Annotated in this window: 59 protein-coding genes and 1 riboswitch; of the genes, 23 read left to right on the plus strand and 36 right to left on the minus strand. The window is 71.2% G+C overall.

Going from position 1 to position 52,671, the window contains the following annotated elements; all coding sequences use genetic code 11:
- Nucleotides 1-191 precede the first annotated feature (191 nt).
- The gene (locus ACIBK8_RS30490; protein ID WP_399045339.1) at nt 192-716 is read left to right on the plus strand and encodes a GNAT family N-acetyltransferase; all 525 of its coding nucleotides are present in this window, start codon (nt 192-194) and stop codon (nt 714-716) included.
- Nucleotides 717-735: 19 nt separating this feature from the next.
- Here ACIBK8_RS30490 and ACIBK8_RS30495 read toward each other — a convergent pair whose 3' ends face one another.
- The 7 genes from ACIBK8_RS30495 to ACIBK8_RS30525 form a co-directional block, all read right to left on the minus strand.
- Nucleotides 736-2,409: a type VI secretion protein gene (locus ACIBK8_RS30495; protein WP_399045341.1), complete on the minus strand. Its 1,674-nt coding sequence runs from the start codon at nt 2,407-2,409 to the stop codon at nt 736-738.
- Nucleotides 2,406-3,875, minus strand: coding sequence for an ATP-binding protein (locus tag ACIBK8_RS30500; protein ID WP_399045513.1), 1,470 nt, complete (start codon nt 3,873-3,875; stop codon nt 2,406-2,408). Before ACIBK8_RS30500 ends, ACIBK8_RS30495 begins: the two co-directional genes overlap by 4 nt.
- Nucleotides 3,876-3,904: 29 nt before the next feature.
- Nucleotides 3,905-5,467 (minus strand): SCO6880 family protein, encoded by a 1,563-nt coding sequence (locus ACIBK8_RS30505; protein WP_399045342.1) that lies wholly within the window; start codon nt 5,465-5,467, stop codon nt 3,905-3,907.
- Nucleotides 5,464-6,777 (minus strand): hypothetical protein, encoded by a 1,314-nt coding sequence (locus tag ACIBK8_RS30510; RefSeq protein WP_399045343.1) that lies wholly within the window; start codon nt 6,775-6,777, stop codon nt 5,464-5,466. Before ACIBK8_RS30510 ends, ACIBK8_RS30505 begins: the two co-directional genes overlap by 4 nt.
- Complete coding sequence (locus tag ACIBK8_RS30515; protein WP_399045344.1) at nt 6,767-7,624, minus strand: hypothetical protein; 858 nt, start codon at nt 7,622-7,624, stop codon at nt 6,767-6,769. Before ACIBK8_RS30515 ends, ACIBK8_RS30510 begins: the two co-directional genes overlap by 11 nt.
- A 486-nt stretch (nt 7,625-8,110) precedes the next feature.
- The gene (locus tag ACIBK8_RS30520) at nt 8,111-8,419 is read right to left on the minus strand and encodes a hypothetical protein (protein WP_393689708.1); all 309 of its coding nucleotides are present in this window, start codon (nt 8,417-8,419) and stop codon (nt 8,111-8,113) included.
- 281 nt (nt 8,420-8,700) lie between these two features.
- Nucleotides 8,701-8,823 carry a hypothetical protein gene (locus ACIBK8_RS30525; RefSeq protein ID WP_393689707.1) on the minus strand — a complete coding sequence of 41 codons (123 nt, stop codon included), beginning with the start codon at nt 8,821-8,823 and terminating at the stop codon, nt 8,701-8,703.
- A 278-nt stretch (nt 8,824-9,101) separates the two neighbouring features.
- Here ACIBK8_RS30525 and ACIBK8_RS30530 point away from each other — a divergent pair, with 278 nt between their 5' ends.
- The gene (locus ACIBK8_RS30530; protein WP_393689705.1) at nt 9,102-10,067 is read left to right on the plus strand and encodes an NlpC/P60 family protein; all 966 of its coding nucleotides are present in this window, start codon (nt 9,102-9,104) and stop codon (nt 10,065-10,067) included.
- Nucleotides 10,068-10,294: 227 nt separating this feature from the next.
- Entirely contained in the window at nt 10,295-11,038 is a 744-nt protein-coding gene (locus ACIBK8_RS30535; RefSeq protein WP_399045346.1) for a phosphatase PAP2 family protein, read from the plus strand.
- A gap of 95 nt (nt 11,039-11,133) precedes the next feature.
- Here ACIBK8_RS30535 and ACIBK8_RS30540 read toward each other — a convergent pair whose 3' ends face one another.
- The 3 genes from ACIBK8_RS30540 to ACIBK8_RS30550 all read right to left on the minus strand — a co-directional run bounded on the left by ACIBK8_RS30540 (nt 11,134) and on the right by ACIBK8_RS30550 (nt 13,762).
- Nucleotides 11,134-11,508 (minus strand): hypothetical protein, encoded by a 375-nt coding sequence (locus ACIBK8_RS30540; protein ID WP_399045348.1) that lies wholly within the window; start codon nt 11,506-11,508, stop codon nt 11,134-11,136.
- Nucleotides 11,509-11,636: 128 nt separating this feature from the next.
- The gene (locus ACIBK8_RS30545) at nt 11,637-13,250 is read right to left on the minus strand and encodes an FAD-binding oxidoreductase (RefSeq protein WP_399045350.1); all 1,614 of its coding nucleotides are present in this window, start codon (nt 13,248-13,250) and stop codon (nt 11,637-11,639) included.
- Between the two features lie 257 nt (nt 13,251-13,507).
- Nucleotides 13,508-13,762, minus strand: a complete 255-nt coding sequence (locus ACIBK8_RS30550) for a hypothetical protein (protein ID WP_399045351.1) — start codon at nt 13,760-13,762, stop codon at nt 13,508-13,510.
- Between the two features lie 165 nt (nt 13,763-13,927).
- Here ACIBK8_RS30550 and ACIBK8_RS30555 point away from each other — a divergent pair, with 165 nt between their 5' ends.
- Both ACIBK8_RS30555 and ACIBK8_RS30560 read left to right on the plus strand, forming a co-directional pair.
- Nucleotides 13,928-14,779, plus strand: a complete 852-nt coding sequence (locus ACIBK8_RS30555; protein WP_399045353.1) for a hypothetical protein — start codon at nt 13,928-13,930, stop codon at nt 14,777-14,779.
- 178 nt (nt 14,780-14,957) lie between these two features.
- Nucleotides 14,958-15,185: a hypothetical protein gene (locus tag ACIBK8_RS30560; RefSeq protein WP_399045354.1), complete on the plus strand. Its 228-nt coding sequence runs from the start codon at nt 14,958-14,960 to the stop codon at nt 15,183-15,185.
- A 102-nt stretch (nt 15,186-15,287) separates the two neighbouring features.
- On the opposite strand, the gene ACIBK8_RS30565 is transcribed toward ACIBK8_RS30560, so the two are convergent.
- The gene (locus tag ACIBK8_RS30565; RefSeq protein ID WP_393689694.1) at nt 15,288-15,689 is read right to left on the minus strand and encodes a metal-sensitive transcriptional regulator; all 402 of its coding nucleotides are present in this window, start codon (nt 15,687-15,689) and stop codon (nt 15,288-15,290) included.
- 194 nt (nt 15,690-15,883) lie between these two features.
- On the opposite strand from ACIBK8_RS30565, the gene ACIBK8_RS30570 reads away from it, so the two are divergent.
- Nucleotides 15,884-16,504 (plus strand): DUF47 domain-containing protein, encoded by a 621-nt coding sequence (locus ACIBK8_RS30570; RefSeq protein ID WP_006603963.1) that lies wholly within the window; start codon nt 15,884-15,886, stop codon nt 16,502-16,504.
- Between the two features lie 9 nt (nt 16,505-16,513).
- Nucleotides 16,514-17,512 (plus strand): anion permease, encoded by a 999-nt coding sequence (locus ACIBK8_RS30575; protein WP_399045357.1) that lies wholly within the window; start codon nt 16,514-16,516, stop codon nt 17,510-17,512.
- A 140-nt stretch (nt 17,513-17,652) separates the two neighbouring features.
- On the opposite strand, the gene pstB is transcribed toward ACIBK8_RS30575, so the two are convergent.
- The 4 genes from pstB to pstS form a co-directional block, all read right to left on the minus strand.
- Nucleotides 17,653-18,429 (minus strand): phosphate ABC transporter ATP-binding protein PstB, encoded by a 777-nt coding sequence (gene pstB / locus ACIBK8_RS30580; RefSeq protein ID WP_399045359.1) that lies wholly within the window; start codon nt 18,427-18,429, stop codon nt 17,653-17,655.
- 31 nt (nt 18,430-18,460) lie between these two features.
- Nucleotides 18,461-19,546, minus strand: a complete 1,086-nt coding sequence (gene pstA / locus ACIBK8_RS30585; protein WP_399045361.1) for a phosphate ABC transporter permease PstA — start codon at nt 19,544-19,546, stop codon at nt 18,461-18,463.
- Complete coding sequence (gene pstC, locus ACIBK8_RS30590) at nt 19,546-20,541, minus strand: phosphate ABC transporter permease subunit PstC (protein WP_399045362.1); 996 nt, start codon at nt 20,539-20,541, stop codon at nt 19,546-19,548. The genes pstA and pstC overlap by 1 nt, the downstream gene beginning before the upstream one ends.
- Before the next feature lie 85 nt (nt 20,542-20,626).
- Nucleotides 20,627-21,751, minus strand: coding sequence for a phosphate ABC transporter substrate-binding protein PstS (gene pstS / locus ACIBK8_RS30595; protein ID WP_399045364.1), 1,125 nt, complete (start codon nt 21,749-21,751; stop codon nt 20,627-20,629).
- Nucleotides 21,752-22,083: 332 nt separating this feature from the next.
- Here pstS and ACIBK8_RS30600 point away from each other — a divergent pair, with 332 nt between their 5' ends.
- Both ACIBK8_RS30600 and ACIBK8_RS30605 read left to right on the plus strand, forming a co-directional pair.
- Nucleotides 22,084-23,271 (plus strand): NlpC/P60 family protein, encoded by a 1,188-nt coding sequence (locus ACIBK8_RS30600; protein ID WP_399045365.1) that lies wholly within the window; start codon nt 22,084-22,086, stop codon nt 23,269-23,271.
- Nucleotides 23,272-23,610: 339 nt separating this feature from the next.
- Nucleotides 23,611-25,038, plus strand: a complete 1,428-nt coding sequence (locus ACIBK8_RS30605; protein ID WP_399045366.1) for a PP2C family protein-serine/threonine phosphatase — start codon at nt 23,611-23,613, stop codon at nt 25,036-25,038.
- A gap of 18 nt (nt 25,039-25,056) precedes the next feature.
- Here the strand turns inward: ACIBK8_RS30605 and ACIBK8_RS30610 are convergent, their stop codons facing one another.
- The 3 genes from ACIBK8_RS30610 to ACIBK8_RS30620 all read right to left on the minus strand — a co-directional run bounded on the left by ACIBK8_RS30610 (nt 25,057) and on the right by ACIBK8_RS30620 (nt 26,636).
- Nucleotides 25,057-25,398 (minus strand): DUF2516 family protein, encoded by a 342-nt coding sequence (locus ACIBK8_RS30610; protein WP_399045367.1) that lies wholly within the window; start codon nt 25,396-25,398, stop codon nt 25,057-25,059.
- Nucleotides 25,399-25,501: 103 nt separating this feature from the next.
- Nucleotides 25,502-26,149: a hypothetical protein gene (locus ACIBK8_RS30615; protein WP_399045369.1), complete on the minus strand. Its 648-nt coding sequence runs from the start codon at nt 26,147-26,149 to the stop codon at nt 25,502-25,504.
- Entirely contained in the window at nt 26,133-26,636 is a 504-nt protein-coding gene (locus ACIBK8_RS30620; RefSeq protein WP_399045370.1) for a helix-turn-helix domain-containing protein, read from the minus strand. The genes ACIBK8_RS30615 and ACIBK8_RS30620 overlap by 17 nt, the downstream gene beginning before the upstream one ends.
- Before the next feature lie 142 nt (nt 26,637-26,778).
- On the opposite strand from ACIBK8_RS30620, the gene ACIBK8_RS30625 reads away from it, so the two are divergent.
- Nucleotides 26,779-27,282, plus strand: coding sequence for an NUDIX domain-containing protein (locus ACIBK8_RS30625; protein WP_399045372.1), 504 nt, complete (start codon nt 26,779-26,781; stop codon nt 27,280-27,282).
- A 104-nt stretch (nt 27,283-27,386) separates the two neighbouring features.
- On the opposite strand, the gene ACIBK8_RS30630 is transcribed toward ACIBK8_RS30625, so the two are convergent.
- Nucleotides 27,387-28,112, minus strand: a complete 726-nt coding sequence (locus tag ACIBK8_RS30630) for a TetR/AcrR family transcriptional regulator (RefSeq protein ID WP_399045374.1) — start codon at nt 28,110-28,112, stop codon at nt 27,387-27,389.
- A gap of 122 nt (nt 28,113-28,234) precedes the next feature.
- Here ACIBK8_RS30630 and ACIBK8_RS30635 point away from each other — a divergent pair, with 122 nt between their 5' ends.
- The 4 genes from ACIBK8_RS30635 (at nt 28,235) to ACIBK8_RS30650 (ending at nt 32,537) form a co-directional block, all read left to right on the plus strand.
- Nucleotides 28,235-29,365, plus strand: a complete 1,131-nt coding sequence (locus ACIBK8_RS30635; protein ID WP_399045375.1) for an FAD-dependent oxidoreductase — start codon at nt 28,235-28,237, stop codon at nt 29,363-29,365.
- A gap of 52 nt (nt 29,366-29,417) precedes the next feature.
- Entirely contained in the window at nt 29,418-30,302 is an 885-nt protein-coding gene (locus ACIBK8_RS30640) for a GNAT family N-acetyltransferase (protein WP_399045376.1), read from the plus strand.
- 338 nt (nt 30,303-30,640) lie between these two features.
- Nucleotides 30,641-31,549: a zinc-binding dehydrogenase gene (locus ACIBK8_RS30645; RefSeq protein ID WP_399045378.1), complete on the plus strand. Its 909-nt coding sequence runs from the start codon at nt 30,641-30,643 to the stop codon at nt 31,547-31,549.
- Between the two features lie 70 nt (nt 31,550-31,619).
- Nucleotides 31,620-32,537 carry a cupin domain-containing protein gene (locus ACIBK8_RS30650; protein ID WP_399045379.1) on the plus strand — a complete coding sequence of 306 codons (918 nt, stop codon included), beginning with the start codon at nt 31,620-31,622 and terminating at the stop codon, nt 32,535-32,537.
- A 175-nt stretch (nt 32,538-32,712) separates the two neighbouring features.
- On the opposite strand, the gene ACIBK8_RS30655 is transcribed toward ACIBK8_RS30650, so the two are convergent.
- Nucleotides 32,713-33,093: a winged helix-turn-helix domain-containing protein gene (locus ACIBK8_RS30655; protein ID WP_399045381.1), complete on the minus strand. Its 381-nt coding sequence runs from the start codon at nt 33,091-33,093 to the stop codon at nt 32,713-32,715.
- Entirely contained in the window at nt 33,090-33,605 is a 516-nt protein-coding gene (locus ACIBK8_RS30660) for a hypothetical protein (RefSeq protein ID WP_399045383.1), read from the minus strand. Before ACIBK8_RS30660 ends, ACIBK8_RS30655 begins: the two co-directional genes overlap by 4 nt.
- 328 nt (nt 33,606-33,933) lie before the next feature.
- On the opposite strand from ACIBK8_RS30660, the gene ACIBK8_RS30665 reads away from it, so the two are divergent.
- The 5 genes from ACIBK8_RS30665 (at nt 33,934) to ACIBK8_RS30685 (ending at nt 38,666) form a co-directional block, all read left to right on the plus strand.
- Nucleotides 33,934-34,941, plus strand: a complete 1,008-nt coding sequence (locus tag ACIBK8_RS30665) for an SDR family NAD(P)-dependent oxidoreductase (protein ID WP_399045385.1) — start codon at nt 33,934-33,936, stop codon at nt 34,939-34,941.
- Between the two features lie 9 nt (nt 34,942-34,950).
- Nucleotides 34,951-35,808: a helix-turn-helix transcriptional regulator gene (locus ACIBK8_RS30670; RefSeq protein WP_399045386.1), complete on the plus strand. Its 858-nt coding sequence runs from the start codon at nt 34,951-34,953 to the stop codon at nt 35,806-35,808.
- Between the two features lie 85 nt (nt 35,809-35,893).
- On the plus strand, nt 35,894-36,652 hold the full coding sequence (locus tag ACIBK8_RS30675) for an SDR family NAD(P)-dependent oxidoreductase (protein WP_399045388.1): 759 nt from the start codon (nt 35,894-35,896) through the stop codon (nt 36,650-36,652).
- A gap of 142 nt (nt 36,653-36,794) precedes the next feature.
- On the plus strand, nt 36,795-37,781 hold the full coding sequence (locus tag ACIBK8_RS30680; RefSeq protein WP_399045390.1) for an aldo/keto reductase: 987 nt from the start codon (nt 36,795-36,797) through the stop codon (nt 37,779-37,781).
- 66 nt (nt 37,782-37,847) lie between these two features.
- A complete protein-coding gene (locus ACIBK8_RS30685) occupies nt 37,848-38,666 on the plus strand; it encodes a class I SAM-dependent methyltransferase (RefSeq protein ID WP_399045392.1) in 819 nt (272 codons plus the stop codon).
- A gap of 23 nt (nt 38,667-38,689) precedes the next feature.
- Here ACIBK8_RS30685 and ACIBK8_RS30690 read toward each other — a convergent pair whose 3' ends face one another.
- Nucleotides 38,690-39,103 carry a VOC family protein gene (locus ACIBK8_RS30690; protein WP_399045393.1) on the minus strand — a complete coding sequence of 138 codons (414 nt, stop codon included), beginning with the start codon at nt 39,101-39,103 and terminating at the stop codon, nt 38,690-38,692.
- A 117-nt stretch (nt 39,104-39,220) separates the two neighbouring features.
- On the opposite strand from ACIBK8_RS30690, the gene ACIBK8_RS30695 reads away from it, so the two are divergent.
- A complete protein-coding gene (locus ACIBK8_RS30695; RefSeq protein WP_399045395.1) occupies nt 39,221-39,802 on the plus strand; it encodes a TetR/AcrR family transcriptional regulator in 582 nt (193 codons plus the stop codon).
- A gap of 58 nt (nt 39,803-39,860) precedes the next feature.
- On the opposite strand, the gene ACIBK8_RS30700 is transcribed toward ACIBK8_RS30695, so the two are convergent.
- The 4 genes from ACIBK8_RS30700 to ACIBK8_RS30715 form a co-directional block, all read right to left on the minus strand.
- A complete protein-coding gene (locus ACIBK8_RS30700; RefSeq protein ID WP_399045397.1) occupies nt 39,861-40,463 on the minus strand; it encodes an NADPH-dependent FMN reductase in 603 nt (200 codons plus the stop codon).
- Between the two features lie 125 nt (nt 40,464-40,588).
- The gene (locus tag ACIBK8_RS30705) at nt 40,589-41,020 is read right to left on the minus strand and encodes an ankyrin repeat domain-containing protein (protein ID WP_399045398.1); all 432 of its coding nucleotides are present in this window, start codon (nt 41,018-41,020) and stop codon (nt 40,589-40,591) included.
- Nucleotides 41,021-41,313: 293 nt separating this feature from the next.
- A complete protein-coding gene (locus ACIBK8_RS30710; protein ID WP_399045400.1) occupies nt 41,314-42,300 on the minus strand; it encodes an asparaginase in 987 nt (328 codons plus the stop codon).
- Between the two features lie 48 nt (nt 42,301-42,348).
- Complete coding sequence (locus ACIBK8_RS30715) at nt 42,349-42,996, minus strand: ABC transporter substrate-binding protein (protein ID WP_399045402.1); 648 nt, start codon at nt 42,994-42,996, stop codon at nt 42,349-42,351.
- A 175-nt stretch (nt 42,997-43,171) separates the two neighbouring features.
- Between ACIBK8_RS30715 and dtd the strand changes: the two genes are divergently transcribed.
- On the plus strand, nt 43,172-43,597 hold the full coding sequence (gene dtd / locus ACIBK8_RS30720) for a D-aminoacyl-tRNA deacylase (protein WP_393688041.1): 426 nt from the start codon (nt 43,172-43,174) through the stop codon (nt 43,595-43,597).
- A 69-nt stretch (nt 43,598-43,666) separates the two neighbouring features.
- On the opposite strand, the gene ACIBK8_RS30725 is transcribed toward dtd, so the two are convergent.
- The 7 genes from ACIBK8_RS30725 to ACIBK8_RS30755 all read right to left on the minus strand — a co-directional run bounded on the left by ACIBK8_RS30725 (nt 43,667) and on the right by ACIBK8_RS30755 (nt 49,653).
- Nucleotides 43,667-44,632, minus strand: coding sequence for a YgfZ/GcvT domain-containing protein (locus tag ACIBK8_RS30725; protein WP_399045404.1), 966 nt, complete (start codon nt 44,630-44,632; stop codon nt 43,667-43,669).
- Nucleotides 44,633-44,662: 30 nt separating this feature from the next.
- Nucleotides 44,663-45,106, minus strand: a complete 444-nt coding sequence (locus ACIBK8_RS30730; protein ID WP_399045406.1) for a Fur family transcriptional regulator — start codon at nt 45,104-45,106, stop codon at nt 44,663-44,665.
- Nucleotides 45,107-45,144: 38 nt separating this feature from the next.
- Nucleotides 45,145-46,155: an ABC transporter substrate-binding protein gene (locus tag ACIBK8_RS30735; protein ID WP_399045408.1), complete on the minus strand. Its 1,011-nt coding sequence runs from the start codon at nt 46,153-46,155 to the stop codon at nt 45,145-45,147.
- Between the two features lie 8 nt (nt 46,156-46,163).
- Nucleotides 46,164-46,973: an ABC transporter ATP-binding protein gene (locus tag ACIBK8_RS30740; RefSeq protein ID WP_393688048.1), complete on the minus strand. Its 810-nt coding sequence runs from the start codon at nt 46,971-46,973 to the stop codon at nt 46,164-46,166.
- Nucleotides 46,973-48,076: a FecCD family ABC transporter permease gene (locus tag ACIBK8_RS30745; protein ID WP_399045409.1), complete on the minus strand. Its 1,104-nt coding sequence runs from the start codon at nt 48,074-48,076 to the stop codon at nt 46,973-46,975. Before ACIBK8_RS30745 ends, ACIBK8_RS30740 begins: the two co-directional genes overlap by 1 nt.
- A 115-nt stretch (nt 48,077-48,191) precedes the next feature.
- Nucleotides 48,192-48,265: riboswitch (cobalamin riboswitch) on the minus strand.
- A gap of 30 nt (nt 48,266-48,295) precedes the next feature.
- Nucleotides 48,296-48,901, minus strand: a complete 606-nt coding sequence (locus ACIBK8_RS30750) for an FABP family protein (protein ID WP_399045411.1) — start codon at nt 48,899-48,901, stop codon at nt 48,296-48,298.
- Nucleotides 48,902-49,173: 272 nt separating this feature from the next.
- Nucleotides 49,174-49,653, minus strand: coding sequence for a MarR family winged helix-turn-helix transcriptional regulator (locus tag ACIBK8_RS30755; protein ID WP_399045413.1), 480 nt, complete (start codon nt 49,651-49,653; stop codon nt 49,174-49,176).
- Nucleotides 49,654-49,739: 86 nt separating this feature from the next.
- Between ACIBK8_RS30755 and ACIBK8_RS30760 the strand changes: the two genes are divergently transcribed.
- Both ACIBK8_RS30760 and ACIBK8_RS30765 read left to right on the plus strand, forming a co-directional pair.
- Nucleotides 49,740-50,549 carry an alpha/beta fold hydrolase gene (locus ACIBK8_RS30760; RefSeq protein ID WP_399045414.1) on the plus strand — a complete coding sequence of 270 codons (810 nt, stop codon included), beginning with the start codon at nt 49,740-49,742 and terminating at the stop codon, nt 50,547-50,549.
- Nucleotides 50,550-50,586: 37 nt separating this feature from the next.
- Nucleotides 50,587-50,952, plus strand: a complete 366-nt coding sequence (locus tag ACIBK8_RS30765; protein ID WP_393688057.1) for a DsrE family protein — start codon at nt 50,587-50,589, stop codon at nt 50,950-50,952.
- Between the two features lie 15 nt (nt 50,953-50,967).
- On the opposite strand, the gene ACIBK8_RS30770 is transcribed toward ACIBK8_RS30765, so the two are convergent.
- The 3 genes from ACIBK8_RS30770 to ACIBK8_RS30780 form a co-directional block, all read right to left on the minus strand.
- On the minus strand, nt 50,968-51,252 hold the full coding sequence (locus ACIBK8_RS30770) for a DUF3099 domain-containing protein (protein ID WP_393688059.1): 285 nt from the start codon (nt 51,250-51,252) through the stop codon (nt 50,968-50,970).
- 167 nt (nt 51,253-51,419) lie between these two features.
- A complete protein-coding gene (locus ACIBK8_RS30775; RefSeq protein WP_030085405.1) occupies nt 51,420-51,707 on the minus strand; it encodes a DUF1416 domain-containing protein in 288 nt (95 codons plus the stop codon).
- 48 nt (nt 51,708-51,755) lie between these two features.
- Nucleotides 51,756-52,595, minus strand: a complete 840-nt coding sequence (locus tag ACIBK8_RS30780) for a sulfurtransferase (protein ID WP_399045416.1) — start codon at nt 52,593-52,595, stop codon at nt 51,756-51,758.
- Nucleotides 52,596-52,671: the final 76 nt, after the last annotated feature.

The following is a 52,671-nucleotide window of genomic DNA, read 5'->3' on the forward strand; positions in this document are numbered from 1 at the left end:
CCTTTCAGCGCCGATGGTACTGCAGAGGGGACTCTGTGGGAGAGTAGGACGCCGCCGAACAATTTTTCAGCTCCGGTTCCTGGACCTTTTGGTTCAGGAACCGGAGCTTTTTTGCGTTCCGGACCCAGCACACCCACAAGACAGGCCCGATTTCACTGGCCAGCGGGTGCGTGCGCTGCGATGCTGAGCCGATGGCGTACATGATCAGGCCGGTACAGGCGGACGAGTGGAAGCGGTTCAAGGAGCTGCGGCTGGCGGCCCTGGCCGATCCGGTGGCGCGGGTGGCGTTCCACGAGACGTTCGAGGAAGCCGCGGCCCAGCCGCCCGAGTTCTGGCAGCGGCGGGCCGAGCGGAGCGATGACGGCGGGGTGGCGCTGACGCTCATCGGGGAAGGCCCCGACGGCAGTTGGGGCGGCATGGTCGTGGTGCTGCGGGAGATGGACGGCGAGGTGCCGCAGGCCCGGATCGTCGGTGTGTACGTGCGTCCCGAGCACCGGGGGACGGGGCTGTCGCGGGAGCTGTTCGAGGCGGCGCTCAGCTGGTCGTGGGGCCTGTCGGAGCCGGCCGTCGACCGGGTGCGGCTGTGGGTGCACACGGCGAACGGGCCGGCCACCGCGCTCTACCGGGCGCTGGGCTTCGTCGAAACCGGGCGGTCCATGACCGATCCTAAGGACGCGGCGGCCATCGAGCGGGAGATGGCGCTGACGCGGTGTTAGGGCCTGCCGTCGGCCGGTGTCACGCCGGGAGGGTGGCGCGGGGCCAGCGGGCGCGGGCCTGTTCCTGGGAGCGCATCGTCGCGAGGGTCAGCAGACCGCGGTCCGGGCCCGTCGTGAGGAGGTCGGGCAGTGCGGGCAGCGGGGCCAGGGCGGCGATGTCGTCGAGTACCAGGGTGAGTGGTGGGTCGAGCCGACCGTCAGATGACCGTTCGGCCATGCGGCGGCCGTGCTCGACCACGTGCGAGAGGAGTGCGGTGAGCAGGGGCATCGCACCCGGGTCGGTGCGCGGGTCCTCCAGGGACTCGCCCACCACGTAGAGGGTTCCCCCCTCGGCGATGAATGATTCGAGAACGAGCGAATCCGGTCGGTGCGGATTGCAGGCGTCCCGGATGTGGATCGAGCCGAGGGCGCTCAGCGCGCGGCCGACCAGCTCCTTCGCCTGCTCGCGGCGGTCGGCGTATGCGGTCAGCACCGATTCGAGTTCGCCGGCCTGGCCCGCGGATGCCTGGGGGTTGGTCCGGAGGATCCGTACGGGCTCCTGGGTGGCGCCGGTGGCGTGTGCCCAGCGGTGCAGCTGCCGGAACGGGCGGCCGTCCACCTCCGCCGCGTGCAGCCAGCAGCGCAGCAGGGTCTGGGCGGCGTCGACGGCGGCGGTGTCCAGGGTGTTCGGCGGGCGTACGGGGGTGAGCAGCGCGGCGGCGCGGGCGGTGGCGACGGCGATGTCCTGGCAGCCGTCGGTGGGTGACCAGCGGAGGCGGTCCGGGGTGTCGAGGCGGTGCGTCGGGTCGTAGGCCAGGACCGGGCCGAGTTTGGCGCGGGCGTCCTTGGTCTCGGACCAGAGGGCGGGTTCGGTGGTGGCGACGATGAGCGGGCCCTCGGCGGCGGTGATCGTGGCCAGGGCCTCGGTGGTCGCCGCGGCGCGGTCGGCGCCGAATCTGACGCGGGGGACGGCAGGTCCGGCGAGCGGGGAGCCCGGGGGTGCGGGGGTGCGCTGTTCGGGGAGCGGTCCTGCCGCGGGGTCGTCCGGGTAGAGGGCGGCGAGCGCGGTCGCGGAGAGGGGAATGACGGGTACGGGGTCGGCGGGGGTGGTGGGGTCCTTGTGGAGGGCGGGGCCGCTGTCGGTGGCGGGCGGGGCCGGTGCGGGGGCCGTCGGCTGCGGTGGGGTGGCGGTCTCCTGGCCGTGGGGCGGCGTGGCGGGAGCGGCGTCCTGGGCTGCCGCCTTGCGGGCCGCTTCGCGGTCGGCCGTGTCCAGGGCCGCGCGCCGGGCCGCGGCGCGGCGGGTGCGCCGGACCGCGCGGTACCGCGTCACCGTCCCCATCGCGAAGATCGTCAGGACCAGCAGCACCATCAGCTCGCCGACCAGGATGCCCCAGAAGAGGCCGTAGCCGGAGAGCTGGGGCTTGGGGGTCTGCGGCCAGGCGGCGGCCAAGTCGTGGGGCGCGGCGACGAGATGACGCAGCGCCATGGGGGTGCCTGAGTAGCTGACGCCGTCCGGCCAGACGCCGTGGGTGAAGAGGCCGGCCAGGCCGGTGGCCGTCCAGACCAGCAGGGTCAGGCCGAGGAGGAAGGCGAGCAGGCCGATGAGGAGGGAGTCGGGGACGCCGCGTTCCCGGCCGCCGCTGCGGGGCGCGTACCGGCCGCCGTCCGGGTACCCGTTCGCTTCTCTGGGGTCCTGCTCGTAACCGCGCCTCACGCCACCGTCTCGCTCGACTCGTCCCGCATCTGACGTGCCATCGCCAGGGCTTCGGCGCGCTCCTCCGCTTCGGCGTCCGCTGCTTCTTCGATGGCGCGTGCCTCGTCCGTGGGGGTGGCCAGGGACGAGGACATCGCGGATGCCTCGGTCATCGCCCGGTCGGTGTAGACCAGCGGGCGTTCGGCTTCCGTGATGAGGTGTTTGACGACCTGGACGTTGCCGTTGACGTCCCAGACGGCGATGCCCGGTGTCAGGGTCGGGATGATCTCGACGGCCCAGCGGGGCAGGCCGAGTACCTGTCCTGTGGCGCGTGCCTCGTCGGCTTTCTGGGCGTAGATGGTGCGGGTGGAGGCCATCTTGAGGATCGCGGCGGCTTCGCGTGCGGCGGCGCCGTCGACGACGTCACTGAGGTGGTGGACGACGGCGACGAAGGACAGGCCCAGGCGGCGGCCGAACTTCAGCAGCCGTTGGAAGAGCTGGGCGACGAAGGGGGAGTTGATGATGTGCCATGCCTCTTCCACCAGGAAGATGCGCTTCTTGCGGTCGGGGCGGATCCAGGTGTGTTCGAGCCAGACGCCGACGATGGCCATCAGGATCGGCATGGCGATGGAGTTGCGGTCGATGTGCGAGAGGTCGAAGACGATCAGCGGGGCGTCGAGGTCGATGCCGGCGGTGGTCGGGCCGTCGAACATGCCGCGCAGGTCACCGTCGACGAGGCGGTCGAGGACGAGCGCCACGTCGAGGCCCCAGGCCCGGACATCGTCTATGTCGACGTTCATCGCCTCGGCGGCTTCCGCCTCCGGGTGCCGCAGCTGCTCGACGATGTCGGTGAGTACCGGCTGCCGCGGGGATCCTGACTGTTCGTCGGCTGCCGCGCCGAACTCGCCGAGCACCGTGGCGTGCGCGACCTTGAGGGCGAAGCCGGAGCGTTCGTCCAGGCCGTGGCCCATCGCGACCTCGATGATCGTGCGGAGCAGGGCGAGCTGTCCGGTGGTGGTGATCGAGGGGTCGAGGGGGTTGAGGCGGATGCCGCCGTTGAGGGCGGCGGTGGGGTCGAGGCGGATGGGGGTGATGCCCAGTTCCTCGGCGATGAGGTTCCACTCGCCGACGCCGTCCTCGCCCTGGGCGTCCAGGACGACGACCTGGCGGTCGCGGAAGCGGAGCTGGCGCAGGACGTAGGTCTTCTCCAGCGCGGACTTGCCGTTGCCGGATTCGCCGAGTACCAGCCAGTGGGGCGCGGGCAGTTGCTGGCCGTACAGCTGGAACGGGTCGTAGATGTAGCCCTTGCCGCTGTAGACCTCGCGGCCGATGATGACGCCGGAGTCGCCGAGGCCGGGGGCCGCGGTGGGCAGGTAGACGGCCTGGGCCTGTCCTGTGGAGGTGCGTACGGGCAGCCGCGTCGTCTCCACCTTCCCGAACAGGAAGCTGGTGAATGCGTCGGTGAGCGCTGCGAGCGGATCGAGCATGGCCATGACGTACGCGCCTCCCAGCGGCTTTAGCGGCGGATCCCGGTCGCGAACGGCAGGGTGTTGACGAACGCGCGGTGGTGCTCGCGGTCGCACCACTCCAGCTTGAGGTACGACTTGCCGGCGGAGGCGCGGATGGTGCGCTTGTCGCGGGCGAGCGCCTCGGGTGAGCGGGAGGAGACGGTGAGGTAGCCGACGATGTTCACTCCGGCGGCTCCGGACGCGAGGTCTTCGCCGCGCTGGTCGACGCGTCCGTGGTGGGCGACGTCGCGGGGGTCGACGACGCGGTTCATCTTCGCCGCGCGGCTGGCTTCCGCGTCGTCGTTGGTCTTCTCCGTCAGCATCCGCTCGATGGCGATCTCGGTGGGCTCCAGGTCCATGCAGACGGCGACCGTGCGGATCACGTCCGGGGTGTGCACCAGGAGGGGCGCCAGGAAGTTGACGCCCACCGGGGTCAGCGGCCACTCCTTGATCCAGGCGGTGGAGTGGCACCAGGGGGCGCGGGTGGCCGATTCGCGGGTCTTGGCCTGGAGGTAGGTCGGCTCCATCGCGTCCAGCTCGGCCGGCCAGGCGTTGCGCTTGCTCATCGCCTGGATGTGGTCGATGGGGTGGTCCGGGTCGTACATGGAGTGCACGAGGGAGGCGAGGCGGGCCTGGCCCAGGGGCTGGCGGACGCGGATGTCGGCCTCGGCGAGGCGGGCGCAGATGTCGGTCAGTTCGCGGGCCATGACGACGGCGAGGCCGGCGTCGCGGTCGAGCTTGTCGCGCGCCGGGCCGCCGCGCTGCGCGCGGGCGGCGCGGGCCATGGTGTGGGCCTCGGCGGCGAGCTCGCGGTCGTAGTGCATGCAGGCCACGAGGTAGGCGCGGTGCTGCTCGGACGAGGTGGAGACCATCGACTGGAGCTGCTCGTAGGACTCCTGGAGCCACGCGGGGGCTGACTGGTCGCCGCGCTGGGCGACGTCCTTGGCGTGTGCGTCCGGGTCGGCGGGCAGGGTGCGGGCGAGCATCTGGAGGCGGGTGACGAAGCCGTCGCCGTTGGCCACGTGCTTGAGCAGCGTCCCGAAGCGGTCGACGAGGGCTTCCTGGTCTTCGCTGTCGCGCAGGCCGACGCCGGGGCCCTCGATCTCGATGGCGGCGGTCACCGTACGGCGGTCGGCGTGCAGCAGGACGGCGATCTCGTCGGGGCCGAAGGGGGCGGCGAGCCAGTTGATGCGGCCGATGCCGGGGGGCGGGCCGATCTCGACCTCGCGGCCGTCGAGACGGACGCCGGCCTCGGCCGCGCCGGAGCGGTAGGCGGTGCCGCGCCGTACGGTCCTGCGGTAGCTGCGGTTGATCTCGAACCACTTGTAGAACGTCCGGCCCTTGTACGGGACGTAGACGACGGCCAGGCCGAGCACGGGGAAGCCGACGAGGCTCGCGATCTTCAGGGCCAGGGAGCCGATCGCCAGTCCGCACACCATGCCGATGAACGCGGCGGCGATGATCAGCGCGATCTCGCCGGTCTCGCGGTTCTTGCCGACGACGGCGTTGGGCCGGGCGCGGCCGATCAGATACGTCCGACGGGGCGCGACCGGGTGGGACTGCGTGCTCAACGCCCATCACCTCCTGCTGACTTGCCGGTGTGGGCGCCGGCGCTCGGGCCGGGGTTCGTACGGGGTGCGGGGGTGGCGGGCGCCGGGCCGCGGCCGGAGCGCGAGCTGTGCGCCGCGACGCCGCCCGCCACGCCGCCCGCGGACGACTGGCCGCCGCCCTGGGCCTGGCCGCCGCCGTCGCCCGACTTGCGGGTGCTGTGGGTCTTGATGCCCTGGGACACCAGCGCGGCGGGTGAGGAGATCATCGCGGCGGCCTGGCTGCCGTCGGTGGCGCGGCCCTTGGTCGTACGGGCGGAGACCATGTCGTCGCCGAAGCCGGGGACGAAGCGGTAGATCACCGCGCTGGCGAAGATCGCGAGGATGATGATCGCGAGGCCGGACACGACGGCGGAGAAGGCGTTGGGGCCCTCGTCGGAGGAGAGCGCGCCGGCGATGCCCAGCACGATCACGATCACCGGCTTCACCATGATCACCGCGATCATGATGCCGGCCCAGCGGCGGACGTGGCCCCACATGTTCTTGTCGACGAGCCCGGCGTACACGACGGTGCCCAGCAGCGCGCCGACGTACAGCAGCGCGGCCCTGACCACCAGTTCGAGCCAGAGCACGCCCGCGGCCAGCACGGACACCAGCGAGACGACGATCAGCATGATCGGGCCGCCGCCGATGTCGGTGCCCTTGGTCAGCGCCTCGGAGAACGCGCCGAAGAACGTGTCGGTCTTCGCGCCTGTGCCCTTCGCGATGATCTCGGTGATGCCGTCGGTCGCCGAGACGACGGTGTAGAGGATCAGGGGCGTGAAGGCGGACGCGAGCACGGTCAGCCAGAGGAATCCGACGGCCTCGCCGATCGCTTCCGTGAGCCGCACCCCGCGCACCGCGCGCTTGGCGACGGCGAGCAGCCACAGCACCAGCGTGAGCACCGTCGACGCGGCGAACACGACGGCGTACTGGCGCAGGAACGCGGTGTTGGTGAAGTCCACCTGCGACGTCGACTTCACGGCGTCGGCCAGCTTGTCGACGATCCAGGCGGCGGCCTTGGCGCAGCCCTGGGCGAGGGAGGAGAGGGGGTCGAGGGGGTTGTTGTCGGTGAGGCTGGGGGTTTTGGGGGTGCCGGCGCCGGCTTTGTCGCCGGACTGGCAGAACTCCTTGGCCTGGCCGGGTACGAGCTGGCAGGGGTCGTCGCTCGCGCCGGGTGACGGGGTGGGGCCCGGCGCTGCCATCGCGCGGGTGGCCAGCATGAAGACCGTGGTCTGCAGGCCCACCAGCAGGGCGGTGACGGTGCGGGCGCGGCTTGGCCGGCTACCGGGCATAGGTGAACCCTCCGTACTGCTTGACCGCATCCGTGATCTGGTCTGCGCCGGACGTCTTGTTGTCGCCGTTGACCGGGGCGGGGCCGTCCTCCCGGGAGAAGCCCTCGACCTTCCAGTCCCCGGCGGCCCACTTCAGGTGCAGGTGCGTGGTGAACCAGTCGGTCGTCACGGGGGTCGTCGACTTCGCGCCCGCGGTACCGAAGAGGCCCGTGCACCACACTTCGAGGTTGGCGGTGTCGCCGTCGAGCTTGACGAGCTTGGTGCCGACGGGGACGGTGCGGGAGATGTAGGTCATGCCCTTGGCGGCGTTGCCGTTCGCGTCGAGGCCGAGCTTCTTGAGGAAGCCGGTCGAGTACGTCGCGTCGAGTTTGCTCTGCATGCCGGCGGCCTGGGCGGGCGCGAAGACCTGCTTGACGATCGTGTGCCGCGCGGTGGGCTTGAACATGTCGGCCGACCCCAGCGCCACCGCGTAGTTCGCCGCCGCCGACTGCGCGCCCTGTGCCGTCTTGGCGAAGCCGGCGGCGATGGTGCCGTTCTTGCCGTCGACCGGTTTGGTGCCGGTGGGGGCGGTGGACCGGGCGGCGGGGGCGCCGGCCGGGCCCGGGGCGTCGGCGGCGGTGTCCTGGCTGCCGGATGCGCCGCCGCTGCGGTTGGCGAAGGCGATGGCGGCGATCAGCAGGACCACCACGCCGACGATCGTGACGAGATTACGGCTCGACAGGCCGCCCCGTGGCCGTCGCCCCGAGCCGTAGGTGTCGCCCTCGCCGTCCGGAAGTCTGGTGCGGGTCTGGCCCGCGGGACTGCTGTAGTCGCCGCCGCCGTAGCCGCCGTCATCGCCGATACTCATCGCGCCCGTGCCCCCTCAACCGCCATTGCCGTGTCCGCCGTAGTTGTGCCGCCCCCATATGACCGTAGCCGCGTGGGTGGCGGCGTGGGTGCGGTGGTACGAGTACATCTCACCGTGACGGGTCCTCAGATGCCGGGCCGCAGAGGCGAATGGGGGACTCCGTGGCATTTGTACCCATCGCGTGCTCCATGTCCGTGGGGGTCGGCCGTCGCCTACTTCTCTCCGGAGCGACCTGTCCCCACGCGGCGGGCAGCCCAACCGGACCGCTGGTCGCGGCGGTGTTCGGACGCGGGGGCGGTTCGTTCGGGCCGGGTTGAGCAGGCGTCAGCATGGGGCCTCGGCTGAGGAGGTGGGGCCGGTCGGGGGGTGGACGGAGGCATCGGGGCGGCGGAGGGGCGGCGGGTGGGGGCGCACGGTGGCGGCGCCGGGACGGGTGCGCCCGGGACCGCGCGGCAGCCGGTGTGCGGCGCGGTCGCGTGGGTGCGGTCAGACCGCCATGCCGTAGACGATGGTGAAGAGCGTCCCCAGGGAGCCGATGATGAAGACTCCGGTGAGGCCGGCGACGATCAGGCCCTTGCCCTGTTCGGCGCTGAAGGTGTCGCGGAGCGCGGTGGCGCCGATGCGCTGTTTCGCGGCGCCCCAGATCGCGATGCCGAGGCACAGCAGGATGGCGATCGCCATGATCACCTCGACCATCACGCGGGCTTCGTTGCCCAGGCTCCCGAACGGGCCCCAGTCCGGGGCGATTCCGCCGATGATGGTGGTGATGTCGCCCTTTTCGGCCGCAATGAACATTTGTGAACTCACCGCCCCTTATGGGTAGTTGTGGCCCCGTGCCGTACGGTGCGAGGCAGTGTCTATCTTCGCCGACCATCTTCGCCGACGAAGGCACCATCGGATGTCGACTTGACGGCTTTCTTTTGCGGATCCCGTGGGGGTGGCGTGAGGATCGGCCCGCACGTTGTCCACCGGACCTATTAGTCTCACTGTGTGTATCACGTACGGTAACCGTGGGCAATGATCATCGGGGGGATCCGGGAGGCTGTCCGAAACCCCGCGCCGCGCGGGGGTCGCCGCTACTTGGGCGCGTGGGACATCGCGAAGACCATGAGGAGCGCGACGAGGTGGATCGCGAAGAGAAAGTACGCGACCCGCCACCACAGGTGCTTGTTGAGCTGCTTCTGGTTGTTGGGGTCCATGGTGTCCCGTCCTCGGTGTCAGCCCAGTGTCGCGCACCGCGGGGTGGTCGCGCGACGGGGCCTGGCGGGGCGGCGTACGGAGCGGCCGGTTCCGGTGCGGGGCTTCGGGTGGCGGGCCGGTGTGGGTACTGTGCGAGCGCCCCCTGCGCTGTTCCGTGCGCCGCTGTGCGGCGGGAACTCACGGGTGTACGGGGGAAAGGGCGGTGAACCGGGGCCGGATGGGGGAGGGTTGAGGGGTGCGTAAATTCTGGATTGCCGGTGGGATAGGGGCAGGGCTGATGCTCTGTCTTGTCGCGCTGCTCGTGGTCGGGACGTACACGGCCGCGGCGGGGATGGTGAGCGCGGCGGGCGGCCGGGCGGCCGGACTCGCCAAGGGCGCGGTGCCGGCCGCGTATCAGTCGCTGGTGCAGAAGTGGGGCACGCTGTGCCCGGCCATCAGCCCTTCGCTGCTCGCGGCGCAGCTCTATCAGGAGAGCGGCTGGAACCCCAAGGCGCAGAGCCCGGCCGCCGCGCAGGGCATCGCGCAGTTCATCCCGGGGACGTGGCAGACGCACGGCATCGACGGGAACGGCGACGGCAAGAAGGACGTCTGGGATCCGGAAGATGCCATTCCGTCGGCGGCCTCGTACGACTGCGAGCTGGCGAAGTACGTGAAGGACGCGCCGGGTGACGCCACCCACAACATGCTCGCCGCGTACAACGCGGGGGCGTACCGCGTGATCCAGTACAACGGCGTGCCGCCGTACGGCGAGACGCAGAACTACGTGAAGACGATCACGACGCTGGCGAAGAGCTTCGAGGCGCCGGTGGGACGGGTCGCGCCGTCGAAGCAGGCCGCGTCCGCGATCTACTACGCGCAGGAGAAACTCGGCACGCCGTATCTCTGGGGCGGTACGGGCACCTCAGGGCAGAACGGGCGGTTCGACTGCTCCGGTCTGACGCAGGCCGCGTACCGCACGGTCGGGGTCGAGCTGCCGCGGGTGGCGAACGACCAGTGGAACGCCGGGCCGCACCCGAAGCGCGACGAACTGCTCCCCGGCGACCTGGTGTTCTTCGCGAACGATCTGACGGACCCGCGGTCCATCCACCACGTGGGGATCTACGTGGGGGGTGGATACATGATCAACGCGCCGCACACCGGTGCCGTCATCCGGTTCGACAAGATCGATGCGCCGGACTACATGGGGGCGACCCGCGTCACGTCGGATGGCGCAAAAGCACTGCCGAACGCGAACGCTGCGTGAACATAAGGCCCTGAACTGCGGTGACGAGTCAAGCTTGGATAACAGGCTGGTGATCATCCGGTAGAGAGTGGAACGCCCGCGACGGCAGGCGCGTTTTCCTGTCGTGGGATACAGCAGGCGTGACCCGCGCGTTCGGCGCGGTGACATGGCGGCAAGGCTCGACGACCACGGGGGTTGGCGGCAGACACACGGCGCTCACGCGCGCGGAAGATAAGGGGCCATGGCAGATGGCTGTACTCGCATTCGAGGGGCCGAACCCCGATGTCGACGTACTCGACGGCATCAACGGCCTCGCGAAGGACGCCCCGCACTGGGTCAACCGCGCGATGGAGTACCTCGGCGAATACGGCATCATCGCCGGCCTCGCCGTGCTGTGTCTGGTCGCCTGGTGGGCCGCGCGCCGCAGGCCCGGCGCGCCGGCCGCCGTCGCCGGTCTGGTGTGGGCGCCGCTGGCCGCCGGTCTCGCGCTGCTGGTCAACATTCCGATCCGGGCGTTCGTCGAGCGTCCGCGGCCGTTCATGGACCACGCCGGGATGGCGGTGCTGATCCCGGGCAAGAGCGACTTCTCGTTCGTCAGTGATCACGCGACGCTGACGATGGCGGTCGGCGTCGGCCTGTTCATCGCCCACCGCAAGTACGGGCTGATCGGGATCGGCCTGGCGCTGCTGGAAGGGTTCTGCCGCGTCTACATGGGGGTGCACTACCCGACGGACGTGATCGGCGGGTTCGCGCTGGGCACCGCCGTCGCGCTGCTGCTCGCGCCGCCCGCGCAGGCGCTGTTGGTCCCGCTGATGGCCCGGCTCGGGCGGTCGCGGGCCGGCCGGCTGGTGCGGGCGCCCGGGGTGCCGGAGACGGCGGACGGGCGCGAGGCCGGGGTGGCGGAGCCCGATGAGGTGCCCGGCGGTCTGGCGATGGCCACCGGGGCGGCGCTGCCGCGGCGCGAGGGGCGGGACAGCGACCTGGCCGCGTGAGCGGTGGTCAGTTGGCCGCAGCGGAAAGGCCCGGTCCCTTCGGGGGGCCGGGCCTTCGCCTTTTCGGAGAGTTTCTCCGACAGTTATTCAGAGGGTTACAGGGTGCCCCAGACAATCGCCCCGTCGCTGCCCTTGACGGGCTTCTTTCCCTTTGCCAGACGCAGCTGGAGGGAGAAGCGCTTACCGTCGTTCAGACGGCTCAGCGGGTGGTAGGTCTGGCACTTTCCCTTTCCCTTTTTCATGATGTATCCGTTGCTGTTCCAGTCGTCCTCGATAACCGCCACGACGCTGTATCCGTCGGCCGCGGTGTCGCACACCTTGAGCGTGTTGGCCGAGTTGTTGTACGTGGCGTATCCGCGGTTGATGACGTGCGGGTGGGCCGTGTAGCTCACTGCGTACGCGGGCACGGTGGCCAGCGCGGATACGGCGCCGGCGGTGAGCAGGGTCGTGATGATTCGGGCAGGACGCATGTATTTCCCCGTGTGTCTTGCATTCGCCGTGCGAATGGTGATGTGCAGCCCGGAATTCTAGCAGGAGGCGTGTGGCGGTGGCTTGTTGAGGGCCTTCCTGTTCCTCCCGGTGCATTCCGGGTGATGCGTCACAGTGCCTGCGGAAACGTGCTGAAGAGCCGCTGCGGGTCGTAGGTCTGCTTGACCTTGTCCAGGCGGGCGGCGGCCGGTCCGAAGTACGCGGATTTCCAGTCGGTGAGGGCCGCGTCGGTGTAGTTCTGGTAGGCGGCGCCCGATGCGTGACGGCGCATCGCGCCGTGGAAGGCGTCGAGCCAGGCGGTGCGGCTCCCGGACGAGCCGCCGGCCGGCCAGGACGCCAGGTACTGGGCGAGGAACCGCGAACCGCGGTGCACGAACGCGGTGTCGGTGCGGCCGACGCGGTTGATCGCGCCGCCCAGCGCGGTCAGCGCGATGTTGCCGTTGACGCCCTTGTGGCCCGCGCTCTCGATCTGGCTCAGCACGGTCTGGATGCCGGACGCCGACAGTGAGCGGTCGAAGAAGTGCGAGCGGGCCGCGTACGTCTCGCGGCCCAGCTGGCCGGCGCCGGTGTGGCCGGGCAGCGCGCCCGGCATGTGGCACTGCGCGGCGGACTTGGACGAGCAGCCGGCGTACGCCTCCATCGCGTCCAGGTGGTCGATGGGGGTGAGGTGCACGCTGGTGGCGGGACCGGGGCCGCCCGGCTGGTCGGCGAGCTTGTCGACGGCGTTCTGCAGGTCGCGGTAGCTGCCGAGGGAGAACGCGGCGACGGCGACGACGGGGGTGCCGCCCGGCCGCGCGTCGAGATGGCAGGCGGACCATATCTCGTCGGCCTGTACCGGGCCCCACTTCTGCCAGGAGCCCAGCACCTTGGCCGCCTTGGCCCACGGCCAGGTCATGTACGCCATGACGGAGCGCGGCGCCGGGTGGGTGCGGAAGCGGAGTTCGGTGACCACGCCGAAGTTGCCGTTGCCCGCGCCGCGCAGCGCCCAGAAGAGGTCCGGGTGGCGGGACTTGTCGCAGTCGACGGTCTTGCCGTCGGCGGTGACGAGGGTGGCGCCGACGAGGCTGTCGCAGGTCAGGCCGTAGGCGCGGGAGGTCACGCCGTGGCCGCCGCCGAGGGTGAGTCCCGAGATGGCGACCGTGGGGCAGGAGCCGCCGGGAACGGTGACGCCGTGCGCGCCCAGGCCCTGGTAGACGTCGATGAGCTTGGCGCCGGCGCCTATCCGGGTGGTGCCGGCGGACGGCGCGGAGACCTTGGAGAGCGCGGAGACGTCGATGATGAGCTTGCCGTTGCCGCTGGAGTAGCCCGCGTAGGAGTGGCCGCCGCTGCGGATGGCGACCGGGGTGTTGTAGCGGCGGGCGAAGGCGAGGCAGGCGGCGATGTCCGACGGATGCTCGACGTAGGCGACGGCGGACGGCTTCAGTCCGTCGTAGCGGGTGTTGTAGAGGCGGCGGGCGGTGGCGTACGCGGCGTCGGACGCGCGGATGAGCGTGCCGTCCAGGTCCTTGGACAGTGCGCTCCAACTCGCCTTGGTGGCAGGTGACTTGGCGGTCTGGGCGGCGCCGGACGCGGTGCTGGTGTTCAGTGCGCCCGCACCCCCTGCGGCCGTGCCCGAACCGGCGGGGGAAGCGCCCGCCGTGCCCTTGGTGCTGTCGCAACCGGTCATGGCGACCGAAGCTACCGCGAGGCCGCCGCCGGTTTGCAGGAGTGTGCGCCGCTTCACTGGGATGTCCCCCTTGTTGTCGTGCCGTCCGGCCACCGGCCCGGCCGGCGGTCACGGGGCATCTCGCCGGGTGGCCGCTGCGGTACGCCTTCCCCTGCCGAGGCTCTGGGGAGGCGCTCTCGGGTGTCCCCGGAGGCGGGTCTCCGGGGGCGTGCGAGTCCGTCGGCGCCCGGTCTGCTGGCTTGTCGTCTCTTTACCCAGATGCGGCACGGGCGTTGGGGGTTCCCGGCCTGGAGGGACTCGTTCCGGAAAGCCGCTCAGGCGGGGGGCGATCCCTCGGCGGTCAGATGGCGTTCGGCGTCCGTGCGGGCCTGCGAGCGGGCCCGGCGGGCCGCACCGCGCCAGCCGCAGGTGCAGCTCGCCAGGATGAAGGAGCCGCGTTCGGCGGTGGAGGTGTGGTGCTGCGCCGGGGCCCGGGTGTCGTCCGGCGCGCGGGAGGGGCAGGGGACGGGCCGGGGCGCGGTGCCAGGTGCGGTGCCTGACGGTGGGTGCTGTGGGGCGCGGTCGGTCACCCCGCCACGCTACGCGCCCTGGGGTGACGCCCGCGTGACGGGCCCTTCGAACGGTCGTTGAACGGGGCGGTCGGTACCACGCGCGACCGTCCGGAGCGGGGCGGTCCGGCTCTGGCGTCCCGGGCCGATCGCCCATGACACAGCGGCCGAAGGGGCTCGTACGCGATGGTGGTGCAGGGCAGGCGAGGCAGAGGGGCGGCCTTCGCGGCCGTGGCGTGCGGGGCGGTTCTGGCGGGTGCGCTGACGGCGGGCTGTTCACCGGACGGGGTGGCCGCCGACGATCTGCCGCCGACCGGATCGGCCGTCGATGAGGTGCGGCGCACCGCCGACGCGCTGCTGCGGGCCGGCGGCGCGCGGATCAGGTCGACGATGGAGACGGTGAGCGGCGGCACCCGCGTCGCGATCCGCGGCACCGGCGGCTACGACTTCCGTGCGGGCAGGGGGGAGTTGGAGCTGGTGCTGCCCGATCCCGCGGGGGAGCGCGGCGGGCCGCGACCGCCGGTCACGGAGATCATCGCGCCCGGCGTGCTGTACATGAAGAACCGCGGGGCGGGGGTGCCGGCCGACAAGTGGGTGCGGGTCGACTCCACGTCGCTGGCGGACGGCAACCTGGTCACCGGCGGCGCCACCGATCCGCTGACCGCCGCCGAACTGCTGCGCGGCGCAGGGCAGGTGACGTATCGGGGCGCTCAGCGGCTGGACGGGGTCGCGGTGCGGCACTACAGCGGGACGACGGACATCGGGGCGGCGGCGGGGGTCGCGTCGGCGCGTACGAAGCCCGCGTTGACGGCGGCGGAGAAAGGGTTCACCACGCGCCGGGTGCCGTTCGACGCGTATCTGGACGAGGCCGGACGGCTGCGCAAGGTGCGGCAGAGCTATCACTTCGCCAATGGGTCGGCGAAGGGGGCATCGGTGACGTCCACCACTCAACTCGGTGATTTCGGGAGGAAAGCCGTGGTGGAGCTGCCCGAGCGGGGTGACATCTACGCGGGGAAGATCGCGGCGACCGGGCGGTAGCCGTCGGGGCGTCCGCAATTCCCTTTTCGACCGTCGCTTTTCGGCCGTCCGCGGGCCAACTCCGGTGCGGGCGCCGGGGCCTGGTGGGCCGGTGACGGATGCCCTTGCCCGGTGGCGGAAATGGTCCTTCCGTGCCATGCGCCGCGTGTGCATCCCTCCCTACGCTGGACGGCGGCAGATGAGCAGGCGCTCGAAGGAGGAGGTGGAGTCCATGGCCGTGACCCGTAATGCGGGGGTCCAGGACCACGTAGCCCTCGTCGAGATCGACCTGGCCGGGGAGTTGATGATCGCCGCGGCTGCCGCGAGCGAGGACCGGCTGAGCCGGGACCGTATCGACGAACTGCTGGACGTGGGCTGCTGCGGGCGGCGGGCCCGGCAGGGTGGATGGCCGGCGGGGCAGAGTTGACGGCGGGGGGCGTACGCGGGGCGTACGGGTGGCGGCCGGTGCGGCGCGCGGGCCGTCGGGGCACGGGATTCCTGGGCTGAGGGCCCGGTCGTGCGGACGGTGTCAGGTCCGCAGCATCCGCTCGATGGCCTTCGTCGCCTCCTGGACCTTGGCGTCGATCGCCTCGGGGCCCTTCACCGCGGCGTCGGCGACGCAGTGCCGCAGATGCTCTTGCAGGAGTTGGAGCCCGAAGGACTGGAGGCCCTTCGTGCTCGCCGAGACCTGGGTGAGTATGTCGATGCAGTAGACATCCTCTTCGAGCATGCGCTGGAGGCCGCGGATCTGGCCCTCGATACGGCGCAACCGCTTGAGGTGGGCCTCTTTTTGCTGGGCGTAGCCGTGAATACCGCGATCATGATCGGTCACGGCATTCGGGTCGCCCTGGGGGGCGGTTTTCGGCTCGGGGCTGTGGTCGGCCGCGGCGGCTGCGGTGGTGCCGTTGGTGTCGGCGTCCGTGGTCGTCATGGCCGTCTCCCGTGGTATCTCAGCGATTCATATACCCCTGGTGGGTATATGGTACCGAATTTTGCGGGCACCCGAGGTACCCCGTGCAGAGCATGCTGCCCGATGGGCGACACTGAAGGAATGCTGGTTAGCAGTGGCTGGATGATGCGCCTAGCATCAACTCGACCGAATCCGATGCACCCCGAGGATTTCACGTGCGCTTTCGTCTGACCCCCAGGGAGACGAGCTTCTACGACATGTTCGCTGCCTCTGCGGACAACATCGTCACGGGCTCGAAGCTCCTGATGGAACTGCTCGGGGCGGACGCCTCCGCGCGGGCAGAGATCGCCGAGAGGATGCGGGCGGCGGAGCACGCAGGTGACGACGCGACCCACGCGATCTTCCACCAACTGAACTCCTCCTTCATCACGCCGTTCGACCGCGAGGACATCTACAACCTCGCCTCGTCGCTCGACGACATCATGGACTTCATGGAAGAGGCCGTCGACCTGGTCGTCCTCTACAAGGTCGAGGAGCTGCCCAAGGGCGTCGACCAGCAGATCGAGGTGCTGGCGCGGGCGGCCGAGCTGACCGCCGAGGCGATGCCGAATCTGCGGACGATGTCGAACCTCACCGAGTACTGGATCGAGGTCAACCGCCTGGAGAACCAGGCCGACCAGATCCACCGCAAGCTGCTCGCCCACCTCTTCAACGGCAAGTACGACGCCATCGAGGTGCTCAAGCTCAAGCAGATCGTGGACATCCTGGAAGAGGCGGCCGACGCCTTCGAGCATGTGGCCAACACCGTCGAGACCATCGCGGTAAAGGAGTCCTGAGCCCCGGCCATGGACACCTTCGCGCTCATCGTGACCATCGCGGTCGCGCTCGGTTTCACGTATACCAACGGCTTCCACGACTCCGCGAACGCCATCGCGACCTCGGTTTCGACCCGCGCGCTGACGCCGCGGGCGGCGCTGGCGATGGCTGCCGTGATGAACCTCGCAGGTGCCTTCCTGGGCAGCGGGGTCGCCAAGACGGTCAGTGAAGGGCTGATCTCCACTCCCGAGGGCGACAAGGGGATGGGCATCCTGTTCGCCGCGCTGGTCGGCGCGGTGGTCTGGAACCTCGTCACCTGGTACTTCGGACTGCCATCCTCGTCCTCGCACGCACTGTTCGGCGGCATGGTCGGCGCGGCGCTCGCGGGGGGCACCGAGGTGATCTGGTCCGGGGTGATCGAGAAGGTCGTCCTGCCGATGTTCATCTCCCCGGTCATCGGCCTGGTGCTCGGCTATCTGGTGATGGTCGTCATCCTGTGGCTGTTCCGCAGGTCCAACCCGCACAAGGCGAAGCGCGGTTTCCGCATAGCGCAGACGGTCTCGGCGGCGGGCATGGCGCTCGGGCACGGTCTCCAGGACGCCCAGAAGACGATGGGCATCGTGGTGATGGCGCTGGTCATCGCCGATGTCCAGGACGCGAACGACGCGATCCCGATCTGGGTCAAGCTGGTCTGCGCGATCACCCTGTCGCTCGGTACGTACGCGGGTGGCTGGCGCATCATGCGGACCCTGGGCCGCCGGATCATCGAGCTGGACCCGCCGCAGGGCTTCGCCGCGGAGACCACGGCCGCCTCGGTCATGTACACCGCGTCGTTCATGTTCCACGCGCCGATCTCCACCACGCATGTCATCACCTCCGCGATCATGGGCGTGGGCTCGACCAAGGGTTCGCGCGCGGTGCGCTGGGGTGTCGCCAAGAACATCGTGATGGGCTGGTTCATCACCATGCCGGCGGCGGCGCTGGTCGCGGCGCTCGCGTACTGGGTCGTCCAGCTGGCGTTCGGCTAGCGGCCTGCCCCGCGCGAGCCGCGTTCGCTCAAGGAGAGGGCCCGTCCCACCGGGAAGGTGGGGCGGGCCCTTCGTCCTGCGGTGGCACCGCCATGCAGCACCGCAGGACGTGCGGGGCCGGGCCAGGGCCGGCGGGTGGCTCAGCCGAAGCGTCCGGAGATGTAGTCCTCGGTGGCCTGGACCGACGGGTTGGAGAAGATCCGCTCGGTCTCGTCGATCTCGACCAGCTTGCCGGGCTGTCCGACGGCGGCGAGGTTGAAGAACGCCGTGCGGTCCGACACCCGGGCCGCCTGCTGCATGTTGTGCGTCACGATGACGATCGTGAAGCGCTCCTTCAGCTCGCCGATCAGGTCCTCGACGGCGAGCGTGGAGATCGGGTCGAGCGCCGAGCAGGGCTCGTCCATCAGCAGCACCTGCGGTTCGACCGCGATGGCGCGGGCGATGCACAGCCGCTGCTGCTGGCCGCCGGAGAGGCCGGAGCCCGGCTTGTTCAGGCGGTCCTTGACCTCGTTCCAGAGGTTGGCGCCCTTGAGGGACTTCTCGACGATGTCCTTGAGGTCGCTCTTCTTGGCGGTGCCGTTGAGCCGCAGCCCCGCCGCGACGTTGTCGAAGATCGACATCGTGGGGAACGGGTTCGGACGCTGGAAGACCATGCCGACGGTGCGGCGGACCGCCACCGGGTCGACACCGGAGCCGTAGAGGTTCTCGTCGTCCAGCAGCACCTTGCCCTCGACACGGCCGCCGGGGGTGACCTCGTGCATGCGGTTCAGGGTGCGCAGGAAGGTCGACTTGCCGCAGCCGGACGGGCCGATGAAGGCGGTCACCGAGCGGGGCTCGACGCTCATGGAGATGTCGTCGATGGCCTTGTGGCTGCCGTAGTAGGCGGAAAGGCCGCTGACGTCGATTCGCTTGGCCATGGAGATCACTGCTTCTTTCGTTGCGCTGCGGTCAGCGGCCGGTTGAGGGGGCCTTCCAGCGGGCGATGCCGCGGGCCACCAGGTTGAGGACCATCACGAAGGCGATGAGGACCAGCGCCGCCGCCCATGCGCGGTCGTACGAGGCGTCGGAGCCCTGCTGCCACTGCTGGAAGACGTAGAGCGGCAGGGACTGCTGGGCGTCTTCGAAGGGGTTGTTGTTGATCGTCTTCGCGCCCCAGACCAGCAGCATCACGGGTGCGGTCTCGCCGGCGATGCGGGCGACGGCCAGCATCACGCCGGTGGTGATCCCGCCGATCGACGTCGGCAGGACGACCTTGAGGATGGTGCGCCACTTCGGGACGCCGAGGGCCAGCGACGCCTCGCGCAGCTCGTTGGGCACCAGCTTGAGCATCTCTTCGGTGGAGCGGACCACGACCGGCATCATCAGGATTGCCAGCGCCATCGAACCGGCGAACCCGGACGGGCCGAAGCCGAGGATCAGGATCCAGACGGAGAGCACGAACAGACCGGCCACGATGGACGGGATGCCGGTCATCACGTCGACGAAGAAGGTGACGGCCTTGGCGAGCTTGCCGCGGCCGTACTCGACGAGGTAGATCGCGGTGAACAGGCCGAGCGGCGCCGCGATCAGGGTGGCCAGGCCGACCTGCTCCAGGGTGCCGATGATCGCGTGGTAGATGCCGCCGCCGGGCAGCGCGTCAGGGACGGTGCCCATCGAGTGCGACAGGAAGTAGGGGGTGAGGACCTTGGTGCCGCGCGCGACGGTCTCCCACAGCAGGGAGGCCAGCGGGACCACGGCCAGCAGGAACGCGATCCAGACCAGGCTGGTGGCCAGCCGGTCCTTGGCCTGCCTGCGGCCTTCGACGGCGGTGGCCAGCGCGTAGGTGCCGGCGATGAAGAGCAGGGCGGCGATCAGGCCCCACTGGATCCGGCTCTCCAGGCCGGCCACCAGGCCGATGCCGACCGCGACCGCGACCGAGGCCAGCGCGATGACCGGCGGGCTCCAGCGGGGGAGCCTGGCCTGCTTGAGGGAGACCGGCAGCGGGGCGCCGGGCTGTCCGGCGAGCGGTCGCCGGTCCGTCATGACGTCGGTCATCACGAGTACTCCTTGCGCCGGGCGATGATCAGGCGGGCCGCGCCGTTGACCAGCAGCGTGATCACGAAGAGGACGAGGCCGGAGGCGATCAGCGCGTCCTGGCCGAAGGTGTCGGCCTCGCTGAACTTGGCGGCGATGTTCTGCGCGAAGGTGCCGCCGCCCGGGTCGAGCAGGCTGGTGTTGATCAGGAAGCTGGGCGAGAGGACCGTGGCGACGGCCATCGTCTCGCCGAGCGCGCGGCCCAGGCCGAGCATCGAGGCGCTGATGACGCCGGAGCGGCCGAAGGGGAGCACCGACATCCGGATGACTTCCCAGCGGGTGGCGCCGAGCGCCAGCGCGGCCTCCTCGTGCATCTTCGGCGCCTGGAGGAAGACCTCGCGGCTGACGCTGGTCACGATCGGCAGAATCATGATCGCGAGCAGGATGCCGACGGTGAACAGCGAGCGGGCGGCGCCGTCGCTGTAGCTGAAGATGCCGGTCCAGCCGAGGTAGTCGTCCAGCCAGCTGTAGAGGCCGGTCAGGTGCGGGACGAGGAACAGCGCGCCCCACAGGCCGTAGATGATGCTGGGCACCGCGGCGAGCAGGTCGATGACGTAGCCGAGCGGGGAGGCCAGCTTGCGCGGGGCGTAGTGCGAGATGAACAGCGCGATGCCGACGGCGACCGGAACCGCGATGACCATCGCGAGCACGGCGCTGACGACGGTGCCGAACGCCAGGACCGCGATGCCGAACTTCGGCTCGGCGCCGGTGGCGTTCCAGTCGAGCGTGGTGAAGAAGTTGGCGTGGTCGCCGGATATCGCGAGGACGGAGCGGTAGGTCAGGAACGCCGCTATCGCCGCCATGACCACCAGGAGGGTGATGCCGGATCCGCGGGAGAGCCCGAGGAAGATCCGGTCACCGGGGCGTACGGCCCTGCCGGAGATCGCGGAGGGTTCGGCGGCCGGCGGGGGTGGCAGCGGCGGGGCGTCGGGTGACGAAGGCGCTTGAGGGTTCATGGTTTCTCCGGTCTGCGGAGCCGGTGGGCTCCTGGCGCGGCGGTGCACCGGAAGGGCGGCGGCCCGGGGGCCGCCGCCCGGTTCGTCAGGCGAGCGTCGCGACGGTCTTGCGGACCTTGTCGGCGATCTCGGTGGGCAGCGGCGCGTAGCCCAGGTCCTTGAGCGCGGCCTGGCCGTCCTTGCCCGCGATGTAGGTGAGGAAGGACTTGGTGGCCGGCAGGGTGGCGGCCTTGTTGCCCTTGTCACAGGCGATCTCGTACGTCACCAGGGTGATCGGGTAGGCGCCCTCGGCCTTGGTGGCGTAGTTGAGCTGGAGGGCGAGGTCGTCGCCCTTGCCGATCTGCTTGGCCTCGGCGATGGCCTTGGAGGCGTTGTCGACGGTGGCGTCGACCGGGGCCTTGGCGCCAGTGTTGATCTTGACCGTGGGGATCTTGCCGGCCGTCGCGTACGACAGCTCGAAGTAGGAGATCGCGCCACTGGTCTGCTTGACCTGCGAGGAGACGCCGGCCGAGCCGGAGGCCGCCTGGCCGCCCTTGCCCTCCCAGGTCTTCGCGGGCTCGTGCTTCCAGGCGTCCGGGGCCGCGCCCTTGAGGTACTTGGTGAAGTTGTCGGTGGTGCCCGAGTCGTCGGAGCGGTGGAACGCCTGGATCTTGAGGTCGGGCAGCGAGGCGCCCGGGTTCAGCTTCTTGATCGCCGCGTCGTTCCAGTTGGTGATCTGCGAGTCGAAGATCTTGGCGAGGGTCGGGGCGTCGAGGACGAGGTTGTCCACGCCGGGGACGTTGTAGCCGACCGCGATCGGGCCGCCGACCATCGGGAGGTTGATCGCCTGGCCGCCCTTGCAGATCTTCTGCGACTTGGCGACCTCTTCGGGCTTGAGCGCCGAGTCGGATCCGGCGAAGGCCGTCTGGCCCTGGAGGAAGGTGGTGATGCCGGCGCCGGATCCGGTCGGCTGGTAGTTGATCTCGGTGTCCTTGCAGGCGCCCGCGTAGTTCTGCACCCAGACGTCCATGGCGTTCTTCTGCGCCGACGAGCCGGAGGCGCGCAGCTTGCCCTTGCCCTCGCACTTGATGCCGGCGGGGGCGGCGGAGGTGCCGGTGCCACCGGACGCGCTGGTGTCGTCGGAGCCGCACGCGGTCAGGGCCAGGGCACCGGAGACGGCGAGAGCGCCAACGGCGAGGGCGCGAACCCGGTTCTTGCGCTGAAGCTTCACTGTCGAGAGTTCCTTCCTGGGGCGCGCCGCTTCGTCGGCGTGCGGGGTGGGTCAGGAGTGTGCTGAGCCGAGTTGGCCGGGTGACGCCTTCCGTGACGGCCGTGACGCGCACTCGGTAAGGCTGAAATTAAGCAGATCAAGTGAAGCGGCCGATGGAGGAGAGTGAACGCAGGGTGAACCTCGGCCGTCAGCTGAGGGTGTCAGGTAGAGGCGCGCATCGGCGGGCCCGCAAGGGGAATCGCTCCGTCACTCTGTTGAATTACCGATCGGTATGGCAGCATCCGCGCCGGAAGCAACGGCGCGAATCGACGCGGACCGACCGGAGGTAACGGGTGGGGATCCAGGGGGCGGACAAGGTCGTACGGGGCGGACGGGACATGCGGGGCACGGCGGGCAGGGTCGCGGTCGGTACGGCCGTGGTGCTGTGCGCCACCGGACTGCTCGGCGGCATGGCGCCCGCGGCGTATGCGAGCGCGGGTGCGGCGGCCGACGGGCCGGGCGGCGGCCGTACGGCGAGCCGGTCGGGGTCGGCTGTGGACGGGGCGAAGGACGCCGCGAAGGACGGGGCGAAGGACGCCGCGGCCGACCGGCGGCTCGAAGAGGTCCACCGGAAGATCGAGGATCTCTACCGCAAGGCCGAACAGGCCACCGACGCCTACAACGGCGCCAAGGAGCAGGTCGAGATCCAGCAGAAGGAGATCGTCAAGCTCGCGCGGACCATCGACGGCACCCAGCGGAAGCTGGCCGCGCTCAAGCGGCAGGCCGGGATACTGGCCAGCGCGCAGTACCGCGGCGGCGGCATACCGGCCGAGGCCCGCCTGATGCTGGACGGCGACCCCGAGGGATTTCTCGACAACGCGACCCTGGCCCGTAAGGGAGCGCACGCGGCCAAGAGCGTCATCGGCCAACTCACCCGCCTCAAGGCCGACTTGCAGGGCTATGCCGACGCGGCGACGGACCGCTGGGAGCTTCTCGACGCGAACCGCGCGAAGAAGGAAAAGGCGCAGCGGGACATCAAGAAGAAGATCGGCGAGGCGAAGAAACTGGAATCCCGGCTCGCCGCAAAGGAAAAGGACCGGCTGAAAAAGCTGGAGGACGCGCAGGCCGTCGCCGAACAGCAGAAATGGCTGGACTCCGGCGTACTCGCGGAGATCAACAACAAGGCGTCGGGGGCCGGAAAGAAAGCCCTCGCCTTCGCGACGTCGCAGATCGGCAAGGATTACGTGTGGGGCGCCGTGGGCCCCGACACCTTCGACTGCTCGGGCCTGACACTGCGCGCCTGGCAGGCCGGCGGCACCACCATCCCGCGCACCTCGCAGGAGCAGTGGCGCCAACTGCCCAGGGTGGACGTGAAGGACATGCGGCCCGGCGACCTGATCATTTACTTCTCCGACGCCAGTCACGTCGGGATGTACATCGGCGACGGCGCCATCGTGCACGCCCCGCGTCCCGGCCGGCAGGTCACGATCGCGGGCGCGGGTTCGATGCCGATCCTGGGAGTCGTGCGGCCCGATAAATGACCGGATCGAGGCTTAAGAGCCGATCCGTAACTCCGGTGGGCCCGAGATGCCGTATGGCCCTTACCTGAGGGTTGCCGGACCGTCGCGCAATGCGGTCGGGCGGGGTGATGTTCGTCATTCGCTTTCCGCCCGCCCCAGGTCAAATGGCTTATGCGGTGCGGCATATGACGATGGCCGATTGCCGTCGGTCATTCCGTCCCCCTGGGGAGTGGCGCTATGGTCGCACTCTCAGTGCCCGGCGGCGCCCCGCTCGATGACCAGAGCGGCGCACGACCGGGCACGCTGGTGCGCCGGTCGGCGCGCCTGTGCACCCTCGGGGGGAGGGAAGGAAGCAGAGCCATGCCCGTACCCGCACCGCACCAGCGGACGGCCGTGCTGCCGCACCAGGCGGCGCCGGCGGACGACGCCTGCGCCGATGCCGTACGCGCGTGGAGCGCACCGGCGGCGGGGGACGCCATGGACCGGGGCGCGCTGGGCGGGCCGTGGGCCGCGGCGGACACGGCCTGCCGTGATCTTGCGCCCGACGTGGCGCAGCCGGCCACGCCCCCGGCCGCGGACAACGGATCGGGCCACGCCCTGACCCTGCTCCTCATCGGGGACGACCCCAACAGCACCGTTCCCGACATGTGGGACTGGGCGGGCCGCAAGCTGCGGCTGCGCACCGCCCGCAACCTCACCGAGGCGGCCCGGCTGCTCACCGACGACGTGCACTGCATCCTGCTCGACCTGGCACCGCCCGACGGCCCCGACCGGGCCGCCGCGGACGAGGCGGCGGACGGCGCGGGCCCCGACGACGAACTGGGCGCCCTGCGCGCCGTCCTGCGGATGGCCCCCGCGCACGCCGTCCTGGTGATGACGCCGGAGACGGACGCCGAGCGGGCCGCCGAGGCGGTACGGGTCGGCGCCCAGGACTACCTCTTCCGCGACGAGCTGGACGGCGCGGTGCTCAGCCGCGCGGTGCGCTACGCCGTCGAACGCAAACGCGCCGACCTCGCGCAGCGCCAGCTGACCGAATCGCGGCTGCGCGCCCAGGAGAACGCCCGCTTGGAGCGCGGGCTGCTGCCCACGCCGCTGCTGGAGGGCTCCGACCTGCGCTTCGCGGCCCGCTACCGTCCGGGCCGCAGCCGCGCGCTGCTCGGCGGCGACTTCTACGACACCGTGCGCACCGCCGACGGCACCGTGCACGCCATGATCGGCGACGTCTGCGGCCACGGCCCCGACGAGGCCGCGCTCGGCGTCGAACTCCGCATCGCCTGGCGCGCGTTGACCTTCGCGGGCCTGTGCGGCGACGAACTGCTCTCCACCCTCCAGAAGGTCCTGGAGCACGAACGCGCCGACGACGAGATCTTCGCGACGCTGTGCACCGTCGACATCTCGCCGGACGGCCGCCGCGCCGGGGTGTGCCTGGCAGGACACCCGGCGCCGCTGCTGGCCCGCGCGGGACTGCCGCCCCGGCTGCTCCCCTACGAGACGGGCGGCCCCGCGCTGGGGCTGCTGCCGCACGCCCGCTGGCCGCGCCGGCAGGTCGAACTCGGCGGTTCCTGGAGCCTGATGATGTACACCGACGGCCTGATCGAGGGCCACATCGGCGAGGGCAAGCAGCGGCTCGGCCAGGAAGGCATGGCCGCACTGGTCGGCCGTCGGATGGCCGCCGGGCTCACCGGCGAGGAACTGCTGGACGCCGCGATGACGGAGGTCCGTGACCTCAACGGCGGCGAGCTGACCGACGATGTCGCGGTACTGCTGCTGGACCGCAGGAAGGGCTGACCCCCACCCCGCGCCCGCTCACCGGCCGCCGTTGTAGGGGCCGTAAGGGCCGTCCGAGCTGGAGCCGCCGCGGCGCGGGCCCCCGCCGCCGGTGACCTGCTTGAGTGCCGGACGGACGTCGACGGTGTAGACGATCACCGCGATCACGCCGATGATCGGCAGGAACGACATCAGCGGCAGCAGGAACAGCAGCGCGGTGGCGATGACCAGGAAGATCAGCCACATGCCCTTGGTCTGCTTGCTCGCCGCGCGGTACGCGTCCTCGCGGCGCACGGCCGCGTCGATCAGCATCACGGCGGCGTAGACCCCCAGAGCCAGCTGCACCCAGCTCAGAATGCTCTGGAACCCGTAAATCAGCACGCTCTCCACCACCGTCTCGACTCGCAGTTACGCGGCCCACCGTACCCGGACAACGGGCCGGGCACCTGGAGTGTGCCCGGCCCGTACGCGGTCCGCCGTATCGTCACTGCGCCGGCGGCGGAGTGCTCTTCTTCGTGGCCGGCTTGCGCGGCGCGGCCTTCTTCGCCTCGGCGGGCTTCGCCGTCGGCTTCGGCACCGAGCCGTTGGCCGCGGGCTTCGTGGCGGCCTTGCCGTTCGCCTTGCTGCCCGCGGTTCCGTTCGCCGTGCCGTTCGCCTTCGGGACGGACTTCGGCTCGGTCTTCGGGGCCGGCTCGGGCTCGATCACGACGGCCAGCTCCTCGACCTGGTCGGCGGCCTCGCCGCGCCAGTTCTGCACCGCGCCCCGGCCGCGCTCGGCCAGCCCGTCGTACGTCTCACGGGCCCGCACCGCGTACTCGGCCGCCCGGCCGACGCCCTGGAGCGCCAGGCCCTGCGCCTGCTCGCGGATCTTCTTCAGGTCGGTGTCGAGCGTGCCCAGCAGGTCGGTGAGCTTGTCCTGCGCGTCCTTGGCCTGCTTGGCGAACCGCTCCTGGACCTCCTTGGGGTCCGTGGCGCGCACCGCCTCGAAGTGCTTGGGCGCCTCGGCCTTGATCTTCTCGACCAGGACCGGGACCTCGCCGAGCTTCTCGGCCGCCAGGTCGGCGGTGCCGGCGATGGCGTACAGCGGGGTCGGGTCGGTCAGGGTCTTGCGGAGGTCATCGGTGATGGCCATGACGTGGTTCCTCCTGCTGTCGGGACGTCGTGTGCTCAGGTGGCGTGGTGTGCGGGACGCCGTCGGCCTCTGCGGCGCGGGGCTCCGCGCCGCGCTCGCCGTCGTGCCCACTCTCGGTGCCGTCCGTGCCGCCGCTCCCGTGTCCGTTCTCCTTGCGGAACGACTCGTAGATCTGCAGCAGGACCTGCTTCTGCTTCTCGTTGAGCGCGGGGTCGGTGAGGATCGCGGTCTGCACCTCGACACCGTCGAGCCCCTGCCGCTCGTCGAGAATCCCGGCCTGCACGTACAGCGTCTCGGCGGAGATCCGCAGCGCCTTGGCCAGCTGCTGCAAGATCTCCGCGCTCGGCTTGCGCAGCCCGCGCTCGATCTGGCTGAGGTACGGGTTGGACACCCCCGCGGCATCCGCGAGCTGCCGCAGACTCAGCTGCGCGGTGCGCCGCTGTTCCCGCAGGAACTCTCCGAGGTTGCCGACGTTGAGTGAGGCCATGCCGCCATCGTGCAACAGCGTGCTAACTATTGCAAGCAAGTGCTTGCGGAAGTGTAGCGGTCGGGTGAGGCCCGGCCGCGGCGCGGCCTCCACGGGGCCCCGAGAAGCGGTGTTGTCAGTGGGCCCTGCCAGGGTGTGCGTCGTGGACGAACTGGTGGAGCGTGTCGACGACCAAGATCGTGTACTGGGGGTGGCGGTCAGCCGCCGGCAGGCCATCCGGGAGGGTTGGCTGCACCGGGTCGCCGTGACGGTGTGTCGTGATGAGCATGGGCGGATCCTCGTTCACCGGCGGTCGGAGCAGCTGTCGCGCTTCCCCGGGCTCTACGAGGTCGTGGTCGGTGGCGCCGTGGATGTCGGTGAGTCCTATGAACAGGCCGCCGCGCGAGAGCTGGCCGAAGAGCTGGGCATTCGTGTGCTGCCGCGCCTGCTGTTCACGTTCCTCAACCGCAGCGGTTTGAGCCCTCACTGGCTCGGCGTGCACGAAGCCGTGGTGCCGGACGCCGTGGCCGCCGATGCTGATGAGGTCGCCTGGCATGGCTGGCTGACCGAGCCGGAACTGCGGTCGGCCCTGCTGGAGTGGCGCTTCACCCCCGACAGCCACGAAGCCTTCAGCCGGTATCTCGCGTTCCGGACCGCGCAGTCCTGACCTTGCCCGCTTCTCGGGCCGGGGCGCTTGCATGCGGCCAACTTGCCTGCAAGCTCAGCTGCGGCGCGGTGACACACGCCACCGAAGGGGCGGCCTCGCCCGGCTCAGGTGGCGGGCGGGGTGTCCAGCTGTCCGCCGGGCAGATGGAGGGCGGTGATGCCGGTGAGGACGAGGTCGATGCCGGTGAGGAACTGTTCGTGGTCGTCGTGGTCGCGCATCTGGTCGGCGACGGCGCGGGTGAACGGGTAGGCGTCGGGGTCGAGTTCTTGCCATGCCGTCGACGCGGTGTCGAGGAACTCGCTGCGGTTCGTGTGGAGCTTGCCGACGCGGGCGTTCGCGGCGTTCTGGCCGGCCGCGCCGAGGATGTAGTGCACCAGCGCCGAGGCCGCCGTGAACCAGCTGCCCTCGGGTACGCCGAGCGCGCGGACCTGCCGGCCGATGCTCTCGAAGAGTCGCGGCGTCACCGACCCCCAGGGGTTGCGGGAGAGCTGCACGGCGAGCTGCGGGGCGAGCCACGGGTGCTGCTCGATCGCGGTGAACAGGCCGAGCGCGACGGCACGGATCCCGTCCTGCGGTGAGTCAGGGGGTTCGGTGGGCCCGCTGGTCAGGGCGGTGGTGACGACGGCTTCGGTGGCGGCGCCGAGCAGCTCGTCCTTGTTCGCCACGTGCCAGTAGATCGCGCCGGGCCCGGTGGCGAGGCGTTCGGTCAGTGCCCGGAAGGTCAGTCCGCTCTCGCCCGCCGCGTCGAGCAGTTCGACGGCGGCCTCGACGATGCGCTCGCGGGAGAGCGCTTCCGTGCGCCGCTGTGACCGGCGTGTCCGCGTTGCCATGCGACCCATCTTGACACGCCTGGAGCGCTGTTCCAGTCTGGTACGCCGTTCCATGATTGGAATGGCGTACCAGAGAGGCCGGCCGGATCTCACCGGGCGGCCTCGATCCCGAAGGAGCCACGATGCGCACTCCCGTCACGATCATCGGCGCCGGACTCGGCGGCCTCACGCTCGCCCGCGTCCTGCACGTCGCCGGAATACCGGCCACCGTCTACGAAGCGGAGCGCTCGCCGATGGCGCGCAACCAGGGCGGCATGCTCGACATCCACGACTACAACGGGCAGCTCGCCATCGCGGCGGCCGGTCTGGTGGACGAGTTCCGCGGCATCGTCCTGGAGGGCCGCCAAGCCATGCGGATCCTCGACCGGGACGGGACCGTCCTGTTCGAGAAGGCCGACGACGGCACGGGCGGACGCCCCGAGGTGCAGCGCGGCGAGCTGCGGCAGATGCTGCTCGACTCGCTCCCGGACGGCACCGTGCGGTGGGGGCACAAGGTCAGCGGCGTCCGCGCACTCGGCGACGGCCGTCACGAGGTGGCCTTCGCCGACGGCACCACCGTCGACGCGGACCTGCTGGTCGGCGCCGACGGTGCGTGGTCACGGGTCCGGCCGCTGCTCTCCGCCGCCACACCCGAGTACACCGGTACGTCGTTCGTCGAGATCTACCTCTTCGACGCCGACACCCGGCACCCCGCCGCTGCGAAAGCGGTCGGCGGCGGGTCGCTGATGGCGCCCGCGTCGGGCAAGGAGATCCATGCGCACCGGGAAAGCGGCGACACCCTGCACACCTATGTGTCGCTCACCGAGTCGCCGGACTGGTTCGCCGCCATCGATTTCACCGATGCCGCCGCGGCCACCGCGCGGATCGCGCGGGAATTCGACGGCTGGGCCCCGGAGTTGACCGCGCTGATCACCGACGGCGACACCGCGCCGGTCCTGCGCCCCCATCACGCCCTGCCGATCGAGCACCGGTGGGAGCGGGTGCCGGGGGTGACCCTGCTCGGCGACGCCGCCCACCTTTCGGCCCCGAACGGTGAAGGCGCCAACCTGGCCATGCTCGACGGCGCCGAACTCGGCAAGGCCATCGCCGCGCACCCCGACGACGTCGAGGCCGCGCTCGGCGCGTATGAGCAGGACATGTTCCCCCGTAGCGCCGCGGTCGCCGCCGATGGCCTCCTCCACTACGAGGAGTCCTTCGCCGCCAACTTGCCCCAGGCCCTGGTCGACATGTTCACCGGGCACGAGCAGGACTGATGCGTCACTCGTCGGGCGAGTCCACGAGCCACCGCGAGGGGAACCATGAAGCATGCGACCGGATGGCTGGCAACTCACCGAAGACCTCGACGACTTCCTCGCCGGAGCCGGAGACTTCCTGCGCTCACGGCCCGCCCTGCACAACACGCCGCTGACGACGATCGAGAGACTGCGGACGTGCGGGGCGGACGCGTACGGCGCCGGGGCCACCGTCTTCGGTCGGCTGGAGCGGGCGGGTGAGGTCCGCGCCGCCTTCTACCGCCTTCCGTCCCGCGGCCTGACCCTCACCCCCCTCACCGCCGGGCAGGCCGACACCCTCGCCGCCCGCCTGGCCGCCCTCGGGCACTCCCTTCCCTACGTCAGCGCGGACCACGGCACCGCCACCGCGTTCGCCGGGGCGTGGCAGCGGCGCACCGGCGCAGTGCCGACGCTCAGCAAGCGGATCCGGCTGTACCGGCTCGGCGCGCTCACCCCGCCGCAGCCGCTTCCGGAGGGCCGGGGGCGGGTCGCGGGCGAGCGGGACCATGAGCAACTCGTGCGCTGGTGCAGCGAGTTCTGCGCTGCCGTCGGAGAGGTCCCCGCCGGTTCCTGGGCCGGATCGCGCTTCGCCGACCGGCACTTCACGTTCTGGGAGACGCCGGACGGCACTCCCGTCTCCATGGCGGCCGTGACCTCGATGGTCGCCGGCATGGTCCGGGTGGATCCCGTCCACACCCCGGCTCACCTCCGGGGGCGTGGCTACGCGGGCGCCGTGACGGCCGAGGTGAGCCGGGCCGCACTGGCCGCGGGCGCGACGGACGTGGTGCTGTACGCGGACCCCGCCAACGCCACCAGCAACGCCCTCTACCAGCGCATCGGATACGTCCCGGTCACCGAATGCTCCGTGTACGACTTCTCAACGGGCGGGCGGTCAGCGGGCGGTCGGCCGCCTGCCTGACCTCCGGCGTCAGAGGCGTTGACCGTACTGCGGGACGACTCGCCGGAGCGGTCTGCGTCAGCCGCTCGGTCCGGCCGGTACACGTTGCGCATCCGAACGACGAAGGAGCGCAACGGACTTGGACAACCGGCCGGGCGGCGTCCGCGGCTACGCCTCGATGCTCTTGGCCCGCTCATCGCACTGACACAGATCGTCAACTGATTGATTCTCACGGGTCTGGTCGCTGTCCCGGTCCTGCGTAGGGTTTTCAAGGAGACGGCAGTGCGGCAGGTGCGCACTCGATCCGCCGCGGCGCCGAGTGTTCAGGCGCACCCACGAGAGAAGGAAACACCCCCCTTATGCGCGCCCTTGTGGTCGATCACAGTGAGGCCGGACCCGTCCGGTTCGCCGATGTCGATGAGCCCGTACCGTCCGCCGGTGAGGCGCTGGTGGAGATACGGCACATCGGTCTCAACTTCGGAGAGCTGAATTACGTGGATCAGTGGCCGGCCGGCGCTGTGCACGGTCACGACGCGGCCGGCGTCGTGGTGCGCGCCGCGTCCGACGGCTCGGGGCCGCCCGAAGGTACGCGCGTCGCCGTGGGAATGGCTCCCCACGCGTGGGCGGAGCGGGTGGCGGTCAGCCCCGCATCGCTCGGCACCGTCCCCGAGGGCGTGGGCCTGGCCGACGCCGCCGCGCTGGGGATCGCCGGAGTCACCCCCTTCCGGGTGCTGCGCACGCGTTCCCTGCTGGCGCGCAACGTTCTGATCACCGGCGCCAGCGGGGGCGTGGGGCACTTCGCCGTCCAGCTGGCGGCGCTGGCGGGCGCCCGGGTGACGGCACTCGTCGGTTCGCCGGAGAGGGCCGCCGGACTCCGTGAACTCGGCGCCGACAAGGTCCTGACCGACTTGGCCGAGACCGGGGACCGGTTCGACCTCGTCCTGGACACGGTCGGCGGACCACTGGTGGCCCAGGCCTGGAGTTCCCTCGCCGAGGGCGGCACCATCCACCTGGTCGGTTACTCATCGGGGCAGGAATCCACGTTCCCGTCAGGGACTTTGTTCGGCTTCGGCGAGCCCCGCAGCATCGCCACCTACGGCGACATGACGCCGACCAGCGGGGAGTTGACGGACCTGCTGGGCCTCATGGCCGCCGGGAGGCTCTCGGCACCGGTCGGACTGCGAGGCGACTGGCGGGACGTGGACGACGCCGTCCAGGCGCTGTTCGCGCGGAAGGTGCACGGAAAGGCCGTTCTTGACGTGGCCTGACGCTGTGGACGAGGACACCTGCGCCTCGTCCGCCGGTGGGCGGTTCGCCGTGGGGGACGAGAATGGACCCATGGATGTGCTGGCGGAGGTCTTGCGTGTTTCGGGTGCGCGCGGGGCGCTCGGGGTCATGCTGAAGGCCGGAGGAACCTGGGGCCTGCGGCTGGACTCCGCTCCAGGAGCGGCACTGCACGTGGTGTCCCGCGGCACCATGTGGCTCCACGTCCCAGGCGAGAAACCTCTTCAGGTGCAGGCCGGAGACGCCGTCCTGGTGTCGCCGGGCACCGCACACGGGATAGCCGGCGGCGCCGGCGTGACGATGGGTTCCTGCGACCGTGAAGCGGCGGCCCGGTCTTTCGGCGATGGCCGAGCCCTGCGTCTGGGCTCGGCGCCGGTGCAGACGGAAGTGATCGTGCTGCGCTACGAGCAGGACCCGGAGGTGCGCACACCGGTGCTTACCTCCCTCGCTCGGCCGATGCACGTCACAGCCCGGGAGAACGCGCAGCTCAGAAGGACCGTCGAACTTCTCGCTGCGGAGCTCGCACAGCCGCAGATCGGCACCACCGCCGCCGTCAACAGCATCATCGACCTTCTGCTCGTCCAGTTCGTACGCGCCTGGCTGGCCCGCCACCCGCAGGAGCAGTCCGGCTCATGGCTGGGAGCGATGCGTGATCCGGTCGTGCGCGACGCTCTGGCGTGTGTCCACGCCCAACCGGAACACCCCTGGACCACACAGACCCTGGCCGCTGCGACGAGCGTCTCCCGGGCGACGCTGTCAAGACGTTTCCGGTCCGCCCTCGGACAGACGCCGGGCGCGTACGTGACGCAGTGGCGCATCGACCTGGCGTCCGTCCGGCTCCGCGATACCGATGAGCCGGTCGAGTCGATCTCCGGCGCGGTCGGATACGGCTCTCCGCACGCTTTCAGCCGTGCCTTCAGACGTTCCCGAGGCACGGCCCCTGGCGAGTACCGTTCTCGACTTCGCAAGTGATCCGCCCTCAGGGCTGGTGCGCTCGCGTGTTGCGATGTCGCGTATTCCTCGTTTTCCTCGCTCTGCCGCGCTGTGGCGGGACGCCGATCTCCCGCAGGCGGCACGACGTCGAAGTCGAGCACCTCCTACGTCCCCCCTCCCGGGTGCTGAAGGGGGCCACTTCGTGATCCATTCCTTAGTGCGGAACGGAGCCGGACGGCGGCCCGTCGCGTCCGGTGCGTACGCGGGCGCCGGCGTCCTGGGCCGCGGTGGCGATGTTCTGGAGTGCGGCGAGGTGGCGGGTCAGCGCGTCGTGGCCTTCGGGGGTGAGGGAGAGCCAGGTCCGGGGGCGCTTGCCGACGTAGCCCTTGCGGATGTCGACGTACCCGGCGGCCTCCAGCGCGGACGCGGTCTTGCTGAGGACCGAGTCGGACACCTGGCAGCAGTCGCGCACCGCCGCGAACTCCGCTTCGTCACAGGCGGAGAGGAAGGCCGCGACGGCCAGGCGGGTGGGGTGGTGGATCGTGTCGTCGAGCGCGGGCCCGACCGGCTCCGGCGTACCGGGTCCGGTGGTCATGCCAGGTCCCGCAGCTGCTGCTTGATCGTGGCGTTGCGCCACAGGCGCGCCGCCCAGACGCCGATGGCCGCGACGAAGGACACGACGACACGGGTGGTGGGCTCGTCGGCCCCGAGCTGCCAACACGCCAGCAAGGCCAGGCCGAAGGCCGCGACGAGGGCGATGACCGGGACGCGGTTCCGCATCACGCGCGCGCCCCAGGGTTCCGTCACCATGACCCCGCTGCCGCGTCGGCCCGCGCGGACGAGTACGCAGACCGCCACCAGCCCGGCGAGCGACAGCAGGAGCGAGAGCAGCGCCGCGGCGCCCTTGCCGTCGCCCCAGATGTCACCGGCCCTGGGGAGGATCAGGACCGCCGCGGCCGTGGGCCCGAACCAGGCGGGGGTGAGGCGGGCCCGGAGCGCGGCGCGGGTGCGGGCGGTGTCGACGTCCTGGAGGGCGCTCGCCGCGCTGTCGGCCGACGGGGCGGTGGCGTACGGGCCGCCGTCGGGGGTGTTCTCCTGTGCCGGCATGGAGCGCTCCTGGTGTTGCCGTGGGTGCGACCGGTCATTCCTGACCGCTTGTGTGGTCGGCTGCGCGGGCCGGGCTTCGTGACCGGCTCACGCTCGTCATCCTGGCATATATTTTCCACACTGGAAAGTAGTTTCCTGGGGGGGTGTGTTGTGTGCCCGGGGGAGGGACGCGCGGGCGGGTGTCGGATCGTTGTCGGCGGTGGGGTGCGGGTGTCGGCGTGGTGTCGGCGGGGGCTGGGACGTTGTGGGTGCGGCGGGAGTCGTCCCGTGGGGCGGTCCCCGCCGTGGAACGTGGGAGTGCAGGTACGCCGAGCGCGAGGAGACCGCCATGACCGTCGCCGACCAGGGCAGCCCGTGGGACGTCCACCGGCTGCCGCCGGCCGAGGGCAAGAAGTTCCTGGTCACCGGGGGTAATGCGGGGATCGGGTACTTCGTCGCCGAGCAGCTCGCGGGTACCGGGGCCACCGTCGTGCTCGGCAGCAGGAACGCCGTGAAGGCCGCCGCCGCCATGGACGCGATCCGCGCCCGCGTCCCCGGCGCGCGGCTGCGCCACCTCCCGCTGGACCTCGCCGATCTGCCGTCCCTGGAGGGCTCCGTGGACGCACTCGGCCCCGGCGGTCTCGACGCCGTCGTCCACAACGCGGGGGTGCTGCTCGACGATCCGCGGCGCAGCGAGACCCCGGACGGGCACGAGGCGATGTTCGCCACCAACCACCTCGGCCACTTCGCGCTGACCCGGTGGCTGATGCCGCTGCTGTCCGCCGCGCCCGGCAGCCGCGTCGTCACCACCGGCAGCTTCGCCGCCAGGTCCGTCCGGCTGGACCTCGACGACCTCCAGAGCACCCGCGACTACCGGCCGAAGGACACCTACGCGCGCTCGAAGCTGGCGCAGATGCTCTTCGGCTTCGCGCTCGACCGCCGGCTGCGGGCGGCCGGCGCCACGACGCTGAGCGTGGTGACCCATCCCGGCGGCGCGCTGGACTCCCTGACCCCCGACCGCCCGCGGGTACGGGAGCGGACCACCGGCGAGCGGCTGCGCGGCGCGCCCGCAGGTCTGCTGCTCCAGGGCAAGGAAGCCGCCGCGTGGCCCGCCGTGCGGGCGGTGCTCGACCCGTCCGTGCGCGGCGGGCAGATGTGGGGCCCCCGGGTGTTCGGACTGCGCGGTGCGCCCAGGCCCGAAGCCGTACGGGGGCACTTCGCCGATGCCGCGGTCGGGGAGCGGCTGTGGGACGTCAGTGCCGAACTGGCCGGTGTGGACGGGGATTTCGGTATCGGGCGGGGGAGCGGCGGGCGTCCGGAACGCGGCGGTGCGGGCCCGGGTGGCGGGATTTCCTAGCATGGCGGCATGGACATCTCACGGCTCCCGGCAGCCGCACGGCAGCGCCGCAGCTCCGAAATACGTGCCTTCCTGCGCTCCCGGCGGGCCCGACTGACACCCGCCGACGTCGGCATGCCGGCCGGTGCCGGGCGGCGTACGCCGGGGCTGCGCCGCGAGGAGGTGGCGGTGCTCGCCGGGGTCGGGGTCTCCTGGTACACGTGGCTCGAACAGGGCCGGGACATCAACGTCTCGGCCGACGTGCTGGACGCCGTCGCCCGGGTGCTGCGGCTCGACGACGCCGAGCGGGCGCACCTGTACCTGCTGTCCGGGCTCAACCCGCCGCCGTCGCCGCCGAAGGACCAGGACGTGCCGGACGGCCTCCGGCGGGTGATCGACGGCTGGCTGCCGCGCCCCGCGTACGTCGTCGACCGGCACTGGAACCTGGTCGCCGTCAACCGCGCCGCCCGGCTGGTCTTCGGGTACGGCGACACCGACCACAACTGCCTGGTGACCTTCTTCACCAGCGCCCGCTACCGCGCCGCGCTCTGCCACTGGGAGGACGCGGCACGGCAGGTCGCCGGGCAGTTCCGCGCGGACGCCGCCCGCTACCCCGACGACCCGGAGTTCGGCAGGCTGGCCGCCGACATGTGCGCGGCCAGCCCGGCGTTCGCCGAGATCTGGGCCGAACATCCGGTCGGCAGCGCGACGCAGGGCATCAAGGCCCTCAACCACCCCGAGGCCGGTGAGCTGGTCTTCGACTACACCTCGCTGCCGGTGCCCGAACTGCCGGGACACCGGCTGCTGTTGCACACCCCGGCGCCGGACAGCCGGACCGCGGAACGGCTCGCGGCGCTCCAGGGCACGCCGGAGGCGGCGGCCCGCTGACCGGCCGGGGCCCCAAGGTGGTGGTGGCAGACCCAGGTTCAGCCGGCACTGCCGCGGGCGGGCGCGGCGGCCCAGGATCGTCGGCATGAAGCGATTCACGAACAAGACGGCCCTGATCACCGGCGGCACCAGCGGCATGGGACTTGCCACCGCACGGCGACTCCTCGACGAAGGCGCGTACGTCGCCATCACCGGCCGCGACCAGGCACGCCTGGACGCCGCCGCCACCCGGCTCGACACCGCGCCCGGACGGGTGCTCACGGTCCGCGCCGACGTGGCGTCGCGGGCCGACCTCGACCACCTCATGCGGCAGATCGAGACCTGGCGCGGCCACCTGGACGTGGTGTTCGCCAACGCGGGCACCGGCGTCTTCAAGCCGAGCGCCGAGATCACCGAGGACGACTTCGACCACATCGTGGACGTCGACTTCAAGGGCGTCTTCTTCACCTTCCAGACCGCGCTGCCGCTGCTGCGGGACGGCGGCGCCCTCGTCGTCAACGCCTCCTGGACGCTGTACCGCGGGCTGCCCATCGCCTCCGTCTACTCCGCGAGCAAGGCGGCGGTGCACAACCTCGCACGGACCCTGGGGTCCGAACTCGCGCCGCGCGGCATCCGGGTCAACTCGGTGAGCCCCGGCTACATCGACACGGAGATGTACCGGGACGCCAACCCCGACCCGGACGCCGAGGCCCGCAACGCCGCCGAGGTCCCGCTCGGCGCGCTCGGCCACGCCGACGACGTCGCGGCGGCCGTCGCGTTCCTGGCGTCCGACGACGCCGCGTACATCACGGGGCAGGACCTGGTCATCGACGGTGGCCTCGTCGGCTCGGTGCCCGCCGCGTGACGGGCGGTGGCCGAAAGGCAGGTCAACCCGGCCGTTGTGGACCGGTGTTGACTTGGAGCGCACTCGAACTTCTATCGTCACAAAGGCGGCGTCGGGGCGAGCCCCGACGCCGCGGCAGCACATCGCACCAGGAGGTAGCAGGATGACGGGGATGCCTACGCGTCGGCTCGGTGAGCTGGCGGTCTCGGCCCAGGGCCTGGGATGCATGGGAATGAGCCACGGCTACGGCGCGGCGGACGACGAGCAGTCGATCGCGACGATCCACCGGGCGCTCGACCTCGGCGTGCGCCTGCTGGACACCTCCGACTTCTACGGCGCGGGCCACAACGAGGAGTTGATCGGCCGGGCCGTCGCGGGGCGGCGCGACGAGGCGGTCATCGCGACCAAGTTCGGCTTCGTCAACCGGATCGGCGAACCGGCCGCCGTCCGCGGCGACGCGGCCTACGTACGGCAGGCGTGCGAGGCGTCGCTGCGCCGGCTCGGGGTCGACCACATCGACCTCTACTACCAGCACCGCGTCGACCCGCAGGTGCCGATCGAGGAGACGGTCGGCGCGATGGCCGAACTGGTCGCCGCGGGCAAGGTGCGCCATCTCGGGCTGTCCGAAGCGGGCGCGGAGACCGTGCGGCGGGCGCACGCGGTGCATCCGATCACGGCGCTCCAGAGCGAGTGGTCGCTGTGGACCCGGGACCTGGAGGAGACCATCGCGCCGGTCTGCCGGGAGCTCGGCATCGGCCTGGTGCCGTTCTCGCCCCTCGGCCGCGGCTTCCTGACCGGGCGTTACACCTCGCTCGACGGGCTCCCGGACTCCGACCTGCGGCGCACCCAGCCGCGGTTCGCCGACGGGAACCTCGAACAGAACCTGGCGATCGTGGAGAAGCTGACGGAACTCGCCGCCGACAAGGGCGTATCGGCCGGGCAGCTCGCGCTGGCCTGGGTGCAGCACCGCGGCGACGACGTGGTGCCGATCCCCGGCACCCGCCGCCAGAAGTACCTGGAGGAGAACATCGGCGCGCTGCGCGTGGAGCTGACGGACATCGAACTGGCCGCCATCGACGCGGCGGCCCCGGCGGGCCAGATCGCCGGCACCCGGTACGACGCGGGCAGCATGACGCTCGTGGAGGGGTGAGCCCCGGCGCCCGCCGGTGCGACGGAAACGGCTGTGCGCGGGGGCGGTGGCTCCTACGCTCAGGGGGTGACGACGGTTCCGGAAGACTTTCTGCGGGCGTTCCATGCCGCACACCCGGCGGTGACCGCACGGGCGATGGCCCGCGGCCTGGCCGCCGACGGCCGCTCCAGCTACGAGATCCTGCGGGACGCCGTGACCGGCCGCCGCCGGGTGCTGGACCTCGGCTGCGGCGACGGGCTGCTCCTGGAACTGCTGGCCGCCGACCCCGGCAGGGAACTCGCCGGAATCGACCTGTCCGCCGATGAGCTGGCCCTGGCCAGGCGCCGTCCCGGGGTGGCGGCGGCGGACTTGCGGGTCGGCCGGGCACAGCAACTCCCTTTTGCTGACGGGCAGTTCGACGGATGCGTCACGCACATGGCGCTGATGCTGATGGACGAGGCCGAGCGGGTCGCCGCCGAGCTGGCGCGGGTGCTGGAGCCTGGCGGCACCCTGGCCGCGGTGATCGGGGGCGGGCCCGCGGGCGGCGAGGCGTACGAGCTGTTCCTGCGGCTGGCCAGGCCGCTGTTCGACGCGGCGCCTGCCGCCCGCCGGATCCCCCGGCTCGGCGACCGGCGGCTGCGCACCCCGGAGGGCTTCGACGAGATCTTCGGCCCGGCCGGCTTCGGGCCCGTGCGGTGGGAGAGCGTACGGATCGATCTGACCGGGCCGCCCGACCTGGTGTGGCGGACGGTCGGCGGGATCTACGACATCGGGCCGCTCGACCCCGCGGTCACCGCGGGGCTGCGGGCCCGCTTCGCGGCGGAGGCGGTGGCAACGGCGCTGCCGGACGGGCGGGTTCCGTGCGCGATGACGGTACGGGTGGCCACGGCACGGCGGCTCGGCTGAGGGCCGGGACCGGCGGGCGGGGGTCAGAGGCCCTGTGCCGCCAGCCACTGCGGGTCCGGATCGATGGTCTGGAGCACCTCGATGAGGATGCCTTCCGGGCCCCAGACGTTGAACCTGCGCTGGCCCCAGGGCTCGTCCCGCAGCGGCTCGGCGATCTCCACACCCGCGGCGCGCAGCGTCGCCTCCTCCGCCGCCGCGTCCGCCACCTGGAAGCCGAGGCAGAGGCCCGCGGTGTCCTGGGTGCGGAAGCCGTCCGGCATGGCGGGGTGGCCGCGCTGCACAAAGTCGAGGACGTAGGACGGGTGCGCGTCGTGGTGCAGGCTCGCGTACCAGTCGAGTTCGGCGACGGGGGTGAAGCCGAAGTGCTCGGTGTAGAAGCGGGCGCTCGCCGCGACGTCGTCGCTGAGCACGGCCACGCCGAGTTTCTGGAATTGCATGGGGTCTCCCTGTGTGCGGTGCGTCGGCGGTGCATCCGCCGAGCCAACCACTCCAGACATAGTGCTATGCCTGGAGTGGTTGGTGTGAGTGGGCAAGGCTTTCGGGAGGAGATCCGGATGGTGCGTAACCCTGAGCGGCGGGCGGCACTGGTCGACGCCGCCATCGACGTCCTGGCGCGCGAGGGTGCGCGCGGGCTGACGTTCCGGGCGGTCGACGCCGCGGCGGAGGTGCCCCACGGCACGGCGTCCAACTACTTCGCGGGACGTGACGAGTTGCTGGCCCAGGTGACCGGGCGGATCCACCGGAGCATCGCGCCCGACCCGGCGGAGGTCACCGAGGTGATGAAGGCGCCGCCGAGCCGCGAACTGGTGGCGGAGCTGATGCGGTGGATCAACCGGCGGGTCACCGAACACCGCACCGGCTACCTCGCGATGCTGGAGCTGCGCCTGGAGGCGACCCGGCGCCCCGAGCTGCGCGCGGAGCTGACCCGGGCCGTCCGCGAGACGCTCGACGACGACATCCGCTTCCACCTGGAGGGCGGGCTGCCGGGTGACCGCACCGCCGTGGTGCTCATCTATCTCGCGATGACGGGGCTGATGCTGGAGCAGCTGACACTGCCGGGTGTGGTGCCGGACGAGGAGACGGACGGGCTGGTCAGTGCGCTTGTGGAGCGGGCGATCGGGGTGGATGCGGAGTAGGCGGAGCGGTGGGTGCGGCTGGGCCCCGCCAGGCAGACACCGCTTCGGACTTGCTCGTCTACGCGCCGTACGGGCGCAGTGTGCGGGCCTCGCGGAGGGCCAGGGCCCACCAGGTCAGCTGGCCGAGCAGGGTGTCGGCGGCGCGGGTCGCGGCCTCCGGCTCGTGCAGCCGGCCTTCTTCGTCGAAGAGGTTCCAGGCGAGCGGGAAGCTGACCGTCTCGCGCACCGTGGTGGCGTGCAACTCCGCGAAGACCAGCCGCAGTTGCTCGATGGCGCGCAGGCCGCCGGAGATGCCGCCGTACGAGATGAAGCCGACGGGCTTGGCGTGCCACTGGGGGTTGAGCATGTCGATGGCGTGCTTGAGCGGGGCGGGGAAGGAGTGGTTGTACTCCGGGGTGAGCACCACGAAGGCGTCCGCCGCCTCGACGCGCTCGGAGAATGCCGTGAACTCCTTGCTGCCGTGCCGGAGTTCGTAGGGGCGGACGGTGTCGAGGTCGATGACGTCGAGGTCGATGTGCGTGTGGGTGGCGACGTGCTGGGCGAACCAGTTCGCGATGACCGGGGCGAAGCGGCCCTCACGGGTGCTGCCGATGATCACGGCGAGGGTGTAGCGGTGGGTGGTTGTGGTTGTGGTTGTGGTTGCGGGTGTGTGCTCGGACATGCGGGGGCCCCTCGGAACGGGACGGCGGGGTTGCCGTCGGAACCAGACGCTAGGACCTCGATCAAGGTTGAGGTCAACTGTGGCTGGTCGGTGCCTGTCCCGTTCCGGGGGCGCGGCCGGTGGGGCTACTCGGCGCCGAAGAGCTTGAGCAGGTCGGTCTTCTGGAACATGCGGGCCGTGTCGATCGCCGACGGGGTGCCTGCGGCGGGGTCGGCGCCGTGTGCCAGCAGGGTCTTGACGACCTCGTCCTCGCCCTTGAAGACCGCGCCGGCCAGGGGGGTCTGGCCGCGGTCGTTGGCGCGGTCGGCGTCGGCGCCGCGCTGCAGGAGGGCCTCGGCGGTCGCGGCGTGGCCGTGGTACGCGGCCAGCATCACCAGCGAATCGCCCCTGTCGTTCGTCAGGTTCGCCGGGACGCCGGCGTCGATGTAGGCGGCGATGGTGTCGGTGTCGCCGTGGCGTGCCAGCTCGAACACCTTGGCCGCCAGTTGCAGCACCTCGGGGTCGTGCGCGTGCTCGGTTGCCTCGGGCCCCTGCGGCTCGGTATTCGCGTCGCTCATGATCGCCGGCCTCCTGCTGTGGTGGTGGTGTCTTCGCCACTGTATGGGGGCGGGGGCGGTCGCGTGGTGTCTGTGGGTGGGGTGGGTCGGAGGGGCCGCACCGGGTCGTCTCCTCGACGCATGTGCCCTCGGCTACGTGTCAAGAAGCTGCCGGCATGGGCACCTGTCGCTGCGGGGACGACCCGGTACAGCCCCTCCGACCCACCCGGTCTCGTCGACGGCCGTCCGCCGGTGGGGCGTTCCCTTCGCCTCGCCCTTCGGGCCTTGGGCGGGGGGCGTCTGGTGGGTGGGGGCTAGAAGGCTGCTCGGATGGAGCCCACGCGGGTGCCGCCGCCCAGGAGGGGGGCGTCTTCTATGCGGGTCAGGACGTCGGATTCGACGTTCATCAGGCGCAGGGTGCGGGCCAGGATCGGGCCCAGGGTGCGGGTGGCGCCGTCGTCGACCTTGAAGGCCAGGGCGCGGCCGTCGGGGAGGGCCAGGGCCTGTACGGCTTCGGCGCCCATCTTCGACAGGACGCCGGGGAGTTCCCGCATCAGCCAGGTGTCGGGGCGGCGGGTGCCTGCCACGTACTCGGGGTGGGCGCGCATGGCGTCGGCGACGCGGCGTTCGGGGGTGCCGGGGGCGGCGGTGACGAAGTGGCGGAAGGCGCGGGCGAGGCCGGTGAGGGAGAGGGACATGAGCGGGGCGCCGCAGCCGTCCGTGCCGATGTGGGTGACGTCCTCGCCGCCTGCCGTGCGGACGCCTTCGAGTATCAGCTGCTGGAGCGGGTGGTCCTGGTCGAGGTACGAGTCGAGGGGCCAGCCGTTGTGGGCGCAGGCGGCCAGCATGGCGGTGTGCTTGCCGGAGCAGTTCATGGTGATCCGGTCGCGTACCTGGCCCGCCGCCAGGTAGTGCTCGGCCTCCTCCGGGTCGAGGGGGAGGTCGGGCGGGGTGCCGAGCTGGTCGGCGCGGAGGCCGAACTCGTCGAGCATGGTGCGGACGAGGTCGAGGTGGAAGGCTTCGCCCGAGTGGCTGGCGGCGGCCAGGGCCAGGCGTTCGCCGGTGAGGTCGAGGCCCGCGCGCAGGACCGCGGCGGCCTGCATCGGCTTGTTCGTCGAGCGGGGGAAGACCGGGGCGGTGACGTCACCGAGTGCCGTCTCGACGCTGCCGTCGGCGGCCAGCACGACCAGCGAGCCGCGGTGCCGGCCCTCGACGAAGCCGGAGCGGACGACCTCGGCGAGGACCGGGGACAGGGGGGTGTCTGCCGGGGTCGGCTCGGATATCGGGCGGGGCGAGGTCATCGGCGGCCTTCCGGGAAGTGGTCCGCGGTCCCGGAGGCCGGTGGCCGGTCAGGACAGCAGGTCGTCTACTTGTGCTTCGCCTTCACGGTACCTGCGGGTGATTTCGGTACTGCAATCGTCGGCCATGCGCTGGAGGGACTGGCGGCGGTGCGAGACCTGCTGTTCGTAGCGGACCAGCCGGGCCATGCCCTCTTGCAGCTCGGGGTCCGTGCGGGCGGTGAGGTCGGACAGTTCGACCTCGCCCAGCATCTCGTCGGCGAGCCTGCGGTACTCCTCGCTGTGCGGCGGGCCGAGCGTGACGTGCCGGGCCGAGGAGCGGTGGCTGGACGGTACGTCCGTGAGGATCTCCGGCAGGCGGTCGATCAGTGGCGAAAGCGGCCCCGTACGGCGGGCGGTCTCGGCGCGCAGGATGTCGATCCGGCCCTGGAGCAGCCGCCGCAGATAGCTGAGGTCGGCTTCCTCCTGCTGGGCGTCGCGGCGCAGTACGCGCAGGTCGGGCAGGCTCTGGGCGGTGAGATCCGGCTGGACGACCGGCTGGAAGCGGTCGCGTTGCTGCGGTGGGCGGTGCGGTGCCCGGCCTGCCTGGAGCATGGGGCCCTCCTTGGTGCGGCCGGGCTCAGCGGGAGCCGTTGCCGTGGTCGTCGAACGGGCGGGTGGTACGGGGCCGGGAATCCGACCGGCGCCGGCAGTGCTCATGAATCGTTCCGTCCCCTCGTCCGGTGCGGCATCCAGGGCATGTTGTCCATGAAACGCACCACGTGCACGCATCGTGCCACTCTGGGCGGTCCGTATGCAGGGCCATGACACCCGAACGGCCCTCGGATGGGTACGGGTGTCCGAAGGCCGGGCGGGGCGGTGCATGATGGCGCGTATGCGAGCTGTGGTGCAGAGGGTCGACGGCGCGTCCGTCGTCGTGGACGGGGAAACGGTCGGCGAGATCGTCGGCGAGGGGCTGTGCGTGCTGGTCGGCGTCACGCACGAGGACACCGGGGAGAAGGCGGCGCAGCTGGCCAGGAAACTCTGGTCGGTGCGCATTCTGCAGGGTGAGAAGTCCTGCTCGGACACGTCGGCGCCGCTGTTGGTGATCAGCCAGTTCACTCTCTACGGTGACGCGCGCAAGGGGCGCAGGCCCACCTGGAACGCGGCGGCACCCGGGCCGGTCGCCGAGCCGCTGGTCGACGAGGTCGTCGCGCAGCTGCGGGCGCTGGGCGCGCGGGTGGAGACCGGCAGGTTCGGCGCCGACATGAAGGTGTCGATGACGAATGACGGGCCGTTCACGGTGTTGGTGGAGGTCTAGGCCACCAGACCTGTCGGGCGAACCGTCGGACATGTCCTGAGGGCGCCCGCCCGCCGGTCTCCGGTGCGGCTATGGCGCTACTACGACCTCTTGGGCGGCTGCGGTGCCGGCGGCGCTGAGCTGGGCGTCCAGCGGGACGTTGCGCTTGACCAGGGCGAGGGCGATCGGGCCCAGCTCGTGGTGGCGGGCCGATGTGGTGATGAAGCCGAGCTGACGGCCTTCCTCGCCCTCCGACGCGAGCCGTACGGGGGTGCCGTGCGGTGGCAGGTGGACCTCGCTGCCGTCCAGGTGCAGGAAGACCAGGCGGCGCGGTGGCTTGCCGAGGTTGTGGACCCGGGCGACGGTCTCCTGGCCGCGGTAGCAGCCCTTCTGGAGGTGCACGGCGGTGCCGATCCAGCCCAGCTCGTGCGGGATGGTGCGGTGGTCGGTCTCCAGGCCGAGCCGCGGGCGGTGCGCCTCGACGCGCAGTGCCTCCAGGGCCAGGATGCCGATGGCCGGGCCGTGCGCGGCGGCGAAGGTCTCCAGCTCGGCGCGGGGCAGGAAGAGGTCGCGGCCGTGCGGGGTTTCGCGGACGACGGCGTGCTGCGGCACCTCGGTGATCGAGCCGGCCGGGAGGTGCACCACGGCGGTCTCGGCGGTGCGGTCGGCGACCTCGACGCGGTAGAAGAACTTCATGCTCTCCAGGTAGGCGATCAGCGCCTCCTGGGTGTCGGGTTCGACGTGCATCCAGGTCGTCTCGCCGTCGTCGACGAGGTAGAGCGCGTGCTCGATGTGGCCGTGCGCGGAGAGGATCAGGGCCTCGGTGGCCCGGCCGGGCGGGAGTTCGCTGACGTGCTGGGTGAGGAGCAGGTGCAGCCAGCTCAGCCGCTCGGTGCCGGTGACCGCGACGACGCCGCGGTGCGAGAGGTCCACGAAGCCGGCGCCGTCCGCCAGCGCGCGTTGCTCCCGGAACAGATCGCCGTAGTGCGCGGCGACGCCTTCGTCGGGGGCCTCGGCGGGGACGGCACCGGGCAGCGACAGCAGGGAACTCTTCATGATGTCAGCGTACGGCCCGGCTGTGACATCTCAGGAGTCGGTGCGGGTGGCCTTGGCCTTGGCCGTGCAGGTGCGGCAGCGGCCGAAGATGGCGAAGTGCTTCATGTCCGTTTCGAAGCCGAACTGTTCGCGCAGCTGGGAACGGAACGGCTCGGCCACCGAGAGGTCAGCCTCGATGACGTCCGTGCAGTCCCGGCACACCAGATGCATGTGGTGGTGCCGGTCGGCGAGATGGTACGTCGGGGAGCCGTGCCCGAGGTGTGCGTGGCTGACCAGGCCCAGCTCTTCGAGCAGCTCCAGGGTCCGGTAGACCGTGGAGATGTTGACGCTGCCCGCGGTCTTGCGGACCTCGGTGAGGATGTCGTCGGGGGTGGCGTGCTCCAGCCTGTCCACAGCCTCCAGGACGAGCTGGCGCTGGGGGGTCAGGCGGTAGCCGCGCCTGCGGAGGTCGCTCTGCCAGTCGGTGGTCACCACGCCCCCAGTGTAGGAGGGCGTGGCGCCGGGGCGGGGCGTCAGTCGGTGTGGACCGTCCGGAGGTACCGGGCGAGTGCGGTGACGGCGGCCGGGTTGCGGGGGCTTTCGACCAGGTCGGCGTAGTCGAGGACGAAGATCCGGTGGTTCTTGACGGCCGAGACGTCGGCCAGCGGCGGGTAGGAGAGCAGGAATTTCTTCTTCTGCGCGGCGGACGGCGTGCCGTAGTCGTTGATCACGATGACGTCGGGGTCGCGTTCGACGACGGTCTCCCAGCCGACGGTGGTCCAGGAGTCCTTGACGTCCTTGGTGAGGTTGTCGCCGCCCGCCTTGGTGATGATGTCGTCCGGTGCCGCGAAGGCGCCGGCGGTCATCGGCTTGTCCTGGCCGCTGTCGTAGAGGAAGACGGAGGGCCGGTGGCCGTCCTTGGGGATCTTGGCGCGGACGTCGGCTGTCTGCCGGCGGTAGTCCTTGATCAGCTTCGTGGCGCGGTCCTCGACGTGGAAGATCTTCCCGAGGTTCTCCAGGTCGGTGTAGAGCGCTTCCAGGGGCGGCATCACGCCGCGGGAGCTGCCGGAGCCGCCGTTGCGGCAGGACTCGGTCAGGACGTAACTGCCGATGCCGAGCTTCTTGAGCGAGGCGGGGGTGAGGTCGTTGCCCTCGCCGAAGCCGTAGCTCCAGCCGGCGAAGACGAGGTCGGCCTTGGCGTCCAGGGCGATCTCCTTGGTGATCGCCTTCTTGGACAGCCACGGGACCTTGTCGTACGCGTCCCGCCAGGCGACCTTGTCGAGGTCGCCCTTGTAGGTGGGCATCACGTAACCGGCCATGCGGTCCTCCAGGCCGAGCGCGAACATCAGGTCGGCGATGTTCACGTCGTTGGTGACGACCCGGGAGGGTGCTTTGTCGAAGGTCAGCGGCTTTCCGCAGTTCTTGACGGTGACGGGGTAGCCGGCCGCTTTCGCTGAGGTGTCGTCGTGGGCGACCTGTGCGCCGCAGCCCGTGAGGGACAGCGCGAGGACGGAGAGCAGGGCGGCGGTACGGCGGCGGGGCATGACGATCCTCAGGAGGCGGGCGCGGAGGCGGAAGGGGCGGGGGTCGCGGGAGCCGGCAGCCGGTCGAACAGGAGCTGTACGGCGCCGGATTCGGGGTGCCGTACGCGGTGGGCGCGGACCGCGAAGACCTCGGCGAGCAGGTCGGGGGTCAGCACGTCGTGCGGCGGCCCGGACGCGACGATCCGGCCGCCGTCGATGACGTACAGCTCGTCGCAGTGCACGGCGGCGAGGTTGAGGTCGTGCAGCGCGGCGAGCACCGTCAGCCGGCTGTCGCGGACCAGCGCGAGCACCTCCAACTGCTGGGCGATGTCCAGGTGGTTGGTGGGTTCGTCGAGCACCAGGACCTGCGGTTCCTGGGCGAGCGCGCGGGCGATCAGCACCCGCTGCTTCTCGCCGCCCGACAGGCTGAGGAAGCCGCGGCCCGCCAGGTGCGCGGCGCCGACCCGGTCCAGGGCCCGCGCGCAGATCCCGGTGTCGGTGGCGTCGGCCCGTCCGGAGCCGTGCTGGTGGGGCAGCCGGCCCATCGCGACGACCTCGGAGACCGTGAAGTCGAAGGTGCCGCTCGACTCCTGGGGCAGCGCGGCCAGGCGCCTGGCGCCTTCCTTGGCGGTCATGGCGTGCAGGTCGTCGCCGTCCAGGCGGACGCTGCCCGCCGCCGGGCGCAGCGCGCGGTAGACGCAGCGCAGCAGGGTGGACTTGCCGCTGCCGTTCGGGCCGACGAGGCCGATCAGCCGGCCGCTGCCCGCCGTCAGCGCGACGTCGTGGACGAGCCGCTGTCCGGCGATCTCGACCGCCAGGTTCTCGATGTCGATCCGCATCAGGCGCCGCCTCCGAAGCTGTAGCCGCGCCGCCGCATCAGCAGCACGAAGCAGGGCACGCCGATCACGGCGGTGAGCACCCCGACGGGCAGTTCGACGGGGGCCAGCAGCACCCGCGAGAGGATGTCCACCCACACCAGCAGGATGGCGCCCAGCAGCGGGGCGACGGCCAGGACCTTGCGGTGGTCGGAGCCGACCAGGATGCGGGTGATGTGCGGCACCATCAGGCCGACGAAGCCGATCGCGCCGCTGACCGCGACCACCGCGCCGGTCACCGCCGCCGCGACGACGAACAGTTCGCGGCGCAGCCGGGCGGCGTCCACCCCGAGGGCGGCGGCGGTCTCGTCGCCCATGGCCAGCGCGTTCAGCCGGCCGGCCGAGAGCAGCAGGTAGGCCAGTGCGGCGGCCACCGCGAGGGCGGCGACGGGGAGGGATGCCCAGCCGGCTCCGCTCAGGCTGCCGAGCAGCCACATCATGGCCGAGCGCGCCGCCTCGCCGCGGTCGGCGGAGAACACCATCAGGGTGGTGATGGCGGAGAAGCCGTAGTACATCGCGGTGCCGGTCAGGACCAGCCGGAGCGGGGTGAGGCCGTGCGCGGTGCGGGCCGCCGCGTACACCAGGATCATGGCGAGCAGCGCGCAGACGAAGGCGGATGCGGACAGCGCCCAGACGCCGAGCGCGCCGGCCGCGCCGAAGATCAGGACGGCGTTGGCGCCGACGGCGGCGCCGGACGAGATGCCGAGGACGAACGGGTCGGCGAGCGCGTTGCGGACCAGTGCCTGGACGGCGACGCCGATGGCGGACAGCCCGGCGCCGACGACGGCGGCCAACAGGGCGCGGGGGAAGCGCAGTTCCCACACGATGGTGTAGCGGGAGACCTCGTCGGGGGAGAGGGTGCCGCCGGTCAGTCCGGCGCCGAGGTAGTGCAGCACCTCGCCCCAGCCGAGTCCGGACGCGCCGAGGCCGACGCCGCACAGCACGGAGCCGGCCAGCAGTACGGCGGCCACGGCGATCAGGGGCGGTACGGGTATCCGGCGCGGGTGCGCACCGGGCCCGTCGGGCGGGCTCGGTGCGCGGGGCGCGGCCTGGGTGGTCGGTGCCACGGGCGGTCCGCCTTCGGCTCGGGCCGTCCTAGGGATGGAGGCACGGCCCGGAGCGGGTGGCACCGGTGGCGTCCCCTCGCAGTCCACGGCGAGTTGTCAGGATCGGCGCCGCCGCGGGTGATCGGGCTTGCGGAAGGGTGGTTCCGCTTACCGTTGCGGGTCAGCGCCGGAATTTCACCGGACTTCCCCCGCGGGGCGCGTTGTGCTGGGTGGTACGGATCAGCCCTGGTAGGGCGTGCCGTCCGCGTTGAAGAACGACACTCCGTCCGGGGTGTCTTCCGGCAGGCTCTCCGCCCACTCCTTGAGGTCGGCGACCTTCTTCAGGTGCGCGGACATGTAGGGGCGCAGCGGCATGTCGGGGGTGGCCTTCTCGCCGACCCACATCAGGTCGCTGTTGACGTAGCCGTAGAGCCGCTTGCCGCCGCTGTACGGTCCGGCAGCCGCGGTACGGGCCACCGCGTCGGTCGCCAGGTCGATCTGCGGCTTCTGGTCGGCGAGCTCGCCGTACCAGACCTCGACGATGCCCTGGTCGCGGATCATCACGACCTCGACCTTGCGGTCCTTGTCGATGCGCCAGTAGCCGCTCTCGGTCTCCAGCGGGCGGACCTTCTTGCCCTCGCCGTCGAGCACCCAGCTGTGCGAGGTGTACTCGATGAAGTCGCGGCCGTCGTGGGTGAAGGTGGCTTCCTGGCCGAAGTTGCACTTCTCGGTGCCGGTGCCACCGTCTGCGTCGAACAGCTCCGCGACACCCGCGCCCTCCCAGTTGCCCAGGAGGAAGGCCAGGGGGACGAGGGCCGGATTCAGGTCGGACGGGATCTCGATCATGAGCTCAGGCGATCTGTAGAGGATTCAGGAGACGGTCAGGAGCGGTTCAGCGCTGGCCCTGGTACAGCTTCTTCCAGGTCAGACCGGCGAAGGCGATCACGCCGACGCCGACGAGGACGAGCAGGGTGGTGAAGACTGCCTCAAGCACGAGCGCGCTCCTTGGACGGAGTGAGGTGATACGGACCGGGTCCGAGTCTAGTCGTCGCCGATCGGGGTGGCGCTGTGAGGTTCCCCGCCCGCCGCCGGGCCAGGGGACGGGCCGCCGTTCCGCGTCAGTTCACGTCGACGTCGTCGAAGAGGTCCAGCATCCGGGCGAGGACGCGGAGGCAGGCGGTGACGTCGGCGTCGGTGAGGTCGCCCTCGATCTGGCGCAGCAGGGCGCGCTCGCGGGTGGTGACGGCGGTGATGGCCGCCCGGCCCCGGTCGGTCAGCCGGATGAGCGGGGAGCGCTGGTGGGCGGGGTTCGGCCGGGTCTCGACGAGGTCGCGGGCGGCGGCGTCGTTGACCATGCGCTGGACGAATTGGCGGCTCAGGGCCTGGGCGCGGCCCATCTGCGGGACGGTGAGGGGGCCGTGCTCGCGGAGCAGGTCGAGGACGGCGCGGATGCCGACGGAGAGCCCTTGGCCGGGCGCGTCCGTTTCCACCTTGCGCTGCACGCGCCGGTAGAGCGGTCCGACCAGGGCGAACACCTCGGTGAGCCGGTCGGCGACGGCGTCGGGAGGGAGGGGAGGGTCGTCGTGGTGGTCGGTCACCGGGCCATGGTGACACCTGGGTTGCCATATCAGCGATAGTGACAACTTGGTTGTCAAAGTCTGTGTGTCATGGCACCTTGATCGTCATGACTGACGCCTCCGACCTCTTCACGTTCGCGTCCGATGACGGGCACCTCGCCTACCGCGACACCGGCAGCGGCCCGCCCGTGGTGCTGCTGCACAGCGGCTTCGCCGACCACACCGTGTGGGACGACCAGGTGCCGGTCCTCGCGGAGCGCTACCGGGTGATCGCGCCGGACGCCCGCGGGCACGGCGGATCCGCCAACGCGAGCCGCCCGTTCCGCCCGGCCGACGACCTCGCCGCGCTGCTGCGCCACCTCGGCACCGGCCCCGTGGCCCTCGTCGGCCTGTCGATGGGCGCGATCACCGCCGTCGACACCGCGCTGGAACACCCCGATCTGGTAAGGGCGTTGGTGATCAGCGGCGGCGGCGTGCTCGACGGTCCCGTCAACGACCCGCGGTCCGACGACGCCCTGGCCGCCGGTGACATCGAGCGCTGGCTCGACAACATCGCGGACTGGGTGGCGGGCCCGCACCGCACACGCGAGGAGGTCGACCCCGGCATCGTGCGGCGGATCCGGGAGGCGAGCGCCAGGACCGTCGCCAAGCACACCGTCGACGAGCCGGACCACTACGTACCGGTGCGGGACGCGGCGGCCCGCGCGGCGGACGTCACCGTGCCGCTGCTCGCCGTCAGCGGCGCCCTGGACGCGCCCGGCCTCATCGCCATGACCGAGAAGCTCGCCCGCACCGTCGCCGACGGCCGCGCCCTGACCATCGAAGGCGTGGGCCACTACCCGAACATGGAGCGTCCCGACGTCTTCAACCGCACCATCGGCGAGTTCCTGGAGACCGTGTACGCCGACGAGCGGTGATCCGCCGGGGCCGCCCCAGGTCTTCTAGGGTGGCCCCATGGCGAAGAAGCTCGTGATCAAGGTGACGGCGGGTGCCGATGCGCCCGAGCGGTGCTCGCAGGCGTTCACGGTGGCGGCGGTGGCGGTGGCCAGCGGCGTCGAGGTGTCCCTGTGGCTGACGGGGGAAGCGGCGTGGTTCGCGCTGCCGGGCCGGGCGGCGGAGTTCGAGCTGCCGCACGCGGCACCGCTGCCCGAGCTGATCGACGGCATCCTCGCGGGCGGCGGCGCGATCACCCTGTGCACGCAGTGCGCGGCGCGCCGCGGCATCGAGCAGAAGGACCTCATCGAGGGCGCCGGGATCGCCGGTTCGCAGTTCTTCGTCAGCGAGATCATGCCGGACGGTGTGCAGGCGCTGGTCTACTGAGCCGCCCGCCCGCGGCTACTTCGAGTGCCGGTCGTCCCGGTCGTCCAGCTCGCGCCACCAGCGGTCGGACTCCGGGTCGCCGGACTCGTCCCACCAGCGCTCCTGCGGGCCACGCCGGTTGCCGACGATCGCCGCGACCGGCGGGATCACCATCGCCACCAGGCACATCACCACCGCCGCCGTGACCGACCACAGCCGCACCACGCTCCAGGCCAGGATGAAGAGCGTGAGGCAGACGCCCATCATCGTGAAGTACCAGCGATGACGGCGTTGTGGGGGCAGCCAACGAGGCGCGTGCATAAGTCCACGGTAAGTCCGCCCGCCGCCGGAAAGAAGTCCGGACGGCGGGCGCCCGGCAAGCGCGGAGGGCCGCACCCCGCGCAAGGCGTCCAAACCCCGGGGTGCGGCCCTCCGGCCGTGCGTTCCGCGGCGGCGGAGAGCCGGGCGCGGACCGTTCCATGATGCCGTCAGACGGCGATGGCGACCTCCGCCAGGCCACCCTGCTGGGCGACGACGGTGCGGTCGGCGGTGCCGCCGGGGACGAGGGCGCGCAGCGTCCAGGTGCCCTCGGCCGCGTAGAAGCGGAACTGCCCGGTCGCGGAGGTCGGGACCTCGGCGGTGAACTCGCCGGTGCTGTCCAGGAGACGGACGTAGCCGGTGACGGGCTCGCCGTCGCGGGTCACGCTGCCCTGGATGGTGGTCTCACCGGGCTTGATGGTCGAGGCGTCGGGGCCGCCGGCCTGTGCTCCACACATATGACGTACTTCCTTGAGGGGTTTCGAAGGAGGGCGCTGGCGCGCGGGTTACTTGGCGGCGCCGAGCTCGATCGGGACGCCGACGAGCGAGCCGTACTCGGTCCAGGAGCCGTCGTAGTTCTTGACGTTGGCCTGGCCCAGCAGCTCGTGCAGCACGAACCAGGTGAGCGCGGAACGCTCACCGATGCGGCAGTAGGCGATGGTGTCCTTGGCCAGGTCGACACCCTCGTTCTCGTACAGGGCCTTCAGTTCCTCGTCGGACTTGAAGGTGCCGTCGTCGTTGGCGTTCTTCGACCACGGGATGTTGCGGGCGCCGGTGATGTGGCCGGGGCGCTGCGACTGCTCCTGCGGGAGGTGCGCCGGCGCGAGCAGCTTGCCGCTGAACTCGTCGGGGGAGCGCACGTCGACGAGGTTCTTGTTGCCGATGGCGGCGACGGCGTCGTCACGGAAGGCGCGGATGGAGGTGTCCTGGGCCTTCGCCTTGTACTGGGTCGCGGCGCGCTGCGGGACCTCGGCGACCAGGTCGCGGGAGTCCAGCTCCCACTTCTTGCGACCGCCGTCGAGCAGCTTCACGCTGTCGTGGCCGTAGAGCTTGAAGTACCAGTAGGCGTAGGACGCGAACCAGTTGTTGTTGCCGCCGTAGAGGATGACGGTGTCGTCGTTGGCGATGCCCTTCTCGGACAGCAGCTTCTCGAAGCCGGCCTGGTCGACGAAGTCGCGGCGGACCGGGTCCTGGAGGTCCTTCTGCCAGTCGATCCGGACGGCGTTCGTGATGTGGTTCTTCTCGTACGCGGAGGTGTCCTCGTCGACCTCGACGATGACCACCTTCGGGTCGTTGAGGTGGGCCTCGACCCAGTCGGCGTCCACCAGAACGTCACTACGGCTCATGTTCTTCCTCCGGGGCAGTTACGGGGGGTGATTGCGGTCGTGCACGCGGTTGTGCCGGGTGTGCGCGGCGGACTGC

It is taken from the genome of Streptomyces sp. NPDC050161 (assembly GCF_044460025.1).
In the GTDB taxonomy this organism is placed as follows: domain Bacteria; phylum Actinomycetota; class Actinomycetes; order Streptomycetales; family Streptomycetaceae; genus Streptomyces.

What these genes read in the sequence shown, in the direction of transcription:
- ACIBK8_RS30750 (WP_399045411.1), bottom strand. Translation starts at nt 48,901, where the DNA reads ATGATCGAGATCCCGTCCGACCTGAATCCGGCCCTCGTCCCCCTGGCC.
- ACIBK8_RS30670 (WP_399045386.1), top strand. Translation starts at nt 34,951, where the DNA reads ATGGACATCTCACGGCTCCCGGCAGCCGCACGGCAGCGCCGCAGCTCC.
- ACIBK8_RS30490 (WP_399045339.1), top strand. Translation starts at nt 192, where the DNA reads ATGGCGTACATGATCAGGCCGGTACAGGCGGACGAGTGGAAGCGGTTC.
- dtd (WP_393688041.1), top strand. Translation starts at nt 43,172, where the DNA reads ATGCGAGCTGTGGTGCAGAGGGTCGACGGCGCGTCCGTCGTCGTGGAC.
- pstA (WP_399045361.1), bottom strand. Translation starts at nt 19,546, where the DNA reads ATGACCGACGTCATGACGGACCGGCGACCGCTCGCCGGACAGCCCGGC.
- ACIBK8_RS30645 (WP_399045378.1), top strand. Translation starts at nt 30,641, where the DNA reads ATGCGCGCCCTTGTGGTCGATCACAGTGAGGCCGGACCCGTCCGGTTC.
- ACIBK8_RS30700 (WP_399045397.1), bottom strand. Translation starts at nt 40,463, where the DNA reads ATGTCCGAGCACACACCCGCAACCACAACCACAACCACAACCACCCAC.
- ACIBK8_RS30615 (WP_399045369.1), bottom strand. Translation starts at nt 26,149, where the DNA reads ATGGCCATCACCGATGACCTCCGCAAGACCCTGACCGACCCGACCCCG.
- ACIBK8_RS30725 (WP_399045404.1), bottom strand. Translation starts at nt 44,632, where the DNA reads ATGAAGAGTTCCCTGCTGTCGCTGCCCGGTGCCGTCCCCGCCGAGGCC.
- ACIBK8_RS30775 (WP_030085405.1), bottom strand. Translation starts at nt 51,707, where the DNA reads ATGTGTGGAGCACAGGCCGGCGGCCCCGACGCCTCGACCATCAAGCCC.
- ACIBK8_RS30530 (WP_393689705.1), top strand. Translation starts at nt 9,102, where the DNA reads ATGCTCTGTCTTGTCGCGCTGCTCGTGGTCGGGACGTACACGGCCGCG.
- ACIBK8_RS30620 (WP_399045370.1), bottom strand. Translation starts at nt 26,636, where the DNA reads ATGGCCTCACTCAACGTCGGCAACCTCGGAGAGTTCCTGCGGGAACAG.
- ACIBK8_RS30715 (WP_399045402.1), bottom strand. Translation starts at nt 42,996, where the DNA reads ATGAGCACTGCCGGCGCCGGTCGGATTCCCGGCCCCGTACCACCCGCC.
- ACIBK8_RS30660 (WP_399045383.1), bottom strand. Translation starts at nt 33,605, where the DNA reads ATGCCGGCACAGGAGAACACCCCCGACGGCGGCCCGTACGCCACCGCC.
- ACIBK8_RS30560 (WP_399045354.1), top strand. Translation starts at nt 14,958, where the DNA reads ATGAGCAGGCGCTCGAAGGAGGAGGTGGAGTCCATGGCCGTGACCCGT.
- ACIBK8_RS30695 (WP_399045395.1), top strand. Translation starts at nt 39,221, where the DNA reads ATGGTGCGTAACCCTGAGCGGCGGGCGGCACTGGTCGACGCCGCCATC.
- ACIBK8_RS30575 (WP_399045357.1), top strand. Translation starts at nt 16,514, where the DNA reads ATGGACACCTTCGCGCTCATCGTGACCATCGCGGTCGCGCTCGGTTTC.
- ACIBK8_RS30735 (WP_399045408.1), bottom strand. Translation starts at nt 46,155, where the DNA reads ATGCCCCGCCGCCGTACCGCCGCCCTGCTCTCCGTCCTCGCGCTGTCC.
- ACIBK8_RS30535 (WP_399045346.1), top strand. Translation starts at nt 10,295, where the DNA reads ATGGCTGTACTCGCATTCGAGGGGCCGAACCCCGATGTCGACGTACTC.
- ACIBK8_RS30520 (WP_393689708.1), bottom strand. Translation starts at nt 8,419, where the DNA reads ATGTTCATTGCGGCCGAAAAGGGCGACATCACCACCATCATCGGCGGA.
- ACIBK8_RS30640 (WP_399045376.1), top strand. Translation starts at nt 29,418, where the DNA reads ATGCGACCGGATGGCTGGCAACTCACCGAAGACCTCGACGACTTCCTC.
- ACIBK8_RS30675 (WP_399045388.1), top strand. Translation starts at nt 35,894, where the DNA reads ATGAAGCGATTCACGAACAAGACGGCCCTGATCACCGGCGGCACCAGC.
- ACIBK8_RS30500 (WP_399045513.1), bottom strand. Translation starts at nt 3,875, where the DNA reads ATGCTCGATCCGCTCGCAGCGCTCACCGACGCATTCACCAGCTTCCTG.
- ACIBK8_RS30630 (WP_399045374.1), bottom strand. Translation starts at nt 28,112, where the DNA reads ATGGCAACGCGGACACGCCGGTCACAGCGGCGCACGGAAGCGCTCTCC.
- ACIBK8_RS30565 (WP_393689694.1), bottom strand. Translation starts at nt 15,689, where the DNA reads ATGACGACCACGGACGCCGACACCAACGGCACCACCGCAGCCGCCGCG.
- ACIBK8_RS30525 (WP_393689707.1), bottom strand. Translation starts at nt 8,823, where the DNA reads ATGGACCCCAACAACCAGAAGCAGCTCAACAAGCACCTGTGGTGGCGG.
- ACIBK8_RS30650 (WP_399045379.1), top strand. Translation starts at nt 31,620, where the DNA reads ATGGATGTGCTGGCGGAGGTCTTGCGTGTTTCGGGTGCGCGCGGGGCG.
- ACIBK8_RS30635 (WP_399045375.1), top strand. Translation starts at nt 28,235, where the DNA reads ATGCGCACTCCCGTCACGATCATCGGCGCCGGACTCGGCGGCCTCACG.
- pstC (WP_399045362.1), bottom strand. Translation starts at nt 20,541, where the DNA reads ATGAACCCTCAAGCGCCTTCGTCACCCGACGCCCCGCCGCTGCCACCC.
- ACIBK8_RS30765 (WP_393688057.1), top strand. Translation starts at nt 50,587, where the DNA reads ATGGCGAAGAAGCTCGTGATCAAGGTGACGGCGGGTGCCGATGCGCCC.
- ACIBK8_RS30510 (WP_399045343.1), bottom strand. Translation starts at nt 6,777, where the DNA reads ATGCCCGGTAGCCGGCCAAGCCGCGCCCGCACCGTCACCGCCCTGCTG.
- ACIBK8_RS30770 (WP_393688059.1), bottom strand. Translation starts at nt 51,252, where the DNA reads ATGCACGCGCCTCGTTGGCTGCCCCCACAACGCCGTCATCGCTGGTAC.
- ACIBK8_RS30655 (WP_399045381.1), bottom strand. Translation starts at nt 33,093, where the DNA reads ATGACCACCGGACCCGGTACGCCGGAGCCGGTCGGGCCCGCGCTCGAC.
- pstB (WP_399045359.1), bottom strand. Translation starts at nt 18,429, where the DNA reads ATGGCCAAGCGAATCGACGTCAGCGGCCTTTCCGCCTACTACGGCAGC.
- ACIBK8_RS30665 (WP_399045385.1), top strand. Translation starts at nt 33,934, where the DNA reads ATGACCGTCGCCGACCAGGGCAGCCCGTGGGACGTCCACCGGCTGCCG.
- ACIBK8_RS30705 (WP_399045398.1), bottom strand. Translation starts at nt 41,020, where the DNA reads ATGAGCGACGCGAATACCGAGCCGCAGGGGCCCGAGGCAACCGAGCAC.
- ACIBK8_RS30690 (WP_399045393.1), bottom strand. Translation starts at nt 39,103, where the DNA reads ATGCAATTCCAGAAACTCGGCGTGGCCGTGCTCAGCGACGACGTCGCG.
- ACIBK8_RS30515 (WP_399045344.1), bottom strand. Translation starts at nt 7,624, where the DNA reads ATGAGTATCGGCGATGACGGCGGCTACGGCGGCGGCGACTACAGCAGT.
- ACIBK8_RS30760 (WP_399045414.1), top strand. Translation starts at nt 49,740, where the DNA reads ATGACTGACGCCTCCGACCTCTTCACGTTCGCGTCCGATGACGGGCAC.
- ACIBK8_RS30605 (WP_399045366.1), top strand. Translation starts at nt 23,611, where the DNA reads ATGCCCGTACCCGCACCGCACCAGCGGACGGCCGTGCTGCCGCACCAG.
- ACIBK8_RS30680 (WP_399045390.1), top strand. Translation starts at nt 36,795, where the DNA reads ATGACGGGGATGCCTACGCGTCGGCTCGGTGAGCTGGCGGTCTCGGCC.
- ACIBK8_RS30710 (WP_399045400.1), bottom strand. Translation starts at nt 42,300, where the DNA reads ATGACCTCGCCCCGCCCGATATCCGAGCCGACCCCGGCAGACACCCCC.
- ACIBK8_RS30740 (WP_393688048.1), bottom strand. Translation starts at nt 46,973, where the DNA reads ATGCGGATCGACATCGAGAACCTGGCGGTCGAGATCGCCGGACAGCGG.
- ACIBK8_RS30780 (WP_399045416.1), bottom strand. Translation starts at nt 52,595, where the DNA reads ATGAGCCGTAGTGACGTTCTGGTGGACGCCGACTGGGTCGAGGCCCAC.
- ACIBK8_RS30540 (WP_399045348.1), bottom strand. Translation starts at nt 11,508, where the DNA reads ATGCGTCCTGCCCGAATCATCACGACCCTGCTCACCGCCGGCGCCGTA.
- ACIBK8_RS30555 (WP_399045353.1), top strand. Translation starts at nt 13,928, where the DNA reads ATGGTGGTGCAGGGCAGGCGAGGCAGAGGGGCGGCCTTCGCGGCCGTG.